The organism is Halomonas terrestris (assembly GCF_049166755.1).
GTDB lineage: Bacteria > Pseudomonadota > Gammaproteobacteria > Pseudomonadales > Halomonadaceae > Halomonas.
On the sequence record NZ_JBMHFZ010000017.1, the window covers coordinates 1 to 54602 of the forward strand.

54 protein-coding genes (1 of these 54 running past the window's edge) are annotated in these 54602 nt (G+C 68.8%); 28 read left to right on the forward strand and 26 right to left on the reverse strand.

What is annotated here, in order from left to right:
- Positions 1-219: 219 nt before the first annotated feature.
- The 5 genes from pqqE to pqqA all read right to left on the reverse strand — a co-directional run bounded on the left by pqqE (position 220) and on the right by pqqA (position 3586).
- Positions 220-1371: a pyrroloquinoline quinone biosynthesis protein PqqE gene (gene pqqE / locus ACOMD9_RS15105; protein WP_421416461.1), complete on the reverse strand. Its 1152-nt coding sequence runs from the start codon at positions 1369-1371 to the stop codon at positions 220-222.
- Positions 1364-1639, reverse strand: coding sequence for a pyrroloquinoline quinone biosynthesis peptide chaperone PqqD (gene pqqD / locus ACOMD9_RS15110; protein WP_421416464.1), 276 nt, complete (start codon positions 1637-1639; stop codon positions 1364-1366). Before pqqD ends, pqqE begins: the two co-directional genes overlap by 8 nt.
- A complete protein-coding gene (pqqC, locus tag ACOMD9_RS15115) occupies positions 1636-2415 on the reverse strand; it encodes a pyrroloquinoline-quinone synthase PqqC (RefSeq protein WP_421416467.1) in 780 nt (259 codons plus the stop codon). Before pqqC ends, pqqD begins: the two co-directional genes overlap by 4 nt.
- Before the next feature lie 82 nt (positions 2416-2497).
- Complete coding sequence (gene pqqB / locus ACOMD9_RS15120) at positions 2498-3427, reverse strand: pyrroloquinoline quinone biosynthesis protein PqqB (RefSeq protein WP_421416469.1); 930 nt, start codon at positions 3425-3427, stop codon at positions 2498-2500.
- A gap of 87 nt (positions 3428-3514) precedes the next feature.
- Positions 3515-3586, reverse strand: coding sequence for a pyrroloquinoline quinone precursor peptide PqqA (pqqA, locus tag ACOMD9_RS15125; RefSeq protein WP_081786101.1), 72 nt, complete (start codon positions 3584-3586; stop codon positions 3515-3517).
- 340 nt (positions 3587-3926) lie between these two features.
- Here pqqA and ACOMD9_RS15130 point away from each other — a divergent pair, with 340 nt between their 5' ends.
- The 8 genes from ACOMD9_RS15130 (at position 3927) to ACOMD9_RS15165 (ending at position 11786) form a co-directional block, all read left to right on the forward strand.
- Positions 3927-5750 (forward strand): methanol/ethanol family PQQ-dependent dehydrogenase, encoded by a 1824-nt coding sequence (locus ACOMD9_RS15130; RefSeq protein ID WP_421416471.1) that lies wholly within the window; start codon positions 3927-3929, stop codon positions 5748-5750.
- Positions 5751-5892: 142 nt separating this feature from the next.
- Positions 5893-6390 carry a c-type cytochrome gene (locus ACOMD9_RS15135; RefSeq protein WP_421416474.1) on the forward strand — a complete coding sequence of 166 codons (498 nt, stop codon included), beginning with the start codon at positions 5893-5895 and terminating at the stop codon, positions 6388-6390.
- A gap of 39 nt (positions 6391-6429) precedes the next feature.
- Positions 6430-7281: a quinoprotein dehydrogenase-associated putative ABC transporter substrate-binding protein gene (locus ACOMD9_RS15140; RefSeq protein WP_421416477.1), complete on the forward strand. Its 852-nt coding sequence runs from the start codon at positions 6430-6432 to the stop codon at positions 7279-7281.
- Positions 7278-7916 carry a hypothetical protein gene (locus ACOMD9_RS15145; RefSeq protein WP_421416480.1) on the forward strand — a complete coding sequence of 213 codons (639 nt, stop codon included), beginning with the start codon at positions 7278-7280 and terminating at the stop codon, positions 7914-7916. The genes ACOMD9_RS15140 and ACOMD9_RS15145 overlap by 4 nt, the downstream gene beginning before the upstream one ends.
- Before the next feature lie 72 nt (positions 7917-7988).
- Positions 7989-9200 carry an ABC transporter substrate-binding protein gene (locus ACOMD9_RS15150; RefSeq protein ID WP_421416483.1) on the forward strand — a complete coding sequence of 404 codons (1212 nt, stop codon included), beginning with the start codon at positions 7989-7991 and terminating at the stop codon, positions 9198-9200.
- A complete protein-coding gene (locus ACOMD9_RS15155) occupies positions 9188-10195 on the forward strand; it encodes a PQQ-dependent catabolism-associated beta-propeller protein (protein ID WP_421416486.1) in 1008 nt (335 codons plus the stop codon). Before ACOMD9_RS15150 ends, ACOMD9_RS15155 begins: the two co-directional genes overlap by 13 nt.
- Entirely contained in the window at positions 10192-10986 is a 795-nt protein-coding gene (locus ACOMD9_RS15160) for an ATP-binding cassette domain-containing protein (RefSeq protein ID WP_421416489.1), read from the forward strand. Before ACOMD9_RS15155 ends, ACOMD9_RS15160 begins: the two co-directional genes overlap by 4 nt.
- A complete protein-coding gene (locus ACOMD9_RS15165) occupies positions 10977-11786 on the forward strand; it encodes an ABC transporter permease (protein ID WP_421416492.1) in 810 nt (269 codons plus the stop codon). The genes ACOMD9_RS15160 and ACOMD9_RS15165 overlap by 10 nt, the downstream gene beginning before the upstream one ends.
- Before the next feature lie 6 nt (positions 11787-11792).
- Here the strand turns inward: ACOMD9_RS15165 and ACOMD9_RS15170 are convergent, their stop codons facing one another.
- The 6 genes from ACOMD9_RS15170 to ACOMD9_RS15195 all read right to left on the reverse strand — a co-directional run bounded on the left by ACOMD9_RS15170 (position 11793) and on the right by ACOMD9_RS15195 (position 15334).
- Positions 11793-12218 carry a c-type cytochrome gene (locus ACOMD9_RS15170; protein ID WP_421416495.1) on the reverse strand — a complete coding sequence of 142 codons (426 nt, stop codon included), beginning with the start codon at positions 12216-12218 and terminating at the stop codon, positions 11793-11795.
- Between the two features lie 7 nt (positions 12219-12225).
- Entirely contained in the window at positions 12226-12588 is a 363-nt protein-coding gene (locus tag ACOMD9_RS15175; RefSeq protein WP_421416498.1) for a hypothetical protein, read from the reverse strand.
- Between the two features lie 227 nt (positions 12589-12815).
- Complete coding sequence (locus tag ACOMD9_RS15180) at positions 12816-13232, reverse strand: hypothetical protein (protein ID WP_421416501.1); 417 nt, start codon at positions 13230-13232, stop codon at positions 12816-12818.
- A gap of 85 nt (positions 13233-13317) precedes the next feature.
- Positions 13318-13632, reverse strand: coding sequence for an AzlD family protein (locus tag ACOMD9_RS15185; RefSeq protein ID WP_421416503.1), 315 nt, complete (start codon positions 13630-13632; stop codon positions 13318-13320).
- Complete coding sequence (locus ACOMD9_RS15190) at positions 13629-14342, reverse strand: AzlC family ABC transporter permease (RefSeq protein ID WP_421416506.1); 714 nt, start codon at positions 14340-14342, stop codon at positions 13629-13631. Before ACOMD9_RS15190 ends, ACOMD9_RS15185 begins: the two co-directional genes overlap by 4 nt.
- Positions 14339-15334, reverse strand: a complete 996-nt coding sequence (locus ACOMD9_RS15195; RefSeq protein ID WP_421416509.1) for an LLM class flavin-dependent oxidoreductase — start codon at positions 15332-15334, stop codon at positions 14339-14341. Before ACOMD9_RS15195 ends, ACOMD9_RS15190 begins: the two co-directional genes overlap by 4 nt.
- A gap of 190 nt (positions 15335-15524) precedes the next feature.
- On the opposite strand from ACOMD9_RS15195, the gene ACOMD9_RS15200 reads away from it, so the two are divergent.
- Together ACOMD9_RS15200 and ACOMD9_RS15205 are read left to right on the forward strand one after the other, a co-directional pair.
- Positions 15525-16496, forward strand: coding sequence for a cobyrinic acid a,c-diamide synthase (locus ACOMD9_RS15200; RefSeq protein ID WP_421416512.1), 972 nt, complete (start codon positions 15525-15527; stop codon positions 16494-16496).
- 60 nt (positions 16497-16556) lie between these two features.
- Positions 16557-17762: a toxic anion resistance protein gene (locus ACOMD9_RS15205; protein WP_421416514.1), complete on the forward strand. Its 1206-nt coding sequence runs from the start codon at positions 16557-16559 to the stop codon at positions 17760-17762.
- Between the two features lie 28 nt (positions 17763-17790).
- On the opposite strand, the gene ACOMD9_RS15210 is transcribed toward ACOMD9_RS15205, so the two are convergent.
- Positions 17791-18078: a sll1863 family stress response protein gene (locus tag ACOMD9_RS15210; protein ID WP_421416517.1), complete on the reverse strand. Its 288-nt coding sequence runs from the start codon at positions 18076-18078 to the stop codon at positions 17791-17793.
- A 159-nt stretch (positions 18079-18237) separates the two neighbouring features.
- Here ACOMD9_RS15210 and ACOMD9_RS15215 point away from each other — a divergent pair, with 159 nt between their 5' ends.
- On the forward strand, positions 18238-18414 hold the full coding sequence (locus ACOMD9_RS15215) for a hypothetical protein (RefSeq protein ID WP_421416519.1): 177 nt from the start codon (positions 18238-18240) through the stop codon (positions 18412-18414).
- Between the two features lie 31 nt (positions 18415-18445).
- Here ACOMD9_RS15215 and ACOMD9_RS15220 read toward each other — a convergent pair whose 3' ends face one another.
- Positions 18446-19720 (reverse strand): GGDEF domain-containing protein, encoded by a 1275-nt coding sequence (locus ACOMD9_RS15220; RefSeq protein ID WP_421416521.1) that lies wholly within the window; start codon positions 19718-19720, stop codon positions 18446-18448.
- Entirely contained in the window at positions 19717-21120 is a 1404-nt protein-coding gene (locus tag ACOMD9_RS15225; RefSeq protein WP_421416524.1) for a substrate-binding periplasmic protein, read from the reverse strand. Before ACOMD9_RS15225 ends, ACOMD9_RS15220 begins: the two co-directional genes overlap by 4 nt.
- A gap of 259 nt (positions 21121-21379) precedes the next feature.
- Here ACOMD9_RS15225 and ACOMD9_RS15230 point away from each other — a divergent pair, with 259 nt between their 5' ends.
- The 10 genes from ACOMD9_RS15230 (at position 21380) to ACOMD9_RS15275 (ending at position 32108) form a co-directional block, all read left to right on the forward strand.
- A complete protein-coding gene (locus tag ACOMD9_RS15230; protein WP_421416526.1) occupies positions 21380-22681 on the forward strand; it encodes an ATP-grasp domain-containing protein in 1302 nt (433 codons plus the stop codon).
- Between the two features lie 48 nt (positions 22682-22729).
- Positions 22730-24757, forward strand: coding sequence for a CocE/NonD family hydrolase (locus ACOMD9_RS15235; protein WP_421416528.1), 2028 nt, complete (start codon positions 22730-22732; stop codon positions 24755-24757).
- A 35-nt stretch (positions 24758-24792) separates the two neighbouring features.
- Positions 24793-25203 carry a VOC family protein gene (locus ACOMD9_RS15240; RefSeq protein ID WP_421416531.1) on the forward strand — a complete coding sequence of 137 codons (411 nt, stop codon included), beginning with the start codon at positions 24793-24795 and terminating at the stop codon, positions 25201-25203.
- Positions 25204-25266: 63 nt separating this feature from the next.
- Positions 25267-26646: an MFS transporter gene (locus ACOMD9_RS15245; RefSeq protein ID WP_421416534.1), complete on the forward strand. Its 1380-nt coding sequence runs from the start codon at positions 25267-25269 to the stop codon at positions 26644-26646.
- Positions 26647-27399 (forward strand): sulfite exporter TauE/SafE family protein, encoded by a 753-nt coding sequence (locus ACOMD9_RS15250; protein WP_421416537.1) that lies wholly within the window; start codon positions 26647-26649, stop codon positions 27397-27399. It begins immediately after the preceding gene.
- An 80-nt stretch (positions 27400-27479) separates the two neighbouring features.
- Positions 27480-28073: a hypothetical protein gene (locus tag ACOMD9_RS15255; RefSeq protein WP_421416539.1), complete on the forward strand. Its 594-nt coding sequence runs from the start codon at positions 27480-27482 to the stop codon at positions 28071-28073.
- The gene (locus tag ACOMD9_RS15260; protein ID WP_421416542.1) at positions 28070-29422 is read left to right on the forward strand and encodes a hypothetical protein; all 1353 of its coding nucleotides are present in this window, start codon (positions 28070-28072) and stop codon (positions 29420-29422) included. The genes ACOMD9_RS15255 and ACOMD9_RS15260 overlap by 4 nt, the downstream gene beginning before the upstream one ends.
- Before the next feature lie 121 nt (positions 29423-29543).
- Positions 29544-30068 (forward strand): retropepsin-like aspartic protease family protein, encoded by a 525-nt coding sequence (locus tag ACOMD9_RS15265; protein WP_421416544.1) that lies wholly within the window; start codon positions 29544-29546, stop codon positions 30066-30068.
- Between the two features lie 7 nt (positions 30069-30075).
- The gene (locus tag ACOMD9_RS15270; RefSeq protein WP_421416546.1) at positions 30076-31074 is read left to right on the forward strand and encodes a YihY/virulence factor BrkB family protein; all 999 of its coding nucleotides are present in this window, start codon (positions 30076-30078) and stop codon (positions 31072-31074) included.
- Positions 31071-32108, forward strand: a complete 1038-nt coding sequence (locus ACOMD9_RS15275; protein WP_421416548.1) for an NAD(P)H-dependent flavin oxidoreductase — start codon at positions 31071-31073, stop codon at positions 32106-32108. Before ACOMD9_RS15270 ends, ACOMD9_RS15275 begins: the two co-directional genes overlap by 4 nt.
- Positions 32109-32157: 49 nt before the next feature.
- On the opposite strand, the gene ACOMD9_RS15280 is transcribed toward ACOMD9_RS15275, so the two are convergent.
- The 4 genes from ACOMD9_RS15280 to ACOMD9_RS15295 all read right to left on the reverse strand — a co-directional run bounded on the left by ACOMD9_RS15280 (position 32158) and on the right by ACOMD9_RS15295 (position 35185).
- Positions 32158-32841 (reverse strand): amino acid ABC transporter permease, encoded by a 684-nt coding sequence (locus ACOMD9_RS15280; protein ID WP_421416551.1) that lies wholly within the window; start codon positions 32839-32841, stop codon positions 32158-32160.
- 18 nt (positions 32842-32859) lie between these two features.
- Positions 32860-33609, reverse strand: coding sequence for an amino acid ABC transporter ATP-binding protein (locus ACOMD9_RS15285; protein ID WP_465249814.1), 750 nt, complete (start codon positions 33607-33609; stop codon positions 32860-32862).
- Positions 33606-34280 carry an amino acid ABC transporter permease gene (locus tag ACOMD9_RS15290; RefSeq protein ID WP_421416553.1) on the reverse strand — a complete coding sequence of 225 codons (675 nt, stop codon included), beginning with the start codon at positions 34278-34280 and terminating at the stop codon, positions 33606-33608. The genes ACOMD9_RS15285 and ACOMD9_RS15290 overlap by 4 nt, the downstream gene beginning before the upstream one ends.
- A 68-nt stretch (positions 34281-34348) precedes the next feature.
- A complete protein-coding gene (locus ACOMD9_RS15295) occupies positions 34349-35185 on the reverse strand; it encodes a transporter substrate-binding domain-containing protein (protein WP_421416555.1) in 837 nt (278 codons plus the stop codon).
- 172 nt (positions 35186-35357) lie between these two features.
- On the opposite strand from ACOMD9_RS15295, the gene ACOMD9_RS15300 reads away from it, so the two are divergent.
- Together ACOMD9_RS15300 and ACOMD9_RS15305 are read left to right on the forward strand one after the other, a co-directional pair.
- The gene (locus tag ACOMD9_RS15300) at positions 35358-37049 is read left to right on the forward strand and encodes a VRR-NUC domain-containing protein (RefSeq protein WP_421416557.1); all 1692 of its coding nucleotides are present in this window, start codon (positions 35358-35360) and stop codon (positions 37047-37049) included.
- Entirely contained in the window at positions 37046-39355 is a 2310-nt protein-coding gene (locus ACOMD9_RS15305) for an ATP-dependent DNA helicase (protein WP_421416559.1), read from the forward strand. The genes ACOMD9_RS15300 and ACOMD9_RS15305 overlap by 4 nt, the downstream gene beginning before the upstream one ends.
- A gap of 7 nt (positions 39356-39362) precedes the next feature.
- Here ACOMD9_RS15305 and ACOMD9_RS15310 read toward each other — a convergent pair whose 3' ends face one another.
- Positions 39363-41189: a monovalent cation:proton antiporter-2 (CPA2) family protein gene (locus tag ACOMD9_RS15310; RefSeq protein ID WP_421416561.1), complete on the reverse strand. Its 1827-nt coding sequence runs from the start codon at positions 41187-41189 to the stop codon at positions 39363-39365.
- A 169-nt stretch (positions 41190-41358) separates the two neighbouring features.
- Between ACOMD9_RS15310 and ACOMD9_RS15315 the strand changes: the two genes are divergently transcribed.
- Positions 41359-42033 (forward strand): cupin domain-containing protein, encoded by a 675-nt coding sequence (locus tag ACOMD9_RS15315; RefSeq protein WP_421416563.1) that lies wholly within the window; start codon positions 41359-41361, stop codon positions 42031-42033.
- Here ACOMD9_RS15315 and ACOMD9_RS15320 read toward each other — a convergent pair.
- Positions 42030-42839 carry a DUF2182 domain-containing protein gene (locus ACOMD9_RS15320; RefSeq protein ID WP_421416565.1) on the reverse strand — a complete coding sequence of 270 codons (810 nt, stop codon included), beginning with the start codon at positions 42837-42839 and terminating at the stop codon, positions 42030-42032. The two genes, ACOMD9_RS15315 and ACOMD9_RS15320, sit on opposite strands and share 4 nt — an antisense overlap.
- A gap of 104 nt (positions 42840-42943) precedes the next feature.
- The gene (locus ACOMD9_RS15325) at positions 42944-43585 is read right to left on the reverse strand and encodes a DUF1326 domain-containing protein (RefSeq protein WP_421416566.1); all 642 of its coding nucleotides are present in this window, start codon (positions 43583-43585) and stop codon (positions 42944-42946) included.
- A gap of 257 nt (positions 43586-43842) precedes the next feature.
- On the opposite strand from ACOMD9_RS15325, the gene ACOMD9_RS15330 reads away from it, so the two are divergent.
- Positions 43843-44022: a PLDc N-terminal domain-containing protein gene (locus ACOMD9_RS15330; protein ID WP_421416569.1), complete on the forward strand. Its 180-nt coding sequence runs from the start codon at positions 43843-43845 to the stop codon at positions 44020-44022.
- A 51-nt stretch (positions 44023-44073) separates the two neighbouring features.
- Here the strand turns inward: ACOMD9_RS15330 and ACOMD9_RS15335 are convergent, their stop codons facing one another.
- The 4 genes from ACOMD9_RS15335 to ACOMD9_RS15350 all read right to left on the reverse strand — a co-directional run bounded on the left by ACOMD9_RS15335 (position 44074) and on the right by ACOMD9_RS15350 (position 49461).
- Entirely contained in the window at positions 44074-44283 is a 210-nt protein-coding gene (locus tag ACOMD9_RS15335; protein WP_421416572.1) for a DUF3565 domain-containing protein, read from the reverse strand.
- 291 nt (positions 44284-44574) lie between these two features.
- Positions 44575-44904 (reverse strand): hypothetical protein, encoded by a 330-nt coding sequence (locus ACOMD9_RS15340; RefSeq protein ID WP_421416574.1) that lies wholly within the window; start codon positions 44902-44904, stop codon positions 44575-44577.
- 254 nt (positions 44905-45158) lie between these two features.
- Positions 45159-46397, reverse strand: a complete 1239-nt coding sequence (locus ACOMD9_RS15345) for a ribonucleotide-diphosphate reductase subunit beta (RefSeq protein WP_421416576.1) — start codon at positions 46395-46397, stop codon at positions 45159-45161.
- A gap of 175 nt (positions 46398-46572) precedes the next feature.
- Positions 46573-49461 carry a ribonucleoside-diphosphate reductase subunit alpha gene (locus ACOMD9_RS15350; RefSeq protein ID WP_421416578.1) on the reverse strand — a complete coding sequence of 963 codons (2889 nt, stop codon included), beginning with the start codon at positions 49459-49461 and terminating at the stop codon, positions 46573-46575.
- Between the two features lie 356 nt (positions 49462-49817).
- Between ACOMD9_RS15350 and ACOMD9_RS15355 the strand changes: the two genes are divergently transcribed.
- Both ACOMD9_RS15355 and ACOMD9_RS15360 read left to right on the forward strand, forming a co-directional pair.
- A complete protein-coding gene (locus ACOMD9_RS15355; RefSeq protein ID WP_421416580.1) occupies positions 49818-50531 on the forward strand; it encodes a winged helix-turn-helix domain-containing protein in 714 nt (237 codons plus the stop codon).
- A 3-nt stretch (positions 50532-50534) separates the two neighbouring features.
- A complete protein-coding gene (locus ACOMD9_RS15360; RefSeq protein WP_421416582.1) occupies positions 50535-52151 on the forward strand; it encodes an ATP-binding protein in 1617 nt (538 codons plus the stop codon).
- On the opposite strand, the gene ACOMD9_RS15365 is transcribed toward ACOMD9_RS15360, so the two are convergent.
- Entirely contained in the window at positions 52138-53052 is a 915-nt protein-coding gene (locus ACOMD9_RS15365; RefSeq protein WP_421416585.1) for a LysR family transcriptional regulator, read from the reverse strand. The two genes, ACOMD9_RS15360 and ACOMD9_RS15365, sit on opposite strands and share 14 nt — an antisense overlap.
- 103 nt (positions 53053-53155) lie before the next feature.
- On the opposite strand from ACOMD9_RS15365, the gene metE reads away from it, so the two are divergent.
- A protein-coding gene (gene metE / locus ACOMD9_RS15370; protein ID WP_421416587.1) for a 5-methyltetrahydropteroyltriglutamate--homocysteine S-methyltransferase crosses the window boundary here: on the forward strand, positions 53156-54602 show its 5' portion. It continues 851 nt past the right edge of the window; 1447 of the gene's 2298 nt are visible here — the first part of the coding sequence; its start codon is at positions 53156-53158; the stop codon falls past the right edge of the window.

Below are 54602 nucleotides of genomic sequence, written 5' to 3' on the forward strand. Positions count from 1 at the left end.
ATGGACTTCCCCCAGGGTTGTTGTTGCGGGTGTCGTCACGATCAAGCTGGCGGTGATGTCAGTCTAGGTGAGTCACAAGGGGGGATTGTGCCGCAGCGGCATAAGTGCGTTGCCGTCTGGCAACATTGCGTCACGCTGTCGGCACCGACGCAGGGCGTGGTGCCAACAGGGCCGGGCACGGCCAGGAGGGGCGCGTCGAGTCGACCGGCACCGGCCCCTTCATGCGCGGCAGAAGACCCGCGATTCATGGACGTTGCGGGGCGTCAGCTCGCTGGCCGAGCGGGTATCGCTGTCGGCCTCCCGACGGGCGGCCTCGATCAGGTGGTGATCGGGCGAGAGGTCGCACACCGGATCGGTGGCGGTGGGATCGCCGGTGAGCAGGTAGGCCTGACAGCGGCAGCCCCCGACGTCCCGGTGACGCTCGTCGCAGCTGCGGCAGGGCTCCGACATCCAGCTGTCGCCGCGATAGCGGTTGAAGGCCTCGCTGTCGTACCAGATTTCGCGCAGCGGGCGCTCGCGCACCTGGGGAAAGCGCATCGGCAGCATGCGGGCACTGTGGCAGGGCAGCACTGCACCGTCCGGCGCCACGGTCATGAAGATCGAGCCCCAGCCGCCCATGCACGCCTTGGGCCGGTCGGCGTAGTAGTCGGGTACCACGAACAGCAGGCGCATGTCCCGGCCCCGCTCCGCCAGGCGTTGGCGCCAGCGCGCGGTAGTCGCCTCGGCGGCCTCGAGCTGGGCGGCACTGGGCAGCAGGCCGGCCCGGTTGAGGTGTGCCCAGCCGTAGAGCTGGCAGTTGGCGAGTTCCACGGCGTCGGCACCCAGGTCGTCACACAGGGCGATGATACGATCGAGCCGGTCGATGTTGTGGCGGTGCAGCACCACATTGAGCACCATGGGGTAGCCGGCGGCCTTGACGGCCCGCGCCATGGCCAGCTTCTTCTCGTGGGCCCTGGATGAGCCGGCCACCGCTGCGGCGACATCGGGGTCGGAGGCCTGGAGGCTGATCTGGATATGGTCGAGCCCAGCCTCCTGCAGGGCCTCGATGCGCGGCTCGTCCAGCCCCAGGCCCGAGGTGATCAGGTTGCTGTAGAAGCCCAGCCGTCGCGCCTCGGCGACCAGGGTCTCGAGGTCCCGGCGGACCAGCGGTTCGCCGCCGGAGAAGCCCAGCTGGACGGCCCCCATGGCGCGGGCCTGCGTCAGGGTGTCGATCCACTCCTCGGTGGTCAGCTCCTCCTTGACGGCGGCGAAGTCCAGCGGATTGGAGCAGTAGGAGCACTGCAGCGGACAGCGGTAGGTCAGCTCGGCGAGCAGCCACAGTGGTGCGCCGGTCTGGCCGTTGGCGGAGCGGGTGTCGGTGTGATCAGTCATGGTGAATCCAGCCTTGACGGGTGGCATCAGCCAGGAACTCGTGGACGTCCTGCTCGATCGCTGCGGCGGGGGCATCGGGGTATTGCACCTGGAGGGTCGCGATCACCGTGTCCACGTCGCGCTGACCATCCAGCTGCGAGAGGATGGCGCCGGCACTGTCGTTCAGCTGCACCATGCCTTCGGGGTAGAGCAGCACATGGCGCTGCTGGGCCTCTTCCCACTGCAGGCGCCAGCCGGGACGCAGCCTGTAGACGGTGGTCCCGTTCATGACAGCCCCCGGTGGTAGACGCGCTGGTCGGTGACGGTGTGGTAGGGCGGCCGGCCGAGCTGGTAGGCCATGCTCATGGCATCGAGCATCGACCACAGCACGTCGAGCTTGAACTGCAGGATCTCCAGGGCGCGCTGTTGGGCGGCCGCGGTGGTGCAGACCGCCAGCGCCACCTCCAGGCCGTGTTCGACATCGCGGCGGGCCTCCTTCAGGCGCTTGCGGAAGTAGCCGTAGCCGGCCTCGTCGATCCACGGGTAATGCCTCGGCCAGGTATCGAGGCGGCTGCGGTGGGCCTCGGGGGCGAACAGCTCGGTGAGCGAGGAGATCGCCGCCTCGCGCCAGTCGGCACGACGCACGAAGTTGACATAGGCATCCACGGCGAAGCGCACGCCGGGCAGCACATGCTCCTGGGACCAGAGCTCGTCGCGGGACAGGCCCACGGCCTCTCCCAGCGTCAGCCAGGCCTCGATGCCACCGCCGTCCCGGTCATGGCCGTCGTGGTCGAGCAGGCGCTGGATCCAGCGGCGGCGGGTGGCAGCGTCGGGACAGTTGGCCAGCAGGGCGGCATCCTTCTGCGGGATGTTGACCTGGTAATAGAAGCGGTTGGCCACCCAGCCGCGCAGTTGTTCGGGAGTGGCGCGCCCCTCGGCCATGTCGACCTGGTAGGGGTGGTGGATATGGTAGTAGTCACCCTTGGCCATCAGGGCCTCACGGAAGGCCCGGGGGCTCATGGCCTCTCCCTGCGAACTCGACAGCGGTGACGCGATGCGTGTCATGCGGGGTTCCTCTCTGAGTGTCATTCGCGCAGGGAAGCGGAAACACGCCTCATGGGTTGAGACGACGCTCGCCCATGGGGGTTCACACCTCCAGGCGCATGCCGTCGAAGGCCACCTCGATGCCGGCCCGGGTCAGGGTCGCGCGCTCCTCCGACCCCTCGTCGAGGATCGGGTTGGTATTGTTGATATGGATCAGCACCCGCCGCGTCGTCGCCGGCAGGACATCCAGTTCGGCGAGCAGGCCTCCTTCGCCCGCGAGCGCCAGGTGACCCATGTCCCTGCCACGGGACTGGCCGACGCCGGCGGCGATCAGTTCGTCGTCATGCCACAGGGTGCCGTCGACCAGCACGCAGTCGGCCCGGGTCAGCAAGGCGCGCACCCCGTCGTCGAGCTCGCCGAGCCCCGGTGCGTAGAACAGCCGTGTACCGCGCCGCCGGTCCTCGACCAGCAGGCCGATGTTGTCGCCCGGGGTCGGTGCGCCACGGCGGGGCGAGTAGGGCGGGGCATTGCTGGTCAGGGCCACGGCGGTGAAGGTCAGGCCGGGGCAGGCCGGGATCTCGAAGCTGGCCTCCCGGTGCGTGCCATCGACCGGGATGGGGTGCCAGGTCAGCCCGCCCTGCCAGTGCTCGAGCATGCGAAACAGGGGAAAACCGCTGCTCAGGTCCTGATGCACATTGGGCGTGCACCAGACATCGAAGGGGCAGCCCTCGCGCAGCGACAGCAGGCCGGTGGCATGGTCGATCTGGCCGTCCACCAGCAGCACGCCGCTGATGCCGCTGTCGCGTGGTACGCGCCTGGGATGCAGCTCGGGGTTGGCGGCCAGTTGGGCGCGGATGTCAGGCGAGGCGTTGCACAACAACCACTGCTCGCCGTCGCTGCTGATGGCGATCGACGACTGGGTGCGTGCCCTGGCATCCACGGTGCCCTGCCGAACGCCATGGCAGAGTCGGCAGTTGCAGTTCCACTGGGGGAAGCCGCCTCCTGCCGCGGCACCCAGAACCAGTACGTGCATGTGTCTCTCCTGGGCTGCCGGAAAATGAAAGGCTGACACCCCCGTGAGTGGAGTGTCAGCCAGTCTCGAACTTCATCACCTTGTATATCAGCGGTTGGAAATATACAGCGTCACTTCGAAGCCCAGGCGTAGATCGGTATAGGCAGGCTTGGTCCACATGGGATTACCTCCACGTACGGGTGGATATCGGTCTTGCACCCTTACAGTTAAGCACGCCACCCGAGTTCTACCTTGCTACCAAGGTCTAATTCTGTGCTGCGTTGTGCGAGGCAGGCGGGGCGAGGGACTCCATGATGCCGCCAGTGCAGGGATATGTCGGGATTGTTGCCCGTTCGCAAAAGTCTTTTGACCTGATGTGAATGCCGAAATCCCCGCAACCGCCCTGACGCCGGCGAAAGTTGTGCTAGACCTTCACTGTCAGTGCCTGAAACAGGATAACAAGCACAACGAGATGTGCCGGACCCCGCGGCACACCTTTCAGAGCGACGGAGACAACGCCATGCTGCGAGAGATCTGTTACGTGATGACGGCCGCCGGGTTGATGGCCGCATCCTTGGCTCACGCCAATCAGAATCAACTCGAGCTGCAGCAGAACCCTGAATACTGGGCCACGCAACTGGGCAACTATCAGGGCAATCGCTACAGCGAACTGGACCAGATCAATCGTGACAATGTCAACGAGTTGCGATCGGTCTGGCAATTCTCCACCGGTGTCCTGCGCGGCCATGAGGGTGGCCCCCTGTATGTCGGCGATGGGCGTCTCTATATCCACACGCCCTTCCCCAACAAGGTGTTCGCCCTCGATCTGGAGGACGAGGGCCGGGTGGTCTGGAGCTATGAGCCCGACCAGGATTCCCGCGTCATCCCGGTGATGTGCTGCGACACCGTCAACCGTGGCCTGGCCTATGCCGATGGTCGTCTCTTCATCGGCCAGGCCGACAACACCCTGATTGCCCTGGACGCCGAGACCGGCGAGCTGCTGTGGGACGTCAGCAACGGCGACCACACCGTCGGCGAGACCAATACCATGTCGCCGCTGGTGGTGCATGACAAGGTCATCGTCGGCATCAGCGGCGGCGAGTACGGCATCCGCGGCCACATGACCGCCTATGACGTCGAGACCGGTGAGCAGGTCTGGCGCGGCTACTCCACCGGCCCCGACGACGAGGTGCTCATCGATCCCGAGACCACCACCATGCTGGGCGAGCCGATCGGCGAGTCCGACCTGGGCCTGAGCACCTGGCCCGAAGGCGAGTGGGAGCGCGGTGGCGGAGCCCCCTGGGGCTGGATCACCTACGATCCGGACCTCGACCTGATCTACTACGGCACCGGCAACCCCGGGACCTGGAACCCGGAACAGCGCGCAAAGGACGGCGAGCCGGCCGACAACAAGTGGGCGATCACCGTCTTCGCCCGCGACCCCAATAACGGGGAGGCCAAGTGGGTCTACCAGAAGGTGCCCTTCGACGAGTGGGACTACGACGGTGTCAACGAGAACCAGTTGATCGACGTCGAGGTCGACGGCGAGCAGCGCAAGGGACTGGCGATCATCGATCGTACCGGTTTCGGCTTCCTGCTGGACCGCGAGAGCGGCGAACTGCTGGTGGCCGAGAAGTTCGCCCCGGAAACCAACTGGGCGGACAGCTATGACATGGAGACCGGTCGCCCCAACGTCAACGAGGCGTACAGCACCTTCAGGCAGGGGGTCGATGTCAATACCACCGACATCTGTCCCACCGCCATGGGGGCCAAGAACATGCAGCCGAGTGCCTACTCGCCGAAGACCGGCCTGATCTATGCCGGCATCAACCGGATCTGCATGAACTATGAGCCCTTCGAGACCGACTATGTGGCTGGCCAGCCCTATGTGGGCGCGACCCTGACCATGATGCCGGCGCCGACTCAGAACGGCGAGATGGAAGGGCGCATGGGCAGCTTCATCGCCTGGGACCCGGTGGCCGGCGAGACGGTCTGGGAGATCGACGAGCGCTTCGCCGTGTGGAGCGGTGCCCTGGCCACGGCCGGCGACCTGGCCTTCTACGGCACCCTCGAGGGCCATGTGAAGGCGGTGGACATCGAGAGCGGCGAGGAGCTGTGGCGCTTCAAGACACCCTCCGGGATCATCGGCAACGTCAACACCTTCATGCATGAAGGCAAGCAGTACGTTGGCGTGCTCTCCGGGGTCGGCGGCTGGGCCGGGATCGGCCTGGCGGCGGGTCTCGAGGAGCCCGAGGAGGGGCTGGGTGCCGTGGGCGTCTTCTCCGCCCTCAGCGACTACACCAAGCTCGGTGGGGTACTGACCGTGTTCGCCCTTCCGGATTGAACTTTCCTGCTTGTACCGCAGGGCGGATCACGGACTTCGGCCCGTGATCCGCCCGGGATCATCATCTCATTTTGCTGGTTTCCAGGGACCTCCGCCCGGGGTGACGGCCGGTTGCCCCTGTGCATCGAGAAGGAAGCGCTGCATGACGGTATTCAACAGAGTCCCGGGTCGTGGTTTCCTCCTGACCGCCGTTCTCGGTTTCGCACTGCCTCTCGGTCCCTGGTCGCAGGGCATGGCCGACGAGCATCGAGTCGTCGGTGAGGCGCCGGGTGCCTTCGTCGTCGAGGACGGCAAGGTCGATCCCGATACCTACGACGGCTATATCGTCTATACCCGTGCCTGCATGGCCTGTCACGGCCCCGACGGCCTGGGCTCATCCTTCGCCCCCAGCCTGATCCGTGCCGCAGAGCGGCGCGGCTGGCAGGATTTCGCGGGCACCATCGCCGCCGGGCGTGAAGTCCAGCCAGGGCAGGTGATGCCCTCCTTCGCCGACGATCCCTATGTGCTGGCCAACATCGAGAACATCTTCAGCTACATGCGTGCCCGTGGCGAGGGGGGACTGGGGCGTGGCCGTCCGCAGATCATCGAGTCGATGCAGGAGGAATCGGAGCCCGACGAGGCCGAAAGCGATCAGGACTAGTCGTGCCACCCTGACCATCTTCCCGGTATCGGAGGACGCATGCGAGACGCTGTCACCCGGCTGCTGCTGCCACTGATCGCCCTGACCCTGGGGCTCGGCAGCGGGCTGGCCATCGCCAATCCACCGGAGCGGCAGGACCGTGAGGCGCTCAGGGTCTGTGCCGACGGCAACAACCTTCCCTTCAGCAACGAGGCCGGCGAGGGGTTCGAGAACCACATCGCCGAGCTGATGGCCGAGGATCTCGGCGTACCGCTGGTCCATGTCTGGGCGCCACAGGTCATGGGCTTCGTGCGCAACACCCTGGAGCTGCGCGTCTGCGACGTCATGATCGGCGCCGTGGCCGGTTACGAGTTCGTCCAGAACACCAACGCCTATTACCGTTCCGTCTATGCCCTGGTGGTCCCCGAGGCCTCCGATCTCGAGGTCACCAGCCTGACGGACCCGGCGCTGGCGGGGCGCCGCATCGGCGTCGTCACGGAAACCCCGCCACTGGTCGCGCTGCGACGCGTCGGGGCCAGGGTCGAGAGCTACCCGCTGATGGTCGACACCCGGGTGCGGGCACCGGTGCGCGACGCCGTCGAGGATGTGGTGGCCGGCAACACCGAGGGCGCCGTGCTGTGGGGGCCGCTGGCCGGCTACTACGCGGCGCGCCAGGACCCGCCGCTGCGCGTCATCCCGCTGGTCGACGACGACTCCGGCGCGCGCCTGGAATACCGTATCACCATGGGCATTCGGCGCGGGGAGCCCCAGTGGAAGGACTGGATCAACGACTTCATCGACCGTCACCAGGAGGAGATCGAGGCGATTCTCGTGGAGTACGGGGTGCCGCTGCTCGACCGGCACGGGCAACTGCTGACCTCCGATCCGGCGGATGCAGGAGGTGAGCCATGAATCCTCTGCATTCGACTCTGCTGATGCTGGGGCTGGGGGCGGCCCTGGCGCTGGGCGGCGGGGAGCGGGTCGAAGCCCAGCGAGCGGCGGCGGGGCCTCCCGACTGGCCCTGCGTGCAGCGGCTGATCCCGGAGCTGGCCTGGGGCACCATCTGGACGGGGCCCTCCCTGGATGACCTCGAGCAGGCGTGGTGGGAGGACGAGGAGGTCGGGCGTGTGGCGCGCTTTGCCACCGCCCGCGAGACCCCCGAGGACGAGGCCCTGGAGCGCGTCCGGGACTTCGTCGCCTCGGTGGACAAGGGCGAAGCCGAAGAGCGGTTGACGCTCCTGTTCGCTGGCCTCTTCGAGCTCACCAATCGCGAACGGCGTCGCACCATCGACGGCATCCGCCAGGCGTCCCGCGCCCAGATGGGGCGACTCGAGGCCATCTCCGACATGGTCGATGAGCTGGAGGCGCTGCGCGCCGACGACTCGGCAGACGAGGCGGAGATCGAACGGCTCTCCGAGTCGCTGTTCTGGGAGGAGCGCACCTTCGAGCGGCGCCAGCAGGCGCTGCCGGCCATGTGCGAGCAACCCTATCTGCTGGAGGAGAGACTGGGGCGGATGGTCCGGGTGATCATGGAGCGTATGCCCTAGTCTGAAGGCCATGGGCACAGGGAAGGCCAGAACAACAACGACTGCGGCAGCACGGCTGCCTGAGGAGCACACATGAGAACCTTGCCATTCACCCTCCGCTGGCTGGCGGTGGGAGGGCTCGCCGCCGGCCTCGGCTGGTCGGCGGCCCTGCCGGCCGACACGGTGGAGACCATCACCCTGGGCTATCTGGGCATGGAGCGACCCGATGACCGGGAGCCGCTCTCGGTGCTCGACCCGGTGCTCGACGACGAGGGTGTCCAGGGGGCTCGCCTGGGCATCAACGACAACAACGCCACGGCCCAGTTTCTCGACCAGGAGTTCGTGCTCCACGAGGCGGAGGTTGCCGACGGGGGCGACGTCGGCGAGGCCCTGCAGGGCCTGATCGACCAGGGCGCCGACTGGATCGTCAGCGGCCTGCCCGCCGAGGCGCTGCTCGAGGTGATGGCCCACCCCGCCCTGGGCGACCGGGTGGTGTTCAATGCCGGGGCGCCGGACGATGTGCTGCGGGGCGAGTCCTGCCACCCCAACCTCTACCACACCACCCCGAGCCGGCGGATGCTGGCCGATGCCCTGGCCCAGTTCCTCGGCTACAAGCAGTGGGAGCGCTGGGCGCTGGTCTACGGCAACACCGACGAGGACCGGGTCCTGGCCGAGACCCTGCGCGAGGCGGCAGAGCGTTACGGCCATCGCATCGTGGGTGACAAGATGTGGCCCCACGACCCCATGGCCCGCCGTGCCGAGGGCGGCTTCCATGCCATCCAGCGCGAGATCCCGGTGTTCGTGCAGGACCTCCCCGAGCACGATGTACTGGTGATCGCCGACGAGACCGACTACTTCGGCGAGTACTTCCCCTTTCAGACCTGGCTCCCGCGGCCGGTGGTCGGCACCCAGGGCCTCGTCGCCACTGCCTGGCACCGCGCCCACGAATCCTGGGGCGCGGTGCAACTGCAGCGTCGCTTCGAGAAGCTCGCCGACCGCTGGATGACGCCGCGCGACTTCGGCGCCTGGCTGGCGGTGCGCTCGCTGGGCGAGGCGGCGGCGCGCACCGGTTCGGTGGAACGCGACGCGGTGCTCGACTACATGCTCGGCGAGGAGTTCGAGCTGGCCGGCTACCTGGGCCTGCCGGTCAGCTACCGCACCTGGAATCATCAGCTGCGCCAGCCGATCCTGATCAGCGGCCCGCGCATGGTGGCATCCGTGTCGCCGCAGGAGGGCTACCTGCATCCACGCACGCCGCTCGATGCACTGGGCGCCGACGAGGGGGAAACGACATGTCGCTTCTGAACCAGGGGGGCAAGGCCCCCGCCATCAAGCACGCCGCCCTGGGGCTGGCACTGGGTGCCCTGCTGATGCTGCCGCTGGCGGCCCAGGCGGAGCGCATCTTCGTCTCCAACGAGAAGGACAACACCGTCTCGGTGATCGACGGTGCCAGCCTGGAGGTGGTGGAGACCATCCAGGTCGGGCGCCGCCCCCGCGCGATGGCCTTCAGCAGCGACGGCAGCGAGCTGTTCGTGGCGGTGGGCGACGACGAGGCCATCGACATGATCGACCTGGAGACCCTCCGGGTGGTGCGCAGCCAATCCTCCGGCGACGATCCCGAGGTGATCCGGGTCGATCCGAACCGTCCCTATATCTACGTCTCCAACGAGGACGACAACATCGTCTCGGTGCTCGACTACGAGGCGCGTACCCTGGTCACCGAGATCCCGGTGGGCGTCGAGCCCGAGGGGCTCGGGATCAGCCCCGACGGGCGCTGGCTGATCGCTACCACCGAGACCTCCAACATGGCGCACATCATCGATGTCGAGGCCATGGAGGCGGTGCACCATCGCCTGGTGGGGGCCCGGCCGCGGCACGCCGAGTTCACCCACGACGGCCGCGAGGCCTGGGTCTCGGCGGAGATCGCCGGGACGGTGTCGATCCTCGACATGGAGGAGACCTTCGACGTCAAGCACACCATCCGTTTCGACGTGCCGGGCGTGCCCCGCGAGACCGTCCAGGCGGTGGGGGTGGCTCTCACGTCCGACGGCCGCCATGCCTTCGTCGCCCTGGGGCCCTCCAACCGGGTGGCGGTGATCGACCAGCAGACCTACGAGGTGCTCGACTACATCCTGGTCGGCCAGCGGGTCTGGCACCTGGCCCTCAACGGCGACGAGAGCCGGCTCTACACCACCAACGGGGTCAGCGGCGACGTCACCGTGATCGAGGTCGACGGCCTGCGGGCGACCAAGTCGATCCCGGTGGGGCGCTTTCCCTGGGGGGTGATCGTCGAGCCGTGAGCGAACCTCCCCTCACCGACAGGGTCGCCGCGTCCCCGCGCGGGGCGGGCGACCTCGCCCTCGAGGTTCGAGACCTGAGCTTCACCTACGCCGGCACGCCGGTGCTGGAGGGAGTGTCCCTGGCCGTCCCAGCCGGGGAGTTCGCGGTGCTGCTGGGACCCAACGGCGCCGGCAAGACCACCCTGTTCTCGCTCATCACCCGCCTGCATGACCGCCGCCATGGCGAGATCCGCATCGGCGGCTTCGATGTGCGCCGCCAGGCGGTGCAGGCCCATGCCCGCATCGGGGTGGTATTCCAGCAGCCGACCCTGGACATGGACCTCAGCGTGGCCCAGAACCTCGCCTACCACGGTGCCCTCCATGGCATGTCCCCCCGCGAGGCGCGCTGGCGCGGCGAGGCACAGCTGTCCCGGGTGGGGCTGAGCGACCGGCGCGGGATCCGGGTACGCCAGCTTTCCGGTGGCCAGCGGCGACGGGTGGAGATCGCCCGGGGGCTGCTCCACGAGCCGCGCCTGCTGCTGCTCGACGAGCCCACCGTGGGACTCGACGTGGCTTCCCGGCGCGACCTGGTGGAACATGCCCACCGGCTGTGCGTCGAGGAGGGGGTGGCCGTGCTCTGGGCCACCCACCTGATCGACGAGGTGCGCCCCAGGGACCGCGTGCTGGTGCTCCACCGGGGGCGGCTGCTGGCGGACGGCCGGGCCGAGGAGCTGGCGTCCCGGCTCGGCGTCGACACCCTGGCCGAGGCCTTCGACCTCCTGGTAGGGGCAGAGGAGACGCCATGCGCCTGATGCCCTGGCTGCACTGCCTGCGCGGCGTGGTCGGTCGTGAGCTGCTGCGCTTCCTGCAACAGCGCAGTCGCTTCCTGGCCGCCCTGGTGCGCCCGCTGGTGTGGCTGTTCGTGTTCGCCGCGGGCTTTCGCATGGCGCTGGGGGTTGCCATGACCGAGCCCTACCAGACCTACATCCTCTACGAGGTCTACATCGTGCCGGGCCTGGTGGGCATGATCCAGCTGTTCAACGGCATGCAGAGCTCGCTCTCCATGGTCTACGACCGCGAGATGGGCAGCATGCGGGTGCTGCTGGTGAGTCCCTTCCCGCGCTGGTACCTGCTGCTCTGCAAGCTGCTGGCCAGCACCCTGGTGTCGGTGGTGCAGGTCTATGTCTTCCTGGCCATCGCCTGGTGGTATGGCATCCAGGCGCCACCGCTCGGTTACCTCTGGATCCTGCCGGCGCTGCTGGTCACCGGTTTCATGGTCGGCTCCCTGGGCCTGCTGCTGTCGACCTTCGTGCGTCAGCTGGAAAACTTCGCCGGGATCATGAACTTCGTGATCTTCCCGATGTTCTTCCTCTCCTCGGCACTCTACCCGCTGTGGCGTATCCGCGAGGGCAGCTACCTGGTCTACCAGATCGCCGCCCTCAACCCCTTCACCCATGCGGTGGAGATGATCCGCTTCGCGCTCTACGAGCGCTTCAACGCCGAGGCGATCCTGATCAGCGTGGCGGTGGCCCTGGTGCTGCTGGGGCTGGCGATACTGGGCTACAACCCGTCGCGGGGCATGATGGCGCGCAAGGGGGGCGGCGGCGACTGAGGTGGCTCAGCCCCCGGCACCTTCGGGGTCGGGGGACTCGCTCTCGAGGGACTCGAGGAAATGGATGATGCGCCGGCGCGGGCGTTCGTCGAGTCCCCAGAACACCATGCGGATGCCGGGCAGGTAGTCGTTCGGATCGGCCAGGAAGGCGTCCAGGGTCTCGGCGGTCCAGGTCAGCTCGGCCTCGCGCAGCGCCGGGGAGTAGTCGAAGTCCTCGAGACTGCCGGCCGGACGGCCGATCAGGCCGTGCAGGCTGGGGCCGGCGATGTGCACGCCGGGGGCGAGGCTATGGCAACCCACGCACTGGGAACGGAACAGGCGCTCACCCTGGGCGCGCTCGGCATCGCCCATGGCCGGTGTGCTGGTCACCACGGCAGCGAGCAGCAGCCAGGCCGGCACGGATCGCATGCTGATGGGGGAGCGGTGTGACACGGGGTGCTCAGAAGCAACGCAGGTTGGCGTCGGCCTGGGCCTGCCGCAGCTCCTGCAACTGGTCCTGCATGCCGCGCTCGGTACGGAACAGCACGCCGAGCTCGCCACGCTGATCCTGCATGCCGAGTACCGTCTCCACCTGCTCGTACTCGTCGTAGGAGAGATGCTCGGCGATCACGTCGATGCTGCAGGAGCATTTCTGCATGGTCAGGTAGCTGTTGCCGTTGGCGGCCATGCAACCCAGCACATAGTCGACGCGAGCTTCGGTGGGGTAGTCGTTGGCAAGCGCGGGCTGTGCCAGCGCCGCGAGCAGCAGGCCCAGGGCGACCCGGCCCGCCAGGTTGGTCGGTGTCGTCCGAAGTGTTGGCATCGTTGTCGTCTCCGGCACCATCGGGAAGCTTCACACTTCAACCTATGGCACTTTGCCGGGTTTTGCCACCCGGCTGCCACGACCCGCCGAGGCTATCGGCAGGATCGGGAACCTCAATTGGCAACCGCCAGGGGGGATCCGTAACGTGGTGGCAGTCGGCACCAGCCGATGACTTCATTGTCTGCATCCCCTGCACGACACCCCTTGCGACCCGCCCCCGAGGCGGGTCATTTCTTGTCGCTCGAGCCGTCGTCCGCTGCCTCGTCCTTGAGCTCGTAGTCCCCCTCCAGCACCCGTTGCTCGCGGTAGCTGCCGGCGTCGCCGTGGCTCTCCCGGTAGCGGGTCTCGCGGTAGTGGAAGCCACCGCCGACATCCTCGGCCTGGTCGGCCCGCATGCGCTCCATGCGCTTCTTCATGCGGTAGCGCAGGATCGGCAGCAGGGCCCAGCCGAGCAGCAGGAAGAACAGCCCCAGCACCATGGCAACGATCATCATGGCGCCGAACAGCAGCCAGGTGAGCAGCAGCTTCAGGGTGCCGAGCAGGCCGCCGGCCCGGGTCTGGCGGGCACGCTGCTGCCACTCCCGTGCGGCGCGCCAGGCGACGTTGTGGCGCGGGTCCTGATGGGGGCCTTGGGAATCGGGCATCGATCTCTCCGGTCGGGCGGCGCGCAGCACCGCGTGATTGGCTGCCTCTTGGAAAGCGGGCGGGGAGGTTCGTTCCGATGATGGATCAGCTTGCCACCAGACGCCACAGCGCGGCGGTGAGGATGCCGGCGGCGATCGCCGGCAGCGGCTTGCGCAGGGCCAGCATCACGCCCGCCGTCGCGACCAGGGCCATCCGGGCGCCGCCGTCCCCGTGAACGGCCATGGGGGTGATCACCGCCACCAGCACCGAGCCGGCCATGGCGTTGATGAAGCGCTCGACGCGCGGGCCGATGGGCACCCGGGCCATCACGAAGACCCCGCCGGCGCGGGTCAGGTAGCTGGCCAGCGCCATGATCAGGATGGCCAGCAGCACGCCGCCGTTCGCGGCCGTCAGGGTCATGGGGTCTTCTCCTTGCGCGCGGGCGGCAGCAGCAGGCCCACCACGCCGCCGGCCAGGGCCCCGACGATCACGTGGGCGTGGGGCGGCAGCCAGGCCATCGCCGCCAGGGCGGCCAGGGCCGCGGCGCCCCAGGGCAGCAGCACGCCGAGGTCGCGCTTGTCGCCCACCAGCATGGCCAGCAGGAAGCAGCCCATGATGGCATCCAGCCCGAAGCGCTCGGGCTCGCCGATGCCGCTGCCGAAGGCCACGCCCAGGCCGGTGCCGATCATCCAGGTGGTCCACAGCGCGAGGCCGCCGCCGACCAGGATGCCCAGCCGCGCCGCCGTGGAGCCGCCGCTCATGGCCATGGCCCAGTTGGCGTCGCTGAGCAGGATCAGGCTGGCGTAGCGCCGGCCGGCGGGCAGGTCGCGCAGGTGGGGGTAGAAGGCGGCCCCCATCAGCAGGTGGCGGGCATTGATCGCCAGGGTGATGGCCAGCAGCGGCACCAGCGGTATCGTGTCGCCCCACAGTTCCAGGGTGGCGAACTGGGCGGCGCCGGCGAACACCAGGCCGCTCATCATCAGCGCCTCCAGGCCGGAGAGCCCCTGCTGCAGGGCCGCGACCCCGAAGGCCAGCCCGAAGACGATCACGAACAGCGACAGCGGGGCCATGCGGCGAAAGCCGCTGACGAGATGGCCGAGACTCGGCCGGGAGGTATCGCCGACGGTCATGAGCGCCACACCTCGGCGACGATCTCGTAGCTCCTCGCTCTCTCCTCGGCGGCGTAGATATCGGTGTTGAGCATCAGCTCGTCGGCGCCGGTCTGCTCGAGGAAGTGCTCGAGCCCTTCGCGTATCGTCTCCGGGCCACCGATCACGGCGGCGCCGAGAAACTGTTCGACCTGGCCCCGCTCCATGGGCGTCCAGTCCAGTGTCTCGACCGGCGGCAGCGAGCGCGTCCGGCGGCCGCGAACCATGCCGAGGAACTTCTGGCGGCTCGTCGAGGCGAGGAACTCGGCTCGCTCGTCGCTCTCGGCGGCGATCACCGGCAGGCCGACCATGGCATGGGGGCGCTCGAGTGCCTCGGAGGGACGGAAGTTGTCGCGATAGAGACGCAGCGCCTCGAACAGGTAGCCGGGGGCGAACTGGGCGGCGAAGGCGAAGGGCAGGCCCAGGCGGGCGGCCAACTGGGCACTGAAGCCGCTGGAGCCCAGCAGCCATATCGGCACCCTCGTGCCCTGGCCGGGGACGGCGTGCACCCGCTGGCCGGGCCGCGCGTCACCCAGGAAACCCAGCAGCTCCTCCAGGCGCTGCGGGAAGTCGTCGACGCCGGCATGGGGGTCACGCCGCAGGGCGGCCATGGTGGCGGCGTCGGCGCCGGGGGCGCGGCCCAGCCCCAGGTCGATGCGGCCGGGGTAGAGGCTTTCGAGGGTGCCGAACTGTTCGGCCACCACCAGTGGCGGATGGTTGGGCAGCATGATGCCGCCGCTGCCCACCCGGATCCGCTCGGTGGCGCCGGCGATATGCCCGATCAGCACCGCCGTGGCGGCGCTGGCGATGCCCTCGAGGCCGTGGTGCTCGGCCAGCCAGTAGCGGGTGAAACCGAGCCGCTCGGTGAGCCGGGCCAGCGCCACGCTCTCGTGGAAGCTGTCGGCGATGGTCCCGCCTTGGCGAATCGGGGCCAGGTCGAGCACGGAAAGGGGCGTCTTGGCGAGTCGTGACATGTCGCGGCACTCGAAACGTTGGTTAGCGTGCTTGCCATTCTTCCGCCATGGGGCGGCCGTGTGCAAACGGTATTTCGCGGCCCGGCTCGGAAACCCCCTGGCTCCTGGCCAGCCGACGGGTATCGCGGTCCCTTGCCGGCTGCGGGGTCGCGCGTTGCCGCCAGCGCCCTTACACTCAGGATATTCTGATATGGGTCACCGGGTAGCCAGGTCTATGCTGGGGTTTCTGCAGGGATTCGCCTACGGGCTCTTCGTTACCTGCCTGCCGTGGTGCCTGATAGGGCTGGCGAATCCGCGACTCGCGGTGCCCACCGAGCGCCCCAGTCGCTGGCAGGTCTTCTTCCGCTATGGCCTGCTGGTTCCCTTTGTCAGTGTCCTGCTGTGGTTGACCTCGCTCTGGGGTGGCTTCGGGCCCAGCCTGGCGGGCTGGCTGGCGGGACTGGCAGCCATCGCCGTGGCGCTCCCCCTGGAGCGGCGCTGGCACCGCTGGCGTGCGCGACGCCATCGCCTGCGCCTGGAGGCACGCCTGGAAGCCGAGGCGGCCCGGCGTCATGCCGAGCGGGAGCGCGAGGCCCGCGAGGCGGGGGTGGCCGTGCTCGATACCGCCCGCCCGCCCGCCGACGCCGATGAGGTGGTGCTGGCCCTGTGCCGCGCCAAGCAGGCGCTGCTCGACGCGAGGCGTCCCGACCTGGCCATCCAGGCCGATCGACTCTATAGCCGCTATCGTCACGTGCTGGACGTCCTGGCCACCCGGTTCGAGCAGGGCGAGCTGGCCCTCGAGCGTGGCCGGTCCCTGGTCACCGAGGTGTGCCTGGGGGCGGTGGACAACCTCACCGCCATGGCCGCCCAGGCCGGCGGCGTGAAGGGGGTGGATGGCGACTTCGTGCGTCGCCGCCTCGAGCGGGAGGGGGCGCGACTCTCCGCCGTGGAGCGCAGTGCCCTCGAGCGGCGCCTGGAACTGCTCGAGAGCACCGAACGCCGTCTGGAGCGGCTCGCGGCACGCAACGAATCCGCCCTGACCTTGCTCGACGATGCCGCGGTGGCCCTGGCGCGCATCGAGACCGGGCGCCCCCGCACCTCGGTTGCCGCCGACCAGGCGCTGTCGGAGCTGCGCCGCTTCATCGGCCGGGCAGAGCGTTATGGACGCAGCGATCCGCGCTAGTCGGAAAGGCCGCCGGGCTCTGCTAGCTTGTAGGAACAGGGCTCAAGTACGCAGGTGCTCATGAACCAGCCATCCGAAGGTGATCCGCGCCTCTCCCTGCCTCCTGTGGAGGAGGTCGCCAGTGAGCTGGCCCAGTCAGCGCGACAGGACGGAGAGGAGGATGTCATCGACGATCCCGAGCTTGCCGCCATGGCCGATGACTTCGTGGACGAGGTCATCGACAGCACGGACGATGCCTCCAGCTTGGAGCGGCAGCGTCGGGCGGTGGACGAGCTGGGGCTCGAGCTGCAGCAGCAGGCCGCCCATCGGAGTGCCATGCTGAAGGCGCCGTTGCGCAAGCTGGCGCACCAGGGCGATGACGGCGGCCCGGTGGCGAAGGCGCTGGTCGACCTGCGCGGCAGGATGCAGGCGCTGGATCCGCGCGGACAGCGTCTGTCGCCCGGGCGGCTCGACCGGGTGCTGGCCCTGGTCCCCGGCGCCGGCAGCCGCCTGCAGCGCTACTTCCGCAGGTTCGAGAACGCCCAGCAGGCGCTGGATGCGATCATCGCCGACCTGGAGACGGGGCGGGACATGCTCCATCGCGACAACCTGACACTGGGTGACGACCAGGAGGCGCTGAACGCGATCCTGGGCCGCCTCCAGCGCCAGGTCACCCTGGGGCGCCTGATCGATCAACGCCTGCAGGACGCCCTCGCCGGGCTCGACGAGACGAGTACCCGGCGTGGCTTCATCGAGCAGGAGCTGCTCTTCCCCCTGCGCCAGCGGATCCTCGACCTGCAGCAGCAGCTGGCGGTGTGCCAGCAGGGCGTGCTGGCACTGGAGGTGATCATCCGCAACAATCGCGAGCTGATCCGTGGCGTGGACAGGGCGATCCATGTCACCGTCTCGGCGCTCACGGTGGCCGTGGCCGTCGCCCTGGCCCTGGCCAACCAGCGGCTGGTGCTGGATCGCATCGAGTCCCTCAATGCCACCACCTCCGGGATGATCGCCGGCACCGCCAGGGCGCTGCGCCAGCAGGGCGTGGAGATCCAGACCCGGGCCGCTTCGGCGCAGCTCGACATGCAGGTCCTCGAGGAGGCCTTCGCCGATGTCATGGCCGCCCTGGACGACCTGGCCCGCTACCGGCAGGAGGCCCTGCCGCGCCTGGATGCCCAGATCGAGCGCCTGGCGCAGCTGGCCGACGAGGGCAATGTCGCGATCGACCGCCTGCGGCGGGGCGACGAGAGCGACGACGCTGCCCCGGTGGAGGGGAAGGGCGCGACCTGATCCGGCCGCGGCGGCGATCCGGAGCCGCCTACCGGAAGTGGGACGCGGCGTCGTCGAAGGCCTTGCGCAGGCGCTGCCAGGACTCCTCCACCCCCTGGCGCAGGGTGCCCCAGGCCGCCTCGCCGGTCTGCTCGAGTTCCTCGAGCAGCTCGCGGGTCTCGTCGCGGCGCTGCTTCAGTCGCTCGATATCGTCATGGTACCTGACCCTGGCCTCCTCGCCGGCCTCCCGGGCCCTGGCGGCCAGGCGTTCGATCTCGGCGTTCCAGGCGTCGAGGTTGGCCTTCATTCTCTCGATGAAATCGTCGCGGTTGTTCATGCTGCGGCCCCGTGGATGGCACTCTGCCTTCCTGTAACGATCACGTTGCGCCTCTCGGGTTCCCCTCTCGGCCTGATCGGGTCCGGCGCTCACCGGCAGTGGCCAACCGGCAGCACAGGTCGTAAGCTCAGAGGGAAGTGGTGAAATCGGACTTCCGCCATGCCTCTCATCCGCACCGCCCGCGGCGCCCGCCGTCGCGGGGCGAGCCGTCGCCGCCCGCCGCGCCGTCCGGGCAGGGGGGATATCGACCGCTGGCTGGACCGCCTGGTCGACATCGCCGTGATCACGGCGATGGCGGTCGGCGCCGTGGCGCTGGTGCTGACCCTCCTGCTGTAGCGAGCCCGCCGCCCCCGTGCCGGCGGCCGCGTCACTCCTGCCAGACGATGCGGTCCCGTCCCCGGTGCTTGGCGCGGTAGAGATGGCTGTCGGCCTGCTCCAGCAACTGCTCGTGGCTCACCTCGTCGTCGGCCGGCACGGCACTGGCGATGCCGAAGCTGGCGGTCACCCGTCCGGGCTGGCCCGGCGCGGCGTGGGGTATGTCCAGCGCCAGGATCGCGTCCCGGATGCGTTTCGCCACCTGGCGGGCCCCCTCGAGGTCGGTGTCGGGAAGAATGCAGACGAACTCTTCCCCGCCGTAGCGTGCCACCAGGTCCGTGGAGCGACTGATCACGCCGGCCAGGGCCCCGGCGACGGCGCGCAGGGTGTCGTCTCCGGCGACATGGCCGTAGCGATCATTGAAATCCTTGAAGTTGTCGAGGTCGATGAAGATCACCGACAGCGGCCGTCGTGATCGCCGGGCCCGCCGCCAGGAGTCCGTCAGGAAGTCATCGAACCGCCGGCGGTTGGCGATGCCGGTGAGGCCATCCAGGGTGGATATCTGATGCAGGGCGTCACGCTGGTCGAGGCCGCGCTGGAAGGCCTTGAGCAGTCCGTCCAGGCTCTCCACCAGGTGGCCCAGCTCGTCCTCGGCGTGACGCGTGAGCCGTGGCTTGGGCCACTGGCCCGGCCGGCGTGGATCGGTATCGGCGATGGCGGCATGCACCCGCAGCAGCGGCCGCGTGATGAAGGCGTGGAACACCGCCACGATCAGGCCCGCGATCGCCAGGGCCTTGAGCATGCCGAGCGAGAAGATCAGCAGGCTGCGATCGACGAAGTCCCTCCGCAGGCTGTCCAGCGCCAGCCTCAGCTCGATCTCGCCCACCGCGCTGGAGGGCTCGTCGGTACCGAGGTCATAGGACAGGGGCTCCCGGTAGTCCAGGATGTCGCCGAACAGGGCGCTGGCCAGCCAGCCGGCGTTGGCCTCTCTCGGCCGCTCGCGAGCGGCCATGATGCGGTCGAAGTCGTCGCGTATGACCACGCTCGCCACATGGCCCCCGGCCAGCAGGCCGTCGGCGACCTGGGCCGCCAGGTCCGGGTTGAGCTGGAAGGCAGCCTCGGCCGCGGTACCGTTGACCAGGGCCAGCAGGTGACGAGTCTGGCTTTCCACCTCCTGTCGCATCGATCGGGCGTCCGAGGCCAGCTCGATGCCGCCGGCCAGGATGCTCAGCAGCATGGCGATGCCCAGGGTCAACACGGCCTGCTTGGCCGTCAGGCTGTGGCGATGGACCGATCGCGGAGGGGCAGGAGGGGCCGGTGACGTCATGGAGCGGGCTTCCGTTCATCCGGGGGGGCGTGGGCGCCCGGCTCGGGTCGTCCGCGGCCCCCTGGCCGATCGAGGGCGGCCTGCAGGCGAGTGACGAATCTCTCGGGCACGGAGGGGTGGCAGGCGAGATACAGCTCGACCTGCTGGAAGCCGAAGAGCTCGCGCAGCTCGATGCCGGCATCCTCGGCGAGCAGGCGCGCCGTCTGCCTGCCCGTCACCCAGGCATCGATCAGCCCCGCCTGGAGGCGACCGATGTTCTCCCGCTCGGTGGGGGCCACCACCACGGACACCCCCTGCTGCTCGACGAACTGGCCCACGGCATCCTCGCGGAAGCTGCCCACCCGAAACGCCGCCAGGTCGTCCAGCGAGCTCGCCTCCAGCGGATTCCCGGCCAGGGTGAAGGCCGCCCATTGGTTGGTGCCCAGCGGGCCGACCCAGCGGAAGTGGGGCTCCCGCTCCTGCGTCCGCGTGGTCGAGTAGACGCAGTGGTTCTCCCTCAGCCGGGCCTCGGTATAGGAGCGGGCCCAGGGCAGCAGGCGAAAGGTCGCCGACAGGCCCGCCTGCTCCAGGGCGGCCCGCAGCAGTCGTGTTGCCGTCCCGGCGACCTCGCCTCGGTCATCGAGGAAGTTGAAAGGTGGGTACTCCTCGGTATTGAAGGTCAAGGAGTCGCCCAGGAGCTCACGCAGCGCTCCCCGCCGGCGAAGGGCCTCCAGGGCGGACTGCATCCGGGCCACCAGCCGCGGGTCGGTATCGCGGTGGAGCGCGTAGTAGAGGTCGGACTCGCTGAGCACCAGTACCGAGGTGAAGTCGGTGATATCGAGGCCATTCTCCTCCATCAGCCAGTACGCCACGTCCTCCCCGTAGGCCCACAGGTCGACCCTTCCGCGGTCGAGCATCATCATCGCGCTGACATTGGTCATGGCCGGTCGCAACCGGGCTGCCGGCACGCCGGCCTCCAGCAGGCGCTGGGCGCCGATGTCCTCGCGGATGATGGCGATGCGGTAGTCGCTGTCGATGAGGTCGCCGATATCATCCAGCCGGATGCCGCTGTCTTGCCGGGCGATCAGCGATACCCGATCGGTGGCGATGGGGCCGACCCACTGGAAGAGCGCTTCGCGCTGGGAGGTCCGTGTGGTGGAGAAGAGGACGGTATCGGGTTCCGTGAGCGCCGTCTCATAGCCCCTTGCCCAGGGATAGTGGTGAATGTCCTCCCGGGTCAGCGGGGTGTCGGTCTCCGCGAAGATGCGCTCGAGTATCTCGACGGACAGCCCCTCCAGGCGGCCATGACGCATGAAATTGTAGGGCGGGTACTCCTCGGTGATGAAGGTGAGCCCGTCCAGGCTCGCTGGCGCCGGCAGAGGAAGCAGTACGCTGACCGCAAGGAGTAGCCATCTTTTCATGCGCCCGTCAGTTTCCCCCTGGCTCGTTCGGGACCCGTTGTCGCGGTTCGCCTGTGACGAATCGAATGTCAACGGCGGGTAACCTGCCGTTTCCAACCTAGTCGATGCCGTGGGAGCTGTCATTAGCGGGCTACCAACGCAAGGGCGATGCCCGGCCCGCCCCGACGGCCACCGTGAACTATGCTTCGAGGAGTGCGGTCGCCCATGCCAGCCGGCGGCCACGTCGAGGAGGCGCCACCCGCGGGTGACGAACCGTGACATGATCCAGAAGAATATCTTCGTGGTGGGACTGGACGACTTCAACCGCCAGCGTCTCGAGACGCTGCGCGGCGCGGGTCGGTGGCGGTTCCACGGGGTGATTGCCCCGGAGGCGGTCTACGACACCGAGGAGTTCGACATCGTGGCCATGCTGGCGGAGGCCACGGCACGGCTCGAGGCCTTCGAGGGCTCCATCGACGCCATCGTCGGCTACATGGACTTCCCCGTCTCGACCATGCTGCCGATCCTCTGCGAACGCTTCGGCACCCGCTCCACGACGCTTTCGAGCCTGCTCAAGTGCGAGCACAAGTACTGGAGCCGCCGCGTGCAGCGCGAGGTGATCCCCGACCATATCCCGGCGTTCACCGCCTTCGATCCCTTCGATGACGAGGCGATGACCCGCATCGGCGAGGCGGGGCTCTACTTCCCCTTCTTCGTCAAGCCCATAAAGTCGTCCGGGTCGCGGCTGGGGTTTCGCATCGAGACGCCCGAGGACTTCTATCACGCCATCGAGCAGCTGCGCGAGCAGATCGGCCTGATCGCCGACCCCTTCAACACGGTACTCGAGCATGCCCGCCTGCCGCCGGAGGTCGCCGCCGTGGACGGCCACTTCTGCATGGCCGAGGAGATCATCGGCGGCTGGCAGTGCACCGTGGAAGGCTACGTGTTTCAGGGCGAGGTCGTGAGCTACGGTATCGTCGACTCGCTGCGCTACCCTCAGGTCCTGAGCTTCTTCCACTACCGCTACCCCTCAGGCCTGCCCGAGGATATCCAGGCCAGCATGGTCGAGCTGACCGACCGCATCATGACCCATATCGGCTATGATAACGCCGCGTTCAATGTCGAGTACTTCTGGGACGAGGTGCAGGGGCGCATCTGGCTGCTGGAGATCAACACCCGCATCTCCCAGTCCCACTGCGACCTGTTCGAGAAGGTCGATGGCGTCAGCAATCAGCAGGTCACCATCGACCTGGCGCTGGGCCAGCGTCCCGACATGCCGTCGCGCCAGGGTGAATTCCCCATCGCCGCCAAGTTCTTCCACCGGGTATTCTTTACCGATGCGGTGGTGACCCGGGTCCCCACCGACGCGGAGCTCGCGGAACTCCGGGCCGACTTCCCCGGTTGCCAGATCGCTGTACAGGTGGAGGAGGGGCAGCGGCTCTCCTCCTTGCCCGAGCAGGACGCCTACAGTTTTGCGCTGGCGCATGTCTATCTGGGCGCGTCATCGGCCGAGCAGTTGCTCGCCGACTACGACCAGCTGGCGGCACGCCTGGTGTTCGAGTTCGACGACATCCAGGGCTGAGGGCCTTCGCGACCGAGCCAGGCCACAAGGGACGAGGAGACCAGGACCATGCGTATCGTGAACGACTTTCCCCACCGGGTGCAGGAGGAGGAGACCTGGATCCCCCTGGCGGATGGCACTCGCCTCGCGGCGCGCATCTGGCGCCCGGTGGACGCCGAGCGGCACCCGGTGCCGGCCATCCTCGAGTACCTGCCCTATCGCAAGCGCGATCTCACCGCCGAGCGCGATGTCCAGAGCCACCCCTACTGGGCGGGTCACGGCTATGCCGGGGTGCGGGTCGACATCCGCGGTACGGGCGAGTCCGACGGCGTGCTCACCGACGAGTACCTGCCCCAGGAACTGGAGGATGGCCTGGAGATCCTCGAGTGGCTGGAGGCCCAGCCCTGGTGCACCGGCGAGGTGGGCATGATCGGTATCTCCTGGGGGGGCTTCAACGGCCTGCAGATCGCCGCCCTGCAGCCCCCCCAGCTCAAGGCGGTGATCACCCTCTGCTTCACCGACGACCGCTATGCCGATGATATCCACCACATGGGGGGCTGCCTGCTGAGCGACAACCTCTCCTGGGCCTCGACCATGTTCGACGGCAATGCCTGCCCGCCCGATCCCGAACTGGTGGGCGAGCGCTGGCGTGACATGTGGCTCGAGCGGCTGGACGGCAGTGGCCTCTGGCTGGTCAACTGGCTCGAGCACCAGCGCCGGGACGACTACTGGAAGCACGGCTCGGTATGCGAGGACTACTCGCGCATCCGTTGCCCTGTCTACGCCGTCAGCGGTTGGGCCGACGGCTACTGCAACGCGGTCTTCCGGCTGCTGGCCGGTCTCTCCGTGCCGCGCAAGGGGCTGGTCGGCCCCTGGGCCCACAAGTATCCCCACCTGGGCGTGCCGGGGCCGGCCATCGGCTTCCTGCAGGAGTCGCTGCGCTGGTGGGACCGCTGGCTCAAGGGCACCGACACCGGGATCATGGACGAACCCATGCTGCGGGTCTGGATGCAGGAGTCGGTACCGCCCTCGGCACGCTACGAGGAGCGCCCGGGGCGCTGGGTGGCCGAACCCGAGTGGCCGTCGTCGAACATCCTGCCGACTCCCTTCCGGCTCACCAGCGGGCATGACCTGCTGCCGGAGACCGACGGCGAGGATGACGAAGGCAGCCTGGACATCCGCTCCCCGCTCTCGGTGGGGCTCTACGCCGGCAAGTGGTGCTCCTACAATGCACCGCCGGACCTGCCCCACGACCAGCGCGACGAGGATGGCGGCTCGCTGATCTTCCAGACGCCACGCCTCGAGGCGCCGCTGGAGATCTGCGGGGCGCCGCTGGTGGAACTCGAACTCGCCGCCGACCAGCCGGTGGCCATGGTGGCGCTGCGCCTCTCCGATATTGCCGTGGACGACAAGGCCACCCGGGTCTCCTACGGGCTGCTCAACCTCACCCACCGCGACAGTGACGAGGATCCCGAGCCCCTGGAGCCCGGCCGGTATTACCGCGTCCGGGTGCCGCTGAAGCATATCGCCCAGCAGTTCGCCGCCGGACATGCCATCCGCCTGGCGCTCTCCACCAGCTACTGGCCACTGGCCTGGCCCGCCCCCCGCCCGGTCAGGCTGGCCATCAAGCCTGGTCGCTGCCGCCTGGTCCTGCCGGTGCGGGTGGCGCGCCCCGTCGAGGAGGCGGCACTGCCCGCCTTTGGCGAGCCGGAGGGTGCCCCCCCCATGGCCAAGACCCTGCTCCAGCCGACCCAGGAGACCTGGCAGGTGATCCGCGACCTGGCCAACGACTGCACCACCCTGGAGGTGGTCAACGACGAGGGGCGCTACCGGATCGACGATATCGACCTGGAGATCGCCGCCCGGGTCACCGAGCGCTATCGGTACGCCTACGGCAGCTACGACAGCGTGAGCGGCTGGACGGAGTGGCAACGCAGCTTCAAGCGCGGCGACTGGGAGGTGCACACCCTGACCCGGACCCTGATGACCTGTGACGAGAATGCCTTTCGCATCCGTGCCACCCTGGATGCCTGGGAGGGGGATACCCGCCTCTACGCGCGGACCTGGGACGAGACGATCCCCCGCGACCTGGTCTGACACCTCCCCCCGATGCTGCCGGCAGGAGAGCCGCCATGCCGAGAATAGCGGGACTCGACCACCTGGTGCTGCGCGTCACCGACCTCGACGCCATGCTGCGCTTCTACTGCGAGGCGCTGGGCTGCGAGGTCGAGCGCCGCGATGACGAACTGGGCCTGGTCCAGCTGCGTGCCGGCACGGCGCTGATCGACCTGGTGCCGGTGGAGGGTCCGCTGGGGCGTCGAGGTGGGGCCGCCCCCGGTCCCGAGGGGCGCAACCTGGACCACTTCTGCCTGCGCGTCGAGCCCTTCGATGCCGCGGCCATCCGTGCCGAGCTGGCGCCCTTCGGCATCGAGGTCGGCGAGGAGAGGGCCCGCTACGGCGCCGAAGGCAGCGGGCCTTCGCTCTACCTGAGCGACCCCATGGGCAATACCGTCGAGCTCAAGGGGCCGCCGCTGTCGTCGTGAATGCTCGGGTCGTGTCATTGCTGGTAGGCTAGGGGCCTGACGAGGCCGGCAAGGAAGGCGCGCATGAGTGTGGTTCCAGCGGCTGCCGGCACATCCCCCCGGCAGCGGGCAACGAGAAGGGAAATCTTCGGCTGGGCGATGTTCGACTTCGCCAACCAGGCCTATACGCTGCTGATCATCACGGTGGTGTTCGGCGAGCTGTTCACCACGGTGATCGTCGGCGACCGCGGCGACGACTACCGGCTGGCCAACCTGCTGTGGAGCCTGGCGCTGGCGGTGAGCTACCTGCTGGTGGTGGTCACCGGGCCCCTGTGCGGGGCGGTGATGGACTACCAGGCCGCCAAGAAGCGCTTCCTGTTCGCCAGCTACCTGGCCACCGTGGCGACCACCGCGATGCTCTACTTCGTGGCGCCGGGCTACGTGGTGCTGGGGCTGCTGCTGATCGTGGTATCCAACTACGCCTACTCCATGGGCGAGTCCTTCATCGCCGCCTTCCTGCCCGACCTGGGGCCTCCCCAGGACCTGGGCAAGATCTCCGGCTTCGGCTGGGCCCTGGGCTATGTGGGCGGGCTCTTCGCCGCGGGGTTCACGCTGGTGGTGCTGGGCGAGGCCACGGCGGACAACTTCGAGCGCATCCGCTGGGTCGGCCCCTTCGCCGCCGGCTTCTTCCTGGTCACCGCCATCCCCACCTTCCTGTGGGTCAAGGAGCGGGGGACGCCGCAGCCACCGGGCATGCCCTACCACCGCATCGCCTGGGAGCGGGTCTCGACGACCCTGCATGAACTGAGGCGCTTCCGCGACCTGGGCACCTTCCTGGTCTCGCTGCTGTTCTCCATGGCCGGGGTCTACATCATCATCGCCTTCGCCTTCATCTACGGGGCCCAGGTGATCGGCTGGGACGAGTCGATCCGCAACATCATGTTCATCATCGTGCAGATCACCGCGGCGGTCGGGGCGCTCGGCTTCGGCTTCATCCAGGACCGCATCGGCACCCGGGTGACCTATATCTTCACCCTGGTGCTCTGGGTGGCGGCGATCTTCGCCATCTGGGCCACTCCCGAGGTCACCGCCTTCCTCAACGCCAGCCTCGGCCTGGGCTGGGAGGCCCAGCACCTCTTCCTGTTCGTGGGCTGCCTGGCGGGGCTCTCCCTGGGATCGAGCCAGTCGGCCAGCCGTGCCCTGGTGGGGCTCTTCTCGCCGACCCGCAAGGCTGCCGAGTTCTTCGGCTTCTGGGGCCTGGCCAACAAGCTGGCCGGGGTCTTCGGCATCATCGCCCTGGGCCTGCTGCAGTCGGTGGTGGGCCTGCAGGCCTCGATCCTGCTCTGTGCCGGGCTGTTCATCGTCGCCATCCTGATCTGCCTGTTGGTGAATCAGGCCCGCGGGCAGCGGGCCGCGCATGACTGGGAGGTACGCAACGGCCTCGGCCAGGGGGGGGCGCACTGAGTGTCGACCCTGGATGTCGGGTTTCTGGCGCTGGTGGGCGTGACCTTCCTTGCCGCCGGTACCGTCAAGGGCGTGATCGGCATGGGCATGCCGACGGTCTCGCTGGCCCTGCTCGTGGCGACGGTAGGCCTGCAGCCGGCCATGGCACTGCTGCTGGTGCCGACGATCGTCACCAACCTCTGGCAGGCGCTGGTGGGCGGTCAGCTGAGGGCCATCGTCAGGCGCCTGTGGCCCTTCCTGCTGGCATCGGTGGTGGCCGTGTGGCCCGGGGTCGCGGTCCTGGCCGGCGTCGATGTCCGCTGGCTGACGCGACTGCTGGGGCTGCTGATCATCGGCTACGCACTGGTCAACCTGGGCATGGCCCGGTTCGTGCTGCCGGTGCGGCATGAGCGCCGCGCCGGTGTGATCTCCGGGCTGGTCAATGGCCTGCTGACCGGCATGACCGGCTCGTCGGTGTTTCCGGGCGTGGCCTATCTCCAGGCCCTGGGATTGCCGCGGGACCAGCTGATCCAGGCCATGGGGATCCTGTTCACCCTCTGCATCCTGGCGCTGGGCCTGGCCATGGGCGGCCAGGACCTCCTGACCGGCGAGCTGATGCTGACCTCCAGCCTGGCGGTGATCCCGGCCCTCCTCGGCATGCAGCTGGGCCAGCGGTTGCGCCGCCGGCTCTCCGAGTCGGGCTTTCGCCGCTTCTTCTTCCTGGGGCTGCTGGTGATGGGCAGCTATATCGTGCTGCGCTCGCTGCTCGGATAGGCGCCAGGGCGGGTAAGGCCTCGGGGTGGCGACTAGACTGAGGGAATCGCCGCTCACCGCGGCCCGAGCAGGTCGCCGCCATGGACCCCGTCATGCTGCGTGCCATCGAACGCATCCTGGTCGTGCTGTTCGCCGGCATGGCCATCTATCTCGGCTACCGGTTGTTCCTGGCGGTGCCCGCCCACCGCGACAGCGACGGCAAGGTGACCCTGCCCGGCGGCACCGAGGTGGTGCTGAACCGTGCCGCGCCGGGGCTCTTCTTCGCCCTGTTCGGCAGCGTGGCCCTGGGCATCTCGCTGTACAGCGCCATCCAGGCCACCTCGACACCGCCCATGGCAGGCGGCGATGCCCCGGTGCTGGCCAGCTACTCCGGGCTCGTGCCGGAAACCCGGGGCATCGACCCCGCCCTGGAGCAGGCCCAGCTGCGCCGCCTCTTCTTCACCCTCAATGCCCTGGCCGATGCCTCCTCCGCGGAGGGCAGCCAGGCCGTGGCGGAGCGTGGCGACCTGCGCCAGGTGAAGCTGCGGCTGATGCGTGGCGCCTGGCTGGACGGCTGGGGCGATTACGCCGCCTTCAGCGACTGGGCCAATGGCACCGATGCCCGGGGCGAGCCGCCCGATGCCCGCTTCTCCGCGCCGGCGGCCCTCTACCATCAGGGCAGGGAACAGCCGTGAAGGCCGGCTGGCGGGCCGGCCTGGCCCTGTCCTGCTGGCTGCTGGCCTCACCGGCCACCGGCATGGCGACCCTCTACGACGAGGCGACCCTGGCCTACTGGTCGCGGATCACCCCCGAGGACATCCGCCGCGTGCACGACGAGAATCTCGTGCCGGCCCTGGCGGCGGACGAGCGCGTCCGGCTGGCAGGCGTCGAGCTCGCCTTCCCGCTGCGCTGCCCGGTGCCCGCCAGCGAGCCCTTCTGCTACTACCAGCAGACCCTGGCCGATGGCCGCCGCCAGGTGGTGATGTCGGTGGCCTCGCTGCGCCTGTTCGGCGACCTCGCCCTGGCCATGGCCTGGCTACAGCTCGAGGGGTTGTCGATCGAGACGCCTGCACAGTACCTGGCCATGCTGCGTCACCGCCGGCCCGAGTCGTTTCCCGAGGGGCGCTATCCGCTGCCGCTCGCGGCACTGGGGGTGCCCGATGACGTCCGGGAGCGTAAGGAGGTGATGGAACTCCATGGCAAGATCTTCACCTCCTCGGTGGTCTTCGTGCTGCTCCACGAGCTGGGGCATGCCCTGCACCGCCATCCGGGCTACGGGCCCGGGGTCGCCCGGGAAGCGGCCCGCCGCCACGAGACCGAGGCCGACGAGTTCGCCCTGGACGTCATGGCCCGGCTCGCCTATCCACCGCTGGGCATGAGCGTCTTCTTCACGCTGCTGGCCCACTGGGAGCCCAATCGCTGGCACTTCGCCGACGAGGCGGCCCATCGCGCCCACCTGGCCGAGGCCACCCATCCGTTGACCTCCGACCGGCTGAGGGGTCTGGCCGCGGCCCTGGCCGAGCGCGGCGACGCCTTCGCCCGGGCCGAACCGGACTTCGTCGCGGCCCGCGCACGGGTCGTCGGCGTGGCCGACGAGATCGGCCGCCTGGCGGACTTCCTGGACGACCGCGACATCCAGGAGGGCATCGTGCGCCTGGGGCGTGCCACCGAGCCGGCGGTCCTGAAGCCGCGGCGGGCGGGTGAGCCGCCTATCGACCGGGCGCCTCCGGAAGCCGGGCAGCCCTTCGCGGGCACCTTCCGGGGCATGCTCGGTGACGCCTCGGGGGAGCTGCCGGTGTGGCTGGTGCTCGAGCGGCAGGGCGACCGGGTCCGGGGGGCGTTCACCTACGGGCTGGGCCTGGGCCAACTGGAAGGGGAGGTGCAGGCGGGGCGCCTGCATTTCGGCTGGACCCTGGGCCTGGAGCAGGGACTGGGCGTGCTCGAGGCGGCGGCGGACGACGCACGACTGCACGGCAGCTGGGGGCGCGAGCGCTCCGCCGACGACGGCGGTTACTGGGAGCTGTGGCGGGAGGAGCTCGAGTAGGAAAGCCGGGCCCGTGGCAACGACGAGGGCGGAGGAAGGCCGACGCTTCGCGACCGGTGGGTAGACAGCGCCGGACTTCGGTGTCAATGCTGTCGTTGGGCAGAGCGAGGGAGGACGGCGGATGAGCGACAAAGACCCCACACGGCGTGCCGGGATCGGCATGATGCTGCTGTTCTGGGTACTCTTCATCGGCACCGGCACCTGGTGGTTCCAGGGCTATCTGGAAGGGCTGCGCAATCCCAATGCGCACCTGGTCAACAGTGTGGCGGGGGATGGGGAGCCGATCACCCTGGAGCGCAATCGCTCGGGCCACTTCATGGCCACCGGACGCATCAACGGCGAGCCGGTGGAGTTCCTGGTCGATACCGGGGCCACCTACGTGGCCCTGCCCGCCGGGCTGGCCGACCGGCTGGACCTCGAGCGTGCGGGATCCGCCTGGTTCAACACCGCCAACGGTCGGGTACGAGGACACCTCACCACCCTCGACGAGGTCAGCCTGGGCGGCTTCTCTGCCAGCGAGGTGCGCGGTTCCATCAGCCCCGGCCTCGAGGGGGACATCGCCCTGCTGGGCATGAGCTTCCTCAACCGCTTCGACATCGAGATCCGCGACTCGCGCATGGTCCTGCGCCCTGCGCGGCAACCCTGAGGAGTCCATGGCCCAGCATCCGAGAGGTCGTCGAGCCGAGAAGCCGCGGGAGATATCCGTTCGCGGCTGGCTGGACATCCTGTGGCGCGTCAAGCAGGAGATGAGCGACGACCGTGTCACCATGCTGGCCGCCGGCATCGCCTTCTACGCACTGCTGTCGCTGTTTCCCGCCATTGCGGCGGTCATCTCGCTCTGGGCGCTGGTGCTGGATCCCCAGGACATGACGCGCCAGATCATCGAGCTGAGCCGCTTCCTCCCCGAGGGCGGGGCCCGCCTGGTCGAGGAGCAGGCGCGCAAGATCGGAGACAACACCGATACCGGGCTGAGCCTGACGGCCCTGACCAGCCTGGTCGTGGCGATGTACGTGGCCTCCAAGGGCGTGCGCGGCATGATCGTCGGGCTCAACGTCGTCTACGGCGAGGGCGAGCGCCGCGGCCTGGGCCACCGTACGCTGGTCGTTGCGGCCCTGACCCTGGGCCTGATCGTGCTGACCCAGGCCAGCCTCCTGTTCGTCACGCTCATCCCACTGGCCATGGGCATGCTCGGCCTCGATGCCACCCTGGTCCGGGTGATCGGCTGGCTGCGATGGCCCGTGCTGCTGCTGGTGATGATGTTCGTCATCGCCGTGCTCTACCGCTTCGGCCCCTATCGGCGTTCGCCGCGCTGGGAGTGGGTCAGCGTCGGGACCGTCACCGCCACCCTGCTGTGGCTGCTCGGCTCCGGCGGGCTCTCGCTCTATGTCGGCCATGTGGCGAACCTCGGCGAGCTCTATGGCTCGCTGGGGGCCGTGGTGGTGCTGATGCTGTGGTTCTGGCTCTCCGCCTTCGTCGTATTGCTCGGTGCCGAGATCAACGGTGAAATGGAGCGCCAGACCCGATGCGATACCACCACCGGCGAGCCGCGACCCATGGGAGAGCGTGGCGCCCATGTGGCCGACACCCTGGGCCGCCGCGCCTGGCATCGCGACCGATCCGGCGACACGCCCGACCAAGGAGAGAACCCGTGAGCCTCAAGCAGCGACTCGGCATCGACCTTCCCATCCTCCAGGCGCCCATGGCGGGCGCGCAGGGGGCGGACCTCGCCGTGGCGGTCTGCGGGGCCGGCGGCCTCGGGGCGCTGCCCTGCGCCATGCTGGGACCGGAAGCCATGGCACGTGAACTCGAGTCCATCCGGTCGCGCACTCGCGCACCGATCAACGTCAACTTCTTCTGCCATGCCCCGCCCGAGCCGGACCCGGCCGCGGAGGCTCGCTGGCGCGAGGCGCTGGCTCCCTACTATGCCGAGCTGGACCTCGACATCGCGAGCGTGCCGGCCGGCGGCGGTCGACGGCCCTTCGACCACGCGGCCTGCGATCTGCTGGAGGCCGTCCGGCCCGAGGTGGTCAGCTTCCACTTCGGCCTGCCGGCGCCGGAACTGCTCGAGCGGGTCAAGGCCCTGGGGGCCATGGTGCTGTCGTCCGCCACCACGGTGGAGGAGGCGCTGTGGCTCGAGGCCCGGGGCGCCGATGCGATCATCGCCCAGGGTCTCGAGGCGGGAGGCCATCGCGGCATGTTCCTTGCCGAGGAGATCACCACCCAGGTCGGTACCCTCGCCCTGCTCCCCCAGGTCAAGGCGGCGGTCGAGGTGCCGGTGATCGCCGCCGGTGGCATCGGCGATGCCCGCGGCGTGGCGGCAGCCATGGCGCTGGGCGCCGATGCCGTGCAGGTCGGTACCGCCTTCCTGTGCTGCCCGGAGGCGACCAGCTCGCGGATTCATCGGCAGGCGCTGATGAGCGAGGCGGCCCGCCACACGGCCCTGACCAACCTCTACAGCGGCCGACCCGCACGAGGCATCGTCACCCGCCTGATGCGCGAGCTCGGCCCGCTCGGCGATGTCGCCCCGGCCTTCCCGCTCGCCACCGCGGCCATCGCCCCGCTGCGGGCTGCCGCGGAAGCGCAGGGCAGCGGCGACTTCTCGCCGCTGTGGGCCGGGCAGAACGCCAGCGGCTGTCGCGAGGTACCCGCCGCCGAGGTGGTGGAAGCGCTCGCTGCCGGGTGTTGAGCGTACGCGTGGCGATGCACTGCCCGGCACCGGACGGCGGCGATGAACATCACTCCATCTTGCCGCCGCTGTAGGTCAGCCCCGGGATCCGGGTCTTCCGTTCCAGGAGATCCAGCGCCTGGGCGACGGTGCCGGTCAGTACCAGGTAGATGATGGCTACCAGGGTGAAGGCTTCCAGAAACTGGAAGGTCTGATAGCCGACCTGTTCGGCGCGGGAGGTGAGCTCGGTGAGACCGATGGCGTAAGCGATCGAGGTGTACTTGAGCTCGACGACGGCCTCGTTGGACCACTGCGGGATCACGCGCCGGCCGGCCTGGGGGAGGATGATATCGCGCAGCGCCTGGAAGCGGCTCATGCCCATGGCTCGGGCGGCGACCATCTGTCCCGCTGGCAGCGACAGGATGGCACCGCGGAAGTATTCGGCCTGGTAGGCGGCACTGTTCAGGCCGATGGCCAGCGCGGCAGCAGTGAAGGGATCGAGGACGATGCCGATTTCCGGCAGGCCCAGATAGATGAAGAACAGCTGCACCAGCATCGGGGTGCCGCGGAACACCTCGACGTAGAGGGTCGCCAGCAGGTAGATCGGCCTGGGTGCGTAGATCCGTCCCCACACCAGCAGCAGTGCCAGGCAGAAGCCCAGCAGCATGGCGATTGCCCACAGCCCCATGGTCACGCCCACGCCCTCGAGCAGAAACGGCATCCAGGTGCGACCGAACTCGATGAATTCCGTCATGGCGGGGCTCCCCTAAGGTCAGGTGTCCTGTCGATCATGGGTGATCATCTGCAGGAACTGTGACGTGCGTGCGTGCTCGGGCCGGCTGAACAGCTGCGAGGGCGGCCCCTGCTCGACGATCACGCCGCCCTCCATGAAGATCACTTCGTCGGCGGCTGCCCGGGCGAACCCCATCTCGTGGCTGACCACCAGCATGGTCATGCCGGCCTGGGCCAGGTCCTTCATAACCTGTACCACCTCGCCGGTCAGCTCCGGGTCGAGCGCCGAGGTTGGCTCGTCGAACAGGATCAGCTTGGGGTCCATGGCCAGTGCCCGGGCGATGGAGGCGCGCTGTTTCTGTCCCCCGGACAGTTCGGCGGGGTAGGCGTCTCGCTTGTCGGCAAGACCGACGCGCTCGAGCTCCTCCAGGGCGCGCTCGGTGGCTTCCTGTCTCGAGCGGCCCAGCACGTTGCGCTGCGCCAGACGCACGTTGTCGAGCACGCGCAGGTGGGTGAACAGGTTGAATTCCTGGAAGACGAAGCCGATCTGGGCGCGGACCTGGTTGATGCCTTTCTCCTCCACCCGCGTCCCGTCGAGGATGACGGTGCCGCTGTCGGGAGGGCTCAACAGGTTGATGCAGCGCAGTAGCGTCGACTTGCCTGTCCCCGAGGGGCCGATCACGATCTTCGACTGGCCGCGCTCGAGGTCGAAGCTGACCCCCTTCAGTACCTCCACGCCACCATAGGTCTTGTGCACGTCGCGCACGCTGAGAATCGGGGTGTCGCTCATGATTCGCTCCCACGCCCTTCGAATCCCGGGATCGCCATCCTGCGCTCCAGGGCATAGAGGCCGGCATTGCCCAGGCGGTTGACCACGAAGTACATCGCCGCGACCACCGCGAACACCGTCAGGGTGTTGCCCTGCAGATTGGAGACGATATAGCTCGCCTGGCGGGTCAGCTCGACCACCCCGATCACATAGGCCAGTGAAGTCGCCTTCAGCTCCGAGGAATATTCGTTGGTCCAGGGCCCGATGGAGCGACGCAGCGCCTGGGGCAGCACGATGTGCAGAATGGCGCTCGAGCGCGACATGCCGAGCGCCCGGGCGGCCATCACTTCACCGCCGGCCACCGACTGGATGGCGCCACGGAAAATCTGTGCCTGATAGGCGGTGGAGCGCAGCCCCAGGGCGATCACGGCCGCCACGAACGGCGACAGGGGGAACAGCTCGCCCACCCCGTAGAAGAACAGCAGCAGCAGGACGATCTCGGGAATGCCGCGGAAGATGCGTTCGAAGATCACCGCGAAAAGGCGTAGCGTCCAGTGGCCGTAGGTGCTCATGACCGACAGGGTCAGGCCCAGGACGAAGCCCAGCGCCAGCAGCGCCGCCAACAGTTGAATCCCGATCCACAGCCCGCGCAGCAGGTACGGAAATTCGGCCACCAGGGTGTCGAAGACCATCGAGGCAGTTCCCAGCCGATGTCAGGGCGGCCCCTGGCCGCTGAACGGCGAGGGCCGCGAGGAGTGGCCTAGTCGTCGAGGCCGGCGATGGGTTCCTGATAGGTTCGCACGTAGTCCGGCATGGTGGCGGGAATCTGCCGGATGGTGGCATAGGGGGCGTAGGAGTGGACGATCTCCTGCCACTGCCCGGACTCGTAGAGCTCCATGATGCCGCGGTTGAGAGTGCCCAGGATGCCATTGGGGTCGCCTCTCGAGACGGCGAGTGCCTGGGGTTGGCCCTGGGTGATGGTACCGGCGATGCGCACCTCGCGGCCCTTGTCGATGAAGTCCTCGGCGGTGTCGGTGCTCACGATCACCGAATCGATCCGTCCCACGCGCATGTCCTCGATGGCGGTCACGTAATCCTCGTAACTGCGCAGGGTCACATCGATGGCGTCGTTCTGCACCAGGTTGGCCTCTACCCAGCTGTTCTGCGTCGAGCCGCCCTGGGCGCCGATGGTGGCGCCACAGCACAGGGCGGTGACGACATTCAGCTCGGAGTCGATGTTGACCAGCACCTCGTCATCGTTCTCCCACCAGGGGATGGTGAAGTCCAGGACCTCGTTACGCTCCTCGGTCACGTTCAGGCCGGTGACCAGCAGGTCGATGCGCTCGTTGGCCAGAGCGGGAATCAGCGAGGGCCATGGCATATCGCGGAACTCCACTTCCAGCCCCTGATTCTCGGCGATGGCACGCATGGCATCCACCGCGATGCCCTTGTACTCTCCGCCTTCGGCATAGGCCCAGGGGGGGAAGGCGGCCTCGATCCCTGCGACCAGAGTCTGGGCCTGGGCGATACTCAGGCTCAGTGAGCCTCCTGCGAGAACGGAAGAGAGCAGAAATAGCTTGAGGGGGTTGTTGTTCATTGTATTGGATGGCCTCGTCAGGGGTTTCGATGCTGAAATCGCCCGCACCGCTAGCTTCAACGTAGGTAGGCGTGTGAAGGGGTGTCAAATCCGCCCCGCGGCCCGGCGATGGCGGAATGCGTAGCATGATCTCCTCCTGCCTTCGTCGCTTCAGGCCTGCTACCATGGATGCATGAACAGTACTCAGCCCGCCGCCCGGGTCACGGCATCGCTGGATGATCCGCTCTACTACCTGGTGAACTTCCGCTTCGTGCTGGCGTGGGTCGCCGAGCGGCACGGCGACCTGCTGAACGCCTCGGAGCGGGCCTTCATGGCCGACTTCGAGGCCCTGCCGCCTGCCTCCCGGGCGTTGCTGGTGCGCATGGTGATGCGCAAGGGGGAGCACTTCCGGCGCTCGAGGCTCGCCTATGCCGAGATCGGGGACAGCGCGGCGGCGCTGGCACCTCTGGCCGAGCTGGGCTGGGTCGATCCCGATCCCGGGCTGTCCCTCGACGAGCTCTTCCGGCAGCTGCGCCTGCCCGAGCTGCGCCGGGCGCTGGCCGACGAGATCGCCGCCGCCGGGCTGACCGCCGCGACCGGCAAGGCGGCGCTGTTCGCGGCGCTGGCGCCGCGCCTTGCCGAGAGCCGCCGCCTGGCTGCCTGGTGGCCCGAGGCACCCGATCGCATCGTGCGCCTCACCGTGATGGAGACCTGCGACCGGCTGCGGCTGATGTTCTTCGGCAACCTGCGCCAGGACTGGGCCGAGTTCGTGCTCGCCGAGCTGGGGGTGCAGCGCTTCGAGCGGGTCGCCTTCACCCCCGAGTCGCGGGCCTTCCAGTGCCGCGAGGAGGTCGACGCCTATCTGGCCCTGCATCGGCTGCGCGAGCGCCTGGATGCCGGCGAGTCGCCCGAGGCGCTTCGCGCCGAGCTGCCAGCGGTGAACGGCGACAACAGCTGGCTCGCGGGACGTCGAAGCCGGCTGCTCCTGCAGCTGGGGGTGGCCGCCGAGCGAGCGGGCGAGCGTGACCGGGCCCTTTCCCTCTACGCCGAGGCCGGGCCAGGCGAGCCGCGCATCCGCCGCCTGCGCCTGCTGGAGCGGATGGGCGAGCATGCCCTCGCCCATGAGCTCGCCGAGCAGGCCGCCCTCGAATCGGTCGGTGAAGCGGAGCACCAGGCGCTGGAGCGCCTGCGCCCGCGGCTGCGGCGGCGGCTGGGCCTGCCGCCGGTGGCGTGTCTCCCCGAGCCCGTCACCGAGCGCTGGGATCTCGCACTGGGCGGCCGCGCGGAGAGTGTCGAGCTCGCCGTGCGCGACCATCTGAACCGCACCGAGGCGCCGGTCCACTATGTGGAGAACACCCTGCTGACCGGGCTCTTCGGGCTGCTCTGCTGGGAGGCCGTGTTCGCCCCGCTGCCCGGCGCCTTCTTCCACCCCTTCCACGGCGGGCCGGCGGATCTCCGGCGGGAGGACTTCGTCGCCCGTCGTCGGGCGCTGTTCGACGCCTGCCTCGCCCGGCTCGACGATGGCAGCTACCGCGAGGCGATACGGCATGCCTGGGTCGAAAAGCAGGGCATCGTCTCGCCCTTCGTGCACTGGGGCGTGCTCACCGAGCCGCTGCTCGAGCAGGCGCTCGACGCTATCCCGGCGCCGGACCTGCACGCCTGCTTCGAGCGGCTGCTGGCCGATCTCAAGGCCAACCGCGCCGGCCTGCCGGATCTGATCCAGTTCCTTCCCGAAGCCGATGCCGCCGGTCGCCGCTACCGGCTGATCGAGGTGAAGGGGCCCGGCGACCGCCTGCAGGACAACCAGCGCCGCTGGCTGGCCTTCTTCCACGCTCGCGGCATGCCCGTCGTGGTGTGCCATGTCCGCTGGCGGGACACGGCATGAGCGCAGGCGAGTACCGGGTCGCGGTCAGGGCGCTGTGCGACTTCACCGCCCGGGAGGGCGACCTCGATCATCGCTTCACCCCCGCGCCCAGTGCCCGGGAGGGGATCGCCGGCCACGCCCTGGTGGCCGGGCGCCGCGGTGAGGGGTATGAAGCCGAGCTGCCGCTCTCGGGCCGCTTCGAGGGCCTGGTCGTCGGGGGCCGGGCCGATGGCTATGACCCGGTGGCCAATCGCCTGGAGGAGGTCAAGACCCATCGCGGCGACCTGTCGCGCATGGCCGCCAACCAGCGCGCCCTGCACTGGGCGCAGGCGAGGGTCTACGGTGCCCTGCTGTGTGCCGCGCGGGGCCTGGAGGGCCTCACCCTGGCGCTGGTCTACCTGGAGATCACCACCGGCCGCGAGACGGTGCTCACCGAGGAGGCCACGGCCGAGTCGCTGCAGGCCTTCTTCGAGACCCAGTGCCGGCGCTTCCTGGCCTGGGCCGGGCAGGAGACCGAGCATCGCCGGCGTCGCGATGCGGCGCTGCGCGAGCTCGCCTTTCCCCATGCCGCCTTCCGGCCGGGACAGCGCGAGCTGGCGGAGGGCGTCTACAAGGCGGCGGCCACCGGACGCTGCCTGCTGACCCAGGCGCCCACCGGCATCGGCAAGACCCTCGGCACCCTCTTCCCGATGCTCGCGGCCATGCCGCGCCAGGGGCTGGACCGCATCGCCTTCCTGACCATGAAGACCCCGGGGCGGCGGCTGGCGCTGGACAGCCTGGCGGTGCTGGGTGCCGGAGCGACGCCGGCGGGCGAGGCGCCGTCCGCGTGCCGGCAGCTGCCGCTGCGGGTGCTGGAGCTCGTCGCCCGGGACACGGCCTGCGAGCACCCGGACAAGGCGTGCCATGGCGAGGCCTGCCCGCTGGCGGCGGGCTTCTATGACCGGCTGCCGGCGGCGCGCCGGGCGGCGGTGGCGCGGGGCTGGCTCGACCGCGAGTCGCTGCGCGAGGTGGCCCTGGCGCATCGGGTGTGCCCCTACTACCTGGGCCAGGAGCTCGCTCGCTGGTGCGACGTTACCGTGGGGGACGTCAACCACTGGTTCGACCTCCACGCCATGCTCCACGGGCTGGCCCGGGCCAACGACTGGCGGCTCGGCCTGCTGGTGGACGAGGCCCACAACCTGGTGGAGCGGGCGCGGGGCATGTACAGCGCCGAACTCGACCAGGGTCGGCTCAACCGGCTGCGCCGCTCGGCACCGCCGGCCCTGGCCAGGCCCCTGGGCGGGATCGCCCGGCAGTGGCAGCGGCTGGTTCGCGACTCGGGCTCGGCGGAGGAGGGCGATGGGCAACGCCCCGATTATCGCCTCCTGGACGGGGTGCCCAGGGGAATGACGGGGGCGCTGCAGCGGGCCGTCGTCGCCATCACCGATTACCTGGGGGAGCACCCCGAGGGCGGCAGCGCCGAGCTCCAGGAGCTGCTGTTCGAGGTGCTGGCCTTCTGCCACCTGGCCGAGCAGTTCGGCGAGCATTCGCTGTGCGACCTGACGCGGCGGGGGCGTGGCCAGGCCGTGCTGGGGCTGCGCAACCTGGTGCCGGCGGACTTCCTGGCCCCGCGGTTCTCCGCGGCCCACTGCGCGGTGCTGTTCTCGGCGACCCTCACCCCCGGCCACTACCATCGCGACCTGCTGGGGCTGCCGGACGACAGCGTCTGGCAGGCGGTGGCCTCGCCCTTCGCCGCGGAGCAGCTCGAGGTGCGGGTGCGTGGCGACATCTCGACCCGGCTGCGCGATCGCGAAGGCTCCACGGCGCCCATCGTCGCCGAGCTGGCCGGGCAGTACCACCGGCGGCCGGGCCACTACCTGGCCTTCTTCAGCAGCTTCGCCTATCTGGAGATGGTGCTGGCGCGCTTTCGTGAGCGGCATCCCGAGGTACCCGTCTGGGCCCAGACCCGCGGGATGCAGGAGACCGAGCGCGACGCCTTCCTGGGGCGCTTCCGGCCGGGCGGCCGCGGCATCGGCTTCGCGGTGCTGGGCGGCGCCTTCGCCGAAGGCATCGACCTGCCCGGCGACCGGTTGATCGGCGCCTTCATCGCCACCCTGGGGCTGCCGCCTGCCGGCCCCTTCAACGAGGCGTTGAAGACACGCCTCGAGATCCGCTTCGGCCACGGCGACGACTATGCGTACCGCATTCCCGGCCTGATCAAGGTGGTGCAGGCCGCCGGCCGGGTGATCCGTGGCCCCGGGGACCGGGGCACCCTGGTGCTGATGGACGACCGCTTTGCCCGCCGCGAGGTGCGCTCGCGCTTGCCCGAGTGGTGGCGGCTCGGTTGAGGGCCTGTCACGGCCCTCGATCGCGGTGGCGCGGGATTTCCTCCATGCGGGTGGCGATGTCCTCGTCCGCCTCGTAGAGGGCCTCGAGCTCGCGCGCCGCCTCCTGGATGGTCTGGATCAGCTTCTTCTCGTTGCCGAACACCTCGAGCTGGCGCAGCAGCGCCTGCTCGTCATGGGGGCGGAAGGTATCGATGGTGTGCTGGGCCTGGTCGCGGGGGATGCCCAGGCCGACCAGGGCATCGCGGGTCAGCTCCAGGCTGGCGGGCAGCAGCTCGCGCACGATATGGGTGACCCCGGCGCGCATCAGCAGGTGGGCGTGGTAGCGATTGCGGGCGCGGGCGTAGAGCCTGAGGTGCGGGAAGCGCCGCTTGACCTGCTCGACGATGCGCATCGAGGCCTCGGGGTCGCCCACTGCCACCACCAGCACCTTGGCGCGACCGGCACCGGCGGCCTCGAGCAGGTCGGTACGGGAGGCATCGCCGAAATGGACCTTGTTGCCGTAGCGGCGCACGAACGCCACCTGGTCGGCGTTGATGTCGAGTACGGTATAGGGAATCTTCAGCCCTTGCAGGGCACGCCCCATGATCTGCCCGAAACGGCCGAAGCCGGCGATCAGGATCTCCGGCGACTCGTCGGCGGGGCGGTCATAGGCCGGTTTCGCGCGTCGCGTGCCGAACAGCCGTCGCAGGCCGTGGACATGCAGCTGGAAGAGCAGCGGGGTGGTCGCCATGGAGAGCGAGACCACCAGGATCAGCAGGCTGACCAGGGCCGGGTCGAGCAGGGCGGCGGCCGCTGCCGCGGAGAGCAGCACGAAGCCGAACTCGCCGCCCTGGGAGAGCAGCACGGCGAGGTTGCTGGCCTCCTTCCAGCTGCTGCGATAGAGGCGGGCGGCCAGCACCACCGAGAGCCCCTTGAGCAGCACCAGGCCCAGGGTGAGGCCGAGGATCGCCAACGGCATCTCGGCGAGCAGGTCGATCTCGGCCATCATCCCCACCGCCATGAAGAACAGCCCCAGCAGCAGCCCGCGGAAGGGTTCGATGTCGGCCTCGATGCTATGGCGATACTCCGAGTCGGCCAGCAGCACGCCGGCGATGAAGGCCCCCAGGGCCATGGAGAGCCCGGCCAGTTCCATCAGCAGGGCGGCACCGATCACCACCAGCAGGGCGGTGCCGGCGAACACCTCGCGGCTGCGGGTGGCGGCGGCGTAATGGAACAGCGGCCGCAGCAGGTAGCGGCCGCCGACGATCAGCCCGGCGAAGGCACCGGCGGCAAGGACCACCTCCCGCAGCAGGGGGGCAGCACCGTCGGCCATCAGCGCATCGGCGGCGAGGATCGGGATGGCCGCCAGCACCGGGATCGCCGCCAGGTCCTGGAACAGCAGCAGGGCGAAGGCGTGGCGGCCGTGGCGGGTCTGCAGTTCCTTGTGCTCACCCAGCAGGTGCAGTACCAGCGGCGTGGAGCACAGCCCCAGGCTGAAGCCCGCCACCAGTGCCGCGGCCGGGGAGAGCCCCAGCCACCAGGCGGCCAGGGAAAGCAGTGAGGTGGTGACCGCCACCTGCAGGCTGCCGAAGCCGAACACCGCCTTGCGCATCACCTTGAGGCGCGCCGGCTTGAGCTCCAGGCCGATCACGAACAGCAGGAAGACGATGCCCACCTGGGAGAACTGCAGCACTCCCTCGGCGTCCGGCACCAGGGCCAGCACCGAGGGGCCGATGACCACCCCGGCGGCCAGGTAGCCCAGCACCTCGCCGAGCCCCAGGCGCTTGAAGACCGGCACGACCAGCACCGCCGCGGCGAGGAAGATCAGGGCATTGAGCAGCAGTCCGGCGGCCAAGGGCGACTCCTTAGGGGTGGCGAGGGGGACCCCCATTCTACCCGAGCGGGGGCCGCATATTGACAAGCAAGCCCCGGGCCAGCCTGATGGCCCCAGGCGGGAACGCCACCCCCGGCCCCGGGGTCTGACATCCTGACAGCCGCGGGGCCCCAGCCTGGAGGAGAGCAATATGCGACTCAATGCCGACTTTACCCGGCGTGCGGTGGTCACGCCCGATGCCTACCACTGGGTGGATTCGCCGACACCGGGCGTGGAGCGGATGATGCTGGATCGCGTCGGCGAGGAGGTGGCACGGGCCACCTCGCTGGTCCGCTATGCCCCGAACAGCCATTTTCCCCGCCACGAGCACGGTGGCGGCGAGGAGATCCTGGTCCTGACAGGCGAGTTCGCCGACGAGCACGGCCGCTATCCGGCGGGCAGCTACCTGCGCAACCCCATCGGTACCGCCCATGCCCCGCGGGTCGGCGAGCAGGGGGCGACCATCTTCGTCAAGCTGCACCAGTTCTCGCCGGCGGACACCGAGCAGAAGGTCATCGATACCCGTACGGCCGACTGGCAGCCGGGACCGGAGGAGGGGCTCGAGGTGATGCCCCTGCACGATTTCGGGGACGAGCACGTCGTGCTGGAGCGCTGGGAGCCGAGCGTTCGCCTCGCCCCCCGGGAATATCGGGGTGGTGCGGAGATCCTGGTGCTCGAGGGCACCCTCCTCGACGAGCACGGCAGTTACCCGGCCGGCAGCTGGCTGCGCTGCCCCCCCGGCAGCCGGCACGCGCCCGTCAGCGGGGCGGAGGGGGCCCGCGTCTATGTCAAGACGGGGCACCTGGCCCCCGCCGAGCGCGGCTAGAGACCAGGCAGCAGCAGCCAGGTCCCGCCGGCGATCAGCAGCAGGCCGGCACCGTACCCCAGCCAGTGTCCCCTGGGCAGGGTCTTCTCCAGCAACACGAGCAGCGCCAGCCCGGCGATCCAGTACAGGTTCATCACCCCGCCGAAGAACAGCAGCAGCATCAGGAACCAGCAACATCCCAGGCAGTAGGCGCCATGCTCCAGGCCCATGATCAGCGCGCCCCGTCGCCCGGAGCGCCAGTGGCGGGCGAGATACATCACCGGGTGGCGGCAGTGCCGCAGGCAGGTACGCTTGAGTGGCGTGAGCTGATACAGGCCGGCGGCGAGCAGCACGCCCGCCCCCAGCAGCGGGCTGTCGATGACCATTCCCGGCGCCATCGACCCGGTGCGCACCAGGGCCCATTGCAGGACGGTGGCCGCGAGGCCGAAACCGCCCCATGCCAGCACATACCCCAGGGTGAAGCTGGTGGTCGGCACATGACGATTGCCGGCCTCGCGCTGCCGCGCATTCACCGCGGCAAACAGCAGGATCATGGGCGTGGCACCGGGCAGCATCATGGCGATCATCATGATCCACCACATGATGAACATCACCATGCCGTAACCGGCCGTCCAGGTCTCGATCGGTGCCATGTCGCCCATCGCTGTGGCCATCCCGCTCATCCGGGTCATGTCGAGGGCCGACATGCCCGTGCCCGCGCCGGCCAGCAGGTAGGCCCAGCTCGCGGCGATCACCGCGACCAGCAGGGCAAGGACCACCCACTGGTCCCGGCGCAGGAGCTTCTCCACGGTTCTGTCCAGTTCCATGACCCGTTCCTCCCGGCCAGGCGCGAGGGACATGCTCCCGGCCTTCTCCGGAGACACCGCCCCCGTCCTGCCCTGGGCTCGGGCGGGGGCGCTTCAGGCTTCACTCAGGCATTCACGACACCTTGTGGCGTCCAGGTGACGCGGGCGAAGTGGGCATGACCCGCGCTCCATTCGAGCGGGATGGGCGCCGCGTGGGTCTTGACCGAGCTGCTGCCATACTCGGCCTCGTGATATTCGAAACCCTCCGGCAGGGTGACCCGGACCCGGTGGGGGTCACCGGTCACGGGATTGCGGATCGGCTCGCCGGTGGCCTCGATGAGGTCGGGAATGGCGATACGGCCGGTGCGCGCCTCCACGTCCGCCTGGAGGTCGATGGGCGTCACGAGGGGCTCGTGGTAGGTGTCGATCACATGGCTGAACACATTGAAGATGGTGGCACCGGGCTCGGTTTCCTCGCCCTTGAAGAGCGCCGTCAGCGCCTGGCGCTGGCCCGGCGTCGTGCGTTCGTCCAGGACCAGCTGCGCCTGCCCCCCGCCTTCATGAATGGGGCCCGGCCAGGCGAGCAGGCCGACGAACACCGTCCCATCGAGTGGGGTATCACCGAAGTGGCCGCGTTCGATGCGTATTCCGACCGCAGCCCGGCAGTCGCCGTGGGTCGGCAGGGCATTGAACTGGCACGGGCAGCTGAAATCGCAGTTGCAGGTCGTGAAGTCGATGGCCTCGATCTTCCAGTCTACGGGAGACATCTCGTCCTCCTTCGCCCTCGGGCGGCTCGACAGTGCGATGAAGGCATCGCGAGTGGATGACATGGCCGGCGTCCCTGTCACCATCTTCAAGTCTGGAACATGTTGGCAGGGAGGGTAAGGGCCGAACTCATCACAACCGGTCCGTTTGGCTCAGGGGGGCGTCGAGAAAGGCTGGCGTCGGCCAGCGATTGTGCCGGGTCATGACGATATGCTATCCATGGCCGGGCATCCCATTGAACTGCAAAGGAGCATGCATTATGGGTATCGAAGTGGGTGGCCTGCTGGGCCTGATCTGGTTGATCATCGTGGTCTGGGCCATCGTCAAGGTGGCCAAGAGTTCCGCCGGGGGTGTCGCCAAGCTGCTGTGGATCCTGATCCTGCTGTTCTTCCCCGTGCTGGGCCTGATCGTCTGGCTGTTGCTGGGCCCCAAGGGGTAGGGGGCAGTACCGACAACGCTTCACGGCGGGCCGTTCCCGGACGGCCCGCTGTCATTCCGGCATGTCGCGGGGCTCGCCCCGGTCGCACTTCACGCACTCGAGGGCCAGGCCGAGCCGCGAACGCCGCCCCGCCTCGCTGGTCACCCAGGGACGTTCGGTCCAGGGCGGCTGGTGGCGGACATGCTGGTTGTGCCCGCAGGCGAGCTCGGCCACCCAGTGGCCCTCCTCGTCGCGGTGGTAGCCGATGATGGGCTGCCGCATGGCCAGGCTAGTGGCCGGGGCCGGCGTCGCTCATTTCCCGTCGAGGGGCCGGTAGTGCCCCGGTACCCTCACCCGTTCGCCGTTGGGGAGCTGGCGGACATGAGTGGGCACGTAGACTCGCTTGATGATGCTCTTCTGTTCCGTCATGGGAGAAGGCTCCTTTTCACCCGCCGGGGTATGGTCTTCACGTTAGCGCCTGCGTACGCGATGAACAATAGCGGCTGGGGCGCCGGGGGGGGGGCCGCGCTCCCGTCACGCAGCGCCCGGGGCCGCTGGCCCCGGGCGCTCGGCTCAGTGGTAGCGCGGCCCGGCACCGGCCCCTGCGGCCCCCCGGCGCAGCCGGGTGAAGCGTACCGGCGGGCTGTACTTCTCGCCCTCGGGGGCGCGCTCCGGCGCCGGCCGGACCTGCCAGCCCCGCGAGGTCGCCCACTCCTTCAGCTCCCGGTAGTTGAGCAGCGGATACTCCCGCGAGTAGGGGTTGGGGGACGTCGAGGGGAAGGCGAAGGCCACATGGGGGTAGTGGGCGAAGGCGTCTTCGCTGTCATGGGCGGCCAGCGCCCGATCCAGGGCGGACTGCCAGGCCCGGGAGTCGCGAGGTGCAGTGCTGCGAGCAACTTGCATGGTAATGCCCTCCGTTGATGTACCTGTTGTCGGGGCCATGAAAAACGCCCCGCCCGGCGTGGCCGGACAGGGCGTCATCATCTGGGGTGGCGGAGTCGGCCCGAAGCGTTCGGGAGCCGTGGATCCGCCGGGGGATCGCCGGTGGACGCGGGCGGCCCGGGGGCCGCACGTCGAGGGTCGGGGTCTCCTGGTCCACCATGGCGATGCCTCCAGTCAGCGTTTTCCGGGGAGCCGCTCCCCGGCAGGAACCTCGCTCAATCCCAGCTCAGCGCGCCGCCCACCTGGTACTCGGTGACGCGGGTCTCGAAGAAGTTCTTCTCCTTGCGCAGGTCGATGATCTCGCTCATCCACGGGAAGGGGTTCTGGGCGCCGGGGAACTGCTCCTTGAGGCCGATCTGGGCCAGGCGGCGATTGCAGATGAAGTGCAGGTACTCCTCCATGATCGCCGCGTTCATGCCCAGCACGCCGCGGGGCATGGTGTCCCGGGCATAGGCGATCTCGAGTTCGGTACCCTCGAGGATCATCTGGGTCACCTCGTCCTGGAACTCGGGCGTCCACAGGTGCGGGTTCTCGATCTTGATCTGGTTGATCATGTCGACGCCGAAGTTCAGGTGCATCGACTCGTCGCGCAGGATGTACTGGAACTGCTCGGCCACCCCGGTCATCTTGTTGCGCCGCCCCATGGAGAGGATCTGGCTGAAGCCGCAGTAGAAGAAGATCCCCTCGGTGACGCAGTAGAAGGCCACCAGGTTGCGCAGCAGCTCCTGGTCGGTCTCCGGCGTGCCGGTGTTGAAGTCCGGGCGCGCCAGCGACTGGGTATGCTTGAGGCTCCAGGCGGACTTGGCGGCCACCGAGGGCACCTCGCGGTACATGTTGAAGACCTCGCCCTCGTCCATGCCCAGCGACTCCACGCAGTACTGGTAGGCGTGGGTGTGGATCGCCTCCTCGAAGGCCTGGCGCAGCAGGTACTGGCGGCACTCGGGGTTGGTGATCAGGCGATAGAGCGCCAGCACCAGGTTGTTGGCCACCAGCGAGTCGGCGGTGGAGAAGTAGCCCAGGCTGCGCTCGACGATGCGCCGCTCGTCCGCGGTCAGGCCATCCTGGCTCTTCCACAGCGCGATGTCGGCATTCATGTTCACTTCCTGGGGCATCCAGTGGTTGGCGCTGCCGTCCAGGTACTTCTGCCAGGCCCACTCGTACTTGAAGGGCACCAGCTGGTTGAGGTCGGCGCGGGCATTGATCATCTGCTTGTCGTCGACCTCGATGCGCGCCGCGCCCATCTCCAGCTCTTCCAGGCCGGCGGCCACGTCGAGCTCGTCGAGCGACTTGCGGGCCCGGGCCAGGCGGTCCTGGTCGGCCACGGCATAGCGCCCGGCGCTCTCCCTCACGTTCTCCTCGCGCACGGCCTCGGCGGCGGGTTGCGGAGCGGGTGCCGACTTGGGCTGCTCGGCGACCGCGGTCTCGTCCTCGTGGAATTCGTCCCAGTTCAGCATCTGTCTCTCCCGGTATGTGGTCCGGATGTCCTGTATGAGTGCAGCTTCGCTGCACTCCGGCGGCGTGTTCATGTTGCTGCAGGAGCGCAGCTTTGCTGCGCGATAGCGGAGGCCCCGGGGCGCCTGTCGGCGCCAATCGCGCAGTGAACTGCGCTCCTGCAGAGGGGGAGGCGCATTACTGGCAGGCCTCGCAGCCCAGCTCGTCGATATCGCCGGCCGAGGGTGGGCGCTGGCCGCCCTTGCCGTTCAGGAAGTCCTCGATGCCCCGCGGTTCCGGCGCCGGCGAGGGTTCCTGCACGGGCGCCGGAGCGTTACCGCTGCTGACCGCATTCAGCGTGCCGCGGTCGACGGTGGACTTCTCCACCGAGGTGGCGCCCAGGGCGCGCAGGTAGTAGGTGGTCTTGAGGCCGCGGAACCACGCCATGCGGTAGGTCACGTCGAGCTTCTTGCCCGAGACTCCCTTGATGTAGAGGTTCAGCGACTGGGCCTGGTCGATCCACTTCTGGCGACGGGCGGCGGCCTCCACCAGCCACTTGGGTTCCACCTCGAAGGCGGTGGCGTACTTGGCCTTGAGGTCGTCCGGTATGCGGTCGATGGGCTGGGCCGAGCCGTCGTAGTACTTGAGGTCGTTGATCATCACCTCGTCCCACAGGCCGCGCTCCTTGAGGTCATTGACCATCTGGGCGTTGACCACGGTGAACTCGCCGGAGAGGTTCGACTTCACGTAGAGGTTCTGATAGGTCGGCTCGATGGACTGGGTCACGCCACAGATGTTGGAGATGGTGGCGGTGGGGGCGATGGCCATCACGTTGGAGTTGCGCATGCCCTGGCTGGCGACCTTGCTGCGGATGTGGTGCCAGTCCTGGGTGGCGGAGGTGTCCACCTCGATGTACTTCTCGCCACGCTCCGCCTTGAGCCGCTCGATGGAGTCGATGGGCAGCACGCCCTGGCTCCACAGCGAACCCTCGAAGCTCTCGTAGCGGCCGCGCTCGGCGGCCAGGTCGCTGGAGGCCTCGATGGCGTGGTAGCTGACCAGCTCCATGGAGCGGTCGGCGAACTCCACGGCCTCTTCGCTGGCGTAGGCGATGTCCTGGGCGTAGAGGGCATCCTGGAAGCCCATGATGCCGAGCCCCACCGGGCGGTGCCTGAAGTTGGAGTCCTTCGCCTGGGGCACCGCGTAGTAGTTGATGTCGATGACGTTGTCGAGCATGCGCACGGCGGTGCGCACGGTCTTCCTGAGCTTGTCGTCGTCGAGCCTGCCGTCCACCACGTGCCGGGCCAGGTTGACCGAGCCGAGGTTGCACACCGCGATCTCCTCGGGCGAGGTGTTCAGGGTGATCTCGGTGCACAGGTTGGAGGAGTGCACCACCCCGGCGTGCTGCTGGGGGCTGCGCAGGTTGCACGGGTCCTTGAAGGTGATCCAGGGGTGGCCGGTCTCGAACAGCATGGAGAGCATCTTGCGCCACAGGTCCTTGGCCTTGACCCGCTTGAAGAGCTTCAGCTGGCCGGTACGGGTCATCTCCTCGTACTCGGCGTAGCGCTGCTCGAAGGCGGCGCCATAGAGGTCGTGGAGGTCCGGGCAGGTGGCCGGCGAGAACAGCGTCCACTCCTGGTCGTCGAAGACGCGCTTCATGAACAGGTCCGGCACCCAGTTGGCGGTGTTCATGTCATGGGTGCGGCGGCGGTCGTCGCCGGTGTTCTTGCGCAGTTCGAGGAACTCCTCGATGTCCAGGTGCCAGGTCTCCAGGTAGGCGCACACCGCGCCCTTGCGCTTGCCGCCCTGGTTGACCGCCACCGCGGTGTCGTTGACCACCTTGAGGAAGGGCACCACGCCCTGGGACTTGCCGTTGGTGCCCTTGATGTAGGAACCCAGGGCGCGCACCGGGGTCCAGTCGTTGCCCAGGCCGCCGGCCCACTTGGAGAGCAGGGCGTTGTCGCGGATCGCGCTGTAGATGCTGTCCAGATCGTCGGGTACGGTGGTGAGATAGCATGAGGAGAGCTGGCTCCTGACGGTGCCCGAGTTGAACAGGGTCGGGGTGGAGGCCATGTAGTCGAAGCTGGAGAGCAGCTCGTAGAACTCGATGGCGCGCGCCTCGCGGTCGTCCTCGTTGAGCGCCAGGCCCATGGCCACGCGCATGAACATCACCTGGGGCAGTTCGTAGCGCACCTCGTCCCGGTGGATGAAGTAGCGGTCGTAGAGGGTCTGCAGGCCCAGGTAGGTGAAGGCGTTGTCGCGGGTATGGTCGAGCGCATCGCCCAGGCGCGCGAGGTCGAACTCGGCGAGCCGCGGGTCGAGCTGCTCGAACTCGATGCCACGGGCCACGTAGGCCTCGAAGGCGGGGGCGTAGAGCTCGGCCATCTCGCCGAAGGTGGCCTCGTCGGCCACGCCCAGGAAGGAGAGGGCCTCGCGGCGCAGGTTGTCCTGCAGCAGGCGTGCGGTCACGTAGGTGTAGTTGGGCTCCTTCTCCACCAGGGTGCGCGCGGTCATCATCAGTGCCTGGGAGACGCCGTCGATGGTGACGCCGTCGTAGAGGTTCTTCAGGGAGTCCTCGACGATGCGCTGGGGATCGACGTTGGCCAGCTCCGCGCAGGCGTCGAACACCAGGGTCTCGACCCGACCCAGGTCCAGCGGGCGGACGGTGCCGTCGGTCAGGGTGACGTTCAGGGTCGGGTGCGGCTTCTCGATGTCGCCACCGGCGGCGGCGCGGGCGCGGGCATGCTCCTCGCGGTAGAGCACGTAGGCGCGGGCGACCTTCTGCTCGCCGGCGCGCATCAGGGCCAGCTCGACCTGATCCTGGATGTCCTCGATGTGCAGGGTGCCACCGTCGGGCATGCGGCGCAGGAAGGCCTGGGCGATGGCCTCCGACGAGCGCTGGACGAAGTCGCGCACGCGCGAGGAGGTGGCGGCGTTGTCGCCTTCCACGGCGATGAACGCCTTGCTCATGGCCACGGCGATCTTGCCGGCATCGAAGGGCACCACGTCACCGGTGCGCTTGATGACGCGGAGGGTTCGGGGTGCGGTGACGGTGACGGACGTCTTGTCCGGTGTAGCGGTGGTATCCATGGCGCCGGGGGTCCCTGTCTGGTTATCGATGAAACGCGCGAGAGATGTCGCTGTTGACAGCGGGTGAAGCGATTGCTATGGCACAGGATATGGTGTTCGTGCCGTGACGAAACACAAGATAGTGTGCTTTTTCGGCCTCATCAAGTGGATAAGCTGTGGATGGCTTGTGACCATCCGGGTAGAGTTTTGTGGTGGCCTGTCGGGTCCCGTGGTTGGGCCTTTTCCGGCGACCTCACGGGGTCTCGGGAAGGCGAAATCCTGGTTTTCGGGTATCCTTGAGCCATTGGCGGTAATCGACTCGTCCGCGGGTGGCTTGCCGAACCCGATCACCAGCCCATCAGGATGGATACAACAGGATGGATGACAGCTTGGAACCCCAGGAACAGGATCATGTGCTGATCATCGAGGACGATGAGCGGCTTGCCGGGCTGACCCGTGACTATCTGGAGGCCAACGGTTTCCGGGTCACGCTGGAGGCCGACGGGGCACGCGGTGTCGAACAGATCCTGGCGCTGCAGCCGGATCTGGTGATTCTCGATCTGATGCTGCCCGGTGAGGACGGCCTGTCGATCTGTCGCCGGGTGCGTGCCGACTACCCGGGCCCGATCCTGATGCTCACCGCGCGAACCGATGACATGGACCAGGTGCTGGGCCTCGAGATGGGTGCCGACGATTACGTGCCCAAGCCGGTGCAACCCCGCGTGCTGCTGGCCCGCATGCGGGCCCTGCTGCGTCGCACCGATCCCAGCGAGCCGGGGGGCGAGACGCGTCTCACCTTCGGCAACCTGGAGATCGACAGTGCCACCCGGGAGGCCTGGCTGGAGGGGGATCGCATCGACCTGACCAGCGCCGAGTTCGACCTGCTGTGGTTGCTGGCCAGCAATGCGGGACGGGTACTGACCCGCGAGGAGATCTTCTCCCAGCTGCGCGGCATCAAGTACGACGGCCAGGATCGCTCCATCGACGTGCGCGTCTCACGGATCCGCCCCAAGATCGGTGACGACCCCAACCAGCCGCATCGCATCAAGACGGTGCGCAGCAAGGGCTACCTCTTCGTCAGGGACAGCTGATCCATGCGGCGGGCACTGGCCGACAGCACCTTCCTGCGCGTCTATGTGCTGCTGGCACTGGCCCTGCTGCTGACCTTCGGCCTGGCCATGCTGGGCCTGGCCATGGTCGACCAGGTGCGTCGCGAGCACCATCGCGAGCGGCTCGCCGATGTGCCCATGCGCCTGCTGGTGGAGAAGCTCTCGGAGCAGCCCCGGGAGGAGCGCGAGGCGTGGCTGAACCAGCGTGCCGAGCGCCTCGACATGACCCCGACCCTCTATCCCGTCGACTCCCTGATGCTCAATTACTTCGACCGTACCCGGCTGGAGAGCGGCCGGGTGCTGGTCGCCTCCCGGGGCGAGCACGGCTGGCGCCTGCAGCGGTTGCTGCCCGGCGGTGACTGGCTGCTGGAGGTCGACCTGGCGGGCCTGAGCGAGCAGCAGCTGCGCGGGCTCACCGAGTTGCTCGGCGAGTGGCTGGGCGAGGTGCGGGGGGCCGAGCGGCAGCGCCGGCTGGCGCTGGTCACGGGAGGCGGCATCCCGGTGACCCTGACCGACAGGGCGCCGGAAGGACTGGATGCCCGCCAGCTTTCGCGCCTGGCCGAGGGCGAGGTGGTGATTCGCCTGTTGCCGGGGCGCTGGTCCATGTCGATGTACCTGGAGCTGCCCGACCCGGACGAGGAGGCCCGCTGGCTCGCCATCGGGCCGGTACAGGCCTTCGAGCCGATGCCGGCCTCCCTGCAACTGCTGCTGCTGGTGATCCTGCTCGGCGTGCTGGCGGCGATCATCTACCTGATCGTGCGGGGGGTGGAGGCGCGCATGGCCAGGCTGGAACTGGCCGCCACGCGTATCGCCGGCGGGCAGCTCGACACCCGGGTGAAGGTGGAGAGCGGCGACTTCCTGGGGCGGCTGGGCATGGCCTTCAACGGCATGGCCACCCAGGTGCAGTCGCTGCTGCGTGCCCAGCAGGACATGATCCGGGCGGTGTCCCACGAGCTGCGCACCCCGGTGGCGCGGATCCGCTTCGCGGTGCAGATGGTCGACGACATGACCGATGACCCGGCGATCCGCCGTCAGCTGCAGGGTATCGACGGCGACATCGAGGAGCTCGACGGTCTGATCGACGAGATCCTCACCTATGCCCGACTGGGCAGCGAGTCGGCCAACGGCATGGAGCTGGACACCTCGCTGGTCGATTGCCGGGCCATGGCCGAGCGGGTGATCGACAGCCTGAGCCCGCTGCATGGCCACCTGCAGATCGCGCTGGAGGAGGGGCCGGAAGTGGAGATCCGCGCCGAGCCCCGCTATCTCCAGCGGGCGCTGCAGAACCTGGTCGCCAATGCCTGCCGGCATGCCCGCAGCCGGGTGCTGATTCGCCTGCACTCCGAGCCGCGCCTGGTGCGTATGGACGTGGAGGACGACGGCCCCGGCGTGCCCGTTTCGGAGCGACTGGAGGTCTTCAAGCCCTTCGCCCGCCTCGACGACAGCCGTACCCGCAGCTCCGGGGGGTATGGGCTGGGACTCTCCATCGTGCAGAAGGTCATGACCTGGCACGGGGGCAGCGTCGCCGTCGACGACAGCCCCGAGCTGGGAGGCGCACGCTTCACCCTGCTGCTGCCACGCCGGGCCGTCACGCCGGCTTGATGCCCTCGAGCACCGCGAAGGAGGTCTCCCGGGCGGTGCGCAGGAAGTCCTCCATCCAGGGCGCCTCGCGGGTCTCCTCGCGGATCGCCGCGAACAGTGTGCTCCACATGCCCTTCTCGCCGAGCGCCACGGCGCTCACGTAGCTGCGCTCCAGGTACTCGGTCAATGCCCAGTTGGGCAGGGCGCAGACCCCGCGGCCGCTGGCCACCAGCTGCATCATCATGATCGTCAGCTCGGCGGTGCGTACCTCCCTGGGGCGCACCCCGGCGGGGTCGAGGAACTGGGTGAAGATATCCAGCCGCGAATGCTCCACCGGGTAGGTGATCAGGGTCTCCTCGGCCAGGTCCTCGGGCAGCACGAAGGGCCGGCCCGCCAGGCGGTGCTGGCGAGCCACCGCCAGCAGCCCCTCGTAGCGGAACAGCGGTTCGTAGTGGACGCCGGGCAGCGGCTGGGGATCGGCGGTGATCACCAGGTCGAGCTGCTCCCTGGCCAGGGCCGGCAGCGGATCGAAGTGGTGGCCGCCGGGGATGTCGATCTCCACCTCCGGCCAGTGGTCGCGGAAATGGTCGATGGTGGGCATCAGCCACTGGAAGCAGCTGTGGCACTCGATGGCCATGTGCAGCCGTCCCTGCTCGTTGCCGGCGAGGCGGGCCAGGTCGCGCTCGGCCATGCGCACCTGGGGCAGCACCTGCTCGGCCAGGGCGAGCAGGCGCTGGCCGGCCCGGGTGAACTCCACCGGTCGGGTCTTGCGCACGAACAGCGGGCTGCCCAGCCGCTCCTCGAGATCCTTGATCTGGTGCGACAGCGCCGACTGGGTCAGGTGCACGCGCTCGGCGGCCTCGACCAGGGAGCCGGCGTCACGCAGGGCGATCAGGGTGCGCAGGTGGCGGAATTCGAGCATTTGTGTGAGCTTTTTTCACTTTAAAGATTAGCAAGTTTAGTTTGATTCACCATTCAGGGCCAGCGAGACTTTGTCGCATCATTCATGAAGAAAGGATTGCATCATGACTCTGGCTCATATTTCCGGCTATCCGCGCATCGGGGCCGACCGCGAACTGAAGCGGGCCACCGAGGCCTACTGGAAGGAGGAGATCGACCTCGAGGCCCTGGAGGCCACCGGCCGGGCGTTGCGCCAGCGCCACTGGGCGGCCCAGCGCGAAGCAGGACTCGACCTGGTGACAGTGGGCGATTTCGCCTTCTACGACCAGGTGCTCGATGTCTCGGTGCTGCTCGGTGCGGTGCCGGAACGCTTCGCCGCCGACGACGAGGTGGCCCGCGGCGAGGTGACGCTCGACACCGCCTTCCGCATGGCCCGGGGGCGCGCACCGACCGGGACACCGGCAGCGGCCTGCGAGATGACCAAGTACTTCGATACCAACTACCACTACCTGGTGCCCGAGCTGCACGCCGGCCAGGCCTTCCGCCTGGCAAGCTCGCGGCTGTTCGACCAGGTGGCGGAGGCCCGGGCCGACGGTCACCCGGTGAAGGTCACCCTGCTGGGGCCGCTGACCTGGCTGTGGCTGGGCAAGGCCCGGGACGAGGGGCTCGATCGCCTGAGCCTGCTGGACGCGGTGCTGACGGTCTACGGCGAGATCCTCGCGCGGCTGGCCGAGCAGGGCGTGGAGTGGGTGCAGCTCGACGAGCCGGCCCTGGTGCAGGATCTCCCCCGCGACTGGCAGCAGGCCTATGAGGCCGCCTACAGCGTGCTGGGTCGCGCGCCGGTCAAGCTGCTGCTGGCCACCTGCTTCGGCGGCCTGGGCGACAACCTCGACCTGGCGGTCAAGCTGCCGGTGGAAGGACTGCACATCGACGCGGTGCGCGCCCCGGAGCAGCTCGACACCGTGCTCGATCGCCTGCCCGCCTACAAGGTGCTGTCGGTGGGTGCCATCGATGGCCGCAACATCTGGCGGGCCGACCTGGCGCTGCTGCACGAGCGTCTCGCGGCGGCCCGCATGCGCCTGGGCAAGCGGCTGTGGCTGGCGCCGTCGTGCTCGCTGCTGCACGTGCCGGTGGACCTCGCCGCCGAAACCGAGCTCGATGCCGAACTCCGGAGCTGGCTGGCCTTCGCCCGCCAGAAGCTCGACGAGGTGGTGACCCTCGCCCGGCTGCTCGACGGCCGCGCCACGGCCCAGGACCGGGAGCGCGTCGAGGCCGCCACCCTGGCGTTGCAGGCCCGCCGGGACTCGCAGCGCATCCATCGACCGGCGGTGGTCGAGCGCCTGGCCCGGGTGAGGGCGTCCGACGCCGAACGCGGCGGTGCCTATCCGGCGCGGGCAGCCAGCCAGCGGCGGGGGCTGGAGCTGCCGCTGTTCCCCACCACCACCATCGGCTCCTTCCCCCAGACGGCGGAGATCCGGGCGGCCAGGCGCGCCTTCAAGGCCGGCGAGCTGGGGCCCGAGGCCTACGAGGCGCGCATGCGCGAGGAGATCGCCGACGCCGTGGCGCGCCAGG

What these genes read in the sequence shown, in the direction of transcription:
- ACOMD9_RS15165 (WP_421416492.1), top strand. Translation starts at nt 10,977, where the DNA reads ATGCGCCTGATGCCCTGGCTGCACTGCCTGCGCGGCGTGGTCGGTCGT.
- ACOMD9_RS15320 (WP_421416565.1), bottom strand. Translation starts at nt 42,839, where the DNA reads ATGGAACTGGACAGAACCGTGGAGAAGCTCCTGCGCCGGGACCAGTGG.
- ACOMD9_RS15200 (WP_421416512.1), top strand. Translation starts at nt 15,525, where the DNA reads ATGGGTCACCGGGTAGCCAGGTCTATGCTGGGGTTTCTGCAGGGATTC.
- ACOMD9_RS15235 (WP_421416528.1), top strand. Translation starts at nt 22,730, where the DNA reads ATGCGTATCGTGAACGACTTTCCCCACCGGGTGCAGGAGGAGGAGACC.
- ACOMD9_RS15210 (WP_421416517.1), bottom strand. Translation starts at nt 18,078, where the DNA reads ATGAACAACCGCGACGATTTCATCGAGAGAATGAAGGCCAACCTCGAC.
- ACOMD9_RS15195 (WP_421416509.1), bottom strand. Translation starts at nt 15,334, where the DNA reads ATGTCACGACTCGCCAAGACGCCCCTTTCCGTGCTCGACCTGGCCCCG.
- ACOMD9_RS15350 (WP_421416578.1), bottom strand. Translation starts at nt 49,461, where the DNA reads ATGGATACCACCGCTACACCGGACAAGACGTCCGTCACCGTCACCGCA.
- ACOMD9_RS15345 (WP_421416576.1), bottom strand. Translation starts at nt 46,397, where the DNA reads ATGCTGAACTGGGACGAATTCCACGAGGACGAGACCGCGGTCGCCGAG.
- ACOMD9_RS15145 (WP_421416480.1), top strand. Translation starts at nt 7,278, where the DNA reads ATGAATCCTCTGCATTCGACTCTGCTGATGCTGGGGCTGGGGGCGGCC.
- ACOMD9_RS15215 (WP_421416519.1), top strand. Translation starts at nt 18,238, where the DNA reads ATGCCTCTCATCCGCACCGCCCGCGGCGCCCGCCGTCGCGGGGCGAGC.
- pqqC (WP_421416467.1), bottom strand. Translation starts at nt 2,415, where the DNA reads ATGACACGCATCGCGTCACCGCTGTCGAGTTCGCAGGGAGAGGCCATG.
- ACOMD9_RS15155 (WP_421416486.1), top strand. Translation starts at nt 9,188, where the DNA reads ATGTCGCTTCTGAACCAGGGGGGCAAGGCCCCCGCCATCAAGCACGCC.
- ACOMD9_RS15240 (WP_421416531.1), top strand. Translation starts at nt 24,793, where the DNA reads ATGCCGAGAATAGCGGGACTCGACCACCTGGTGCTGCGCGTCACCGAC.
- ACOMD9_RS15365 (WP_421416585.1), bottom strand. Translation starts at nt 53,052, where the DNA reads ATGCTCGAATTCCGCCACCTGCGCACCCTGATCGCCCTGCGTGACGCC.
- ACOMD9_RS15205 (WP_421416514.1), top strand. Translation starts at nt 16,557, where the DNA reads ATGAACCAGCCATCCGAAGGTGATCCGCGCCTCTCCCTGCCTCCTGTG.
- ACOMD9_RS15245 (WP_421416534.1), top strand. Translation starts at nt 25,267, where the DNA reads ATGAGTGTGGTTCCAGCGGCTGCCGGCACATCCCCCCGGCAGCGGGCA.
- ACOMD9_RS15300 (WP_421416557.1), top strand. Translation starts at nt 35,358, where the DNA reads ATGAACAGTACTCAGCCCGCCGCCCGGGTCACGGCATCGCTGGATGAT.
- ACOMD9_RS15150 (WP_421416483.1), top strand. Translation starts at nt 7,989, where the DNA reads ATGAGAACCTTGCCATTCACCCTCCGCTGGCTGGCGGTGGGAGGGCTC.
- ACOMD9_RS15290 (WP_421416553.1), bottom strand. Translation starts at nt 34,280, where the DNA reads ATGGTCTTCGACACCCTGGTGGCCGAATTTCCGTACCTGCTGCGCGGG.
- ACOMD9_RS15185 (WP_421416503.1), bottom strand. Translation starts at nt 13,632, where the DNA reads ATGACCCTGACGGCCGCGAACGGCGGCGTGCTGCTGGCCATCCTGATC.
- ACOMD9_RS15360 (WP_421416582.1), top strand. Translation starts at nt 50,535, where the DNA reads ATGCGGCGGGCACTGGCCGACAGCACCTTCCTGCGCGTCTATGTGCTG.
- ACOMD9_RS15180 (WP_421416501.1), bottom strand. Translation starts at nt 13,232, where the DNA reads ATGCCCGATTCCCAAGGCCCCCATCAGGACCCGCGCCACAACGTCGCC.
- pqqD (WP_421416464.1), bottom strand. Translation starts at nt 1,639, where the DNA reads ATGAACGGGACCACCGTCTACAGGCTGCGTCCCGGCTGGCGCCTGCAG.
- ACOMD9_RS15255 (WP_421416539.1), top strand. Translation starts at nt 27,480, where the DNA reads ATGGACCCCGTCATGCTGCGTGCCATCGAACGCATCCTGGTCGTGCTG.
- ACOMD9_RS15280 (WP_421416551.1), bottom strand. Translation starts at nt 32,841, where the DNA reads ATGACGGAATTCATCGAGTTCGGTCGCACCTGGATGCCGTTTCTGCTC.
- pqqE (WP_421416461.1), bottom strand. Translation starts at nt 1,371, where the DNA reads ATGACTGATCACACCGACACCCGCTCCGCCAACGGCCAGACCGGCGCA.
- ACOMD9_RS15175 (WP_421416498.1), bottom strand. Translation starts at nt 12,588, where the DNA reads ATGCCAACACTTCGGACGACACCGACCAACCTGGCGGGCCGGGTCGCC.
- ACOMD9_RS15140 (WP_421416477.1), top strand. Translation starts at nt 6,430, where the DNA reads ATGCGAGACGCTGTCACCCGGCTGCTGCTGCCACTGATCGCCCTGACC.
- ACOMD9_RS15225 (WP_421416524.1), bottom strand. Translation starts at nt 21,120, where the DNA reads ATGAAAAGATGGCTACTCCTTGCGGTCAGCGTACTGCTTCCTCTGCCG.
- ACOMD9_RS15305 (WP_421416559.1), top strand. Translation starts at nt 37,046, where the DNA reads ATGAGCGCAGGCGAGTACCGGGTCGCGGTCAGGGCGCTGTGCGACTTC.
- ACOMD9_RS15220 (WP_421416521.1), bottom strand. Translation starts at nt 19,720, where the DNA reads ATGACGTCACCGGCCCCTCCTGCCCCTCCGCGATCGGTCCATCGCCAC.
- pqqB (WP_421416469.1), bottom strand. Translation starts at nt 3,427, where the DNA reads ATGCACGTACTGGTTCTGGGTGCCGCGGCAGGAGGCGGCTTCCCCCAG.
- ACOMD9_RS15295 (WP_421416555.1), bottom strand. Translation starts at nt 35,185, where the DNA reads ATGAACAACAACCCCCTCAAGCTATTTCTGCTCTCTTCCGTTCTCGCA.
- ACOMD9_RS15335 (WP_421416572.1), bottom strand. Translation starts at nt 44,283, where the DNA reads ATGCGGCAGCCCATCATCGGCTACCACCGCGACGAGGAGGGCCACTGG.
- ACOMD9_RS15330 (WP_421416569.1), top strand. Translation starts at nt 43,843, where the DNA reads ATGGGTATCGAAGTGGGTGGCCTGCTGGGCCTGATCTGGTTGATCATC.
- ACOMD9_RS15265 (WP_421416544.1), top strand. Translation starts at nt 29,544, where the DNA reads ATGAGCGACAAAGACCCCACACGGCGTGCCGGGATCGGCATGATGCTG.
- ACOMD9_RS15325 (WP_421416566.1), bottom strand. Translation starts at nt 43,585, where the DNA reads ATGTCTCCCGTAGACTGGAAGATCGAGGCCATCGACTTCACGACCTGC.
- ACOMD9_RS15130 (WP_421416471.1), top strand. Translation starts at nt 3,927, where the DNA reads ATGCTGCGAGAGATCTGTTACGTGATGACGGCCGCCGGGTTGATGGCC.
- ACOMD9_RS15340 (WP_421416574.1), bottom strand. Translation starts at nt 44,904, where the DNA reads ATGCAAGTTGCTCGCAGCACTGCACCTCGCGACTCCCGGGCCTGGCAG.
- ACOMD9_RS15270 (WP_421416546.1), top strand. Translation starts at nt 30,076, where the DNA reads ATGGCCCAGCATCCGAGAGGTCGTCGAGCCGAGAAGCCGCGGGAGATA.
- ACOMD9_RS15285 (WP_465249814.1), bottom strand. Translation starts at nt 33,609, where the DNA reads ATGAGCGACACCCCGATTCTCAGCGTGCGCGACGTGCACAAGACCTAT.
- ACOMD9_RS15315 (WP_421416563.1), top strand. Translation starts at nt 41,359, where the DNA reads ATGCGACTCAATGCCGACTTTACCCGGCGTGCGGTGGTCACGCCCGAT.
- ACOMD9_RS15230 (WP_421416526.1), top strand. Translation starts at nt 21,380, where the DNA reads ATGATCCAGAAGAATATCTTCGTGGTGGGACTGGACGACTTCAACCGC.
- ACOMD9_RS15135 (WP_421416474.1), top strand. Translation starts at nt 5,893, where the DNA reads ATGACGGTATTCAACAGAGTCCCGGGTCGTGGTTTCCTCCTGACCGCC.
- ACOMD9_RS15190 (WP_421416506.1), bottom strand. Translation starts at nt 14,342, where the DNA reads ATGACCGTCGGCGATACCTCCCGGCCGAGTCTCGGCCATCTCGTCAGC.
- ACOMD9_RS15355 (WP_421416580.1), top strand. Translation starts at nt 49,818, where the DNA reads ATGGATGACAGCTTGGAACCCCAGGAACAGGATCATGTGCTGATCATC.